Below are 55,968 nucleotides of genomic sequence, written 5' to 3'. Positions count from 1 at the left end.
TGCTGGTCAGCCTGTACGCTTTGGGCGTCGCCATCGGCGCGCCCGTGCTCACCGCGCTGACCGGCCGCATGCACCGCAAGCACCTGTTGCTGGCCCTGATGGCCTTGTTCACGGCCGGTAACCTGGTCGCGTGGCTGGCGCCCGGCTATCAGGCGCTGATGGTGGCGCGCGTGCTGACCGGCCTCGCGCACGGCGTGTTTTTCTCGATCGGCTCGACCATCGCGACCAGCCTGGTGCCGAAGGAAAAAGCGGCCAGCGCGATCGCGCTGATGTTCACCGGTCTCACTGTGGCGTTGGTGACGGGCGTGCCGCTCGGTACTTTCATCGGCCAGACCTTTGGCTGGCAGACTACCTTCCTGGCTGTGGCCTTGCTCGGCGTGCTCGCCTTTTTCGGTAGCCTGATCCTCGTGCCGGACGATGTCGCCGCCAGCAAGCCCGCGTCGTTGCTGGTGCAGTTGTCCGTGTTGAAGAAGCCGCGCCTGTTGCTGGTGTACGCCATGACCACGCTCGGCTACGGTGGCTCCTTTATCGCGTTCACCTACCTTGCACCCATCCTGCAGGAAGTCTCCGGCTTCTCGGCCGGCAGCGTCAGCCTGGTGATGCTGGTGTATGGCGTATCTGTCGCTTTCGGCAATATCTGGGGCGGCAAGCTGGCCGACCGCAAGGGGCCGATCCGGGCCTTGCAGATCGTGTTCGCCTTGCTGGCGTTGGTGTTGTTCGCGCTGACCTTCACCGCCGCACACGCATGGCTGGCGCTGGCGACCGTGCTGGTGTGGGGCGCCGTCGCCTTCGGCAACGTGCCCGGCCTGCAGGTGTACGTCGTGCAGCGCGCCGAGCGTGACGCGCCGCAGGCTGTCGATGTGGCCTCGGGCTTGAACATCGCCGCGTTCAATGTCGGCATCGCCGGTGGCGCATGGGCCGGTGGCCTGATCGTGGTGCATCTCGGTCTGCTGGCGACGCCGTGGATCGGCGCTCTCGTCGTGCTGGGCGCGCTCGGCCTGACCTGGCTGGCCGGCGCGCTGGACCGCGCAGAGGGCGCCGCCGCACCTGTCGTCACGCGCCGCGCCGCAGCCGGACACTGAACCGGCACATATCGTTTCCGATATCGAAGTTGAATAATAAGTAATTGGAAAGGAATCGTTGCAGCCACTAGTATCAAGCTCGGCATCTGAACCGCGTGCGGTGATACCAGTTCCACGGAACGACGATCCATTTCAAAAACAATTAGGAGACAACGATGAACCAACGCATCCTGACCATGCTGCCGCTGGCGCTAGCCATGACGCTGGCCGGCAACGCCGCCCGCGCCGACGCCGGCCACGACGAGGAAGGCTTCCACGGCTACCTGCGCGCCGGCGTGGGCAGCAGCCATGGCCCGCAAGATTGCTACAGCCTGGGCGGCAACACCATGAAGTACCGCCTCGGCAACGAGTGCGACGCCTATTTCGAAGGCGGCTACACCAAGGAATTCGCCAAGACGCCCGACGGCGTGAGCTTCGTCGGCACGCTGTGGGCCAACGAGTGGAACTCCGGCTCCGACTTCGGCGACTCCAAGCTGGGCCTGGCCAAGGCCTACGTCGAAGCCAAGGGCATCGATGTGCTGAACGGCGGCGTGGCCTGGATCGGTAAGCGCTACTACTACCGTCCGGACATCCACATGCTGGACCTGCAGTTCATCAACCTGAACGGCACCGGCGGCGGTATCGACGGCGTCAAGGCCGGCCCCGGCAAATTCAGCTATGCCGTGTTCAAGGACAACGACAGCGTCACCACCGATGTCACCACGGGCGTGATCACCGACAACAAATCGGCGCTGCGCCAGAACCTGATCTACGAAGGCCTGCCCGTCAATCCGGGCGGCACCATCGACATCGCCACTTCGATCATCACGGCGCAGGGCAAGGACAAGCACAATGGCTGGCAGCTGACGGTGCTGCACAAGCAGGACAAGGTGCTCGGCGGCGGCAACACCTTCGGCATCCAGTACGGCGTGGGCCCCGGCACGGGCATCGGCGTGGGCAACGACCGCATCGGCGCGTCCGGCAGCACCACGCTGGGCAGCGATGTGACCCGCACCCGCGTCTTCAACGACCTGGTGATGCAGCCGACGCCGGAATTCAGCATGGAGTTCGTGGTGCTGGGCCAGCGCGACAAGTCGAACGCGGGCTCCAGCACCTGGACCACGCTGGGCGCGCGCCCCGTGTACGCGCTGAGCGAGCACTTCAAGCTGCAGGCGGAACTGGGCACCCACCGCGTGACGCAGCCGAACGGCGGCGAGACGCTGCGCCTGAACACGATCACCATCGCGCCGACCATCACGGCCGGCAAAGGCTACTGGTCGCGTCCCGAGCTGCGCGCCTTCGTCACCTACGCCAAGTGGAACGACCCGGCCACCGCCGCGCTCAACGCCAGCAACAACGCCGGCCCGACCTTCGGTTCGTCCACCAACGGCACCTCGGTCGGCCTGCAGGTCGAAGCCTGGTTCTAAGACAGGGCAGGGCGCCTCGTCGGTCCGGCATGGATAACGCCGGGCCGGCGCGGCGCCCGCGCATCTTTTGCCATGTTCGCTCTGCGACTCCCCAGCATCACCCGCGCGCCGTTCGGCCAGTTGCCGGACGGGCGCGCGGCCAGCCTGTACACGCTCGATAACGGTTGCGGTCTCACGGTCCGCATCAGCGACTACGGCGGCATCATCACCGCGATCCACGCGCCGGACCGGGATGGCGTGTGCGCCAACGTCACGCTCGGGCATGCGACGCTCGCGCCGTATCTGGACGACCGCGCCTACCTCGGCGCGCTGATCGGCCGCCACGCCAACCGCATCGCGCAGGGCCGCTACCAGTGCGACGGCCAGCCGGTGCAGCTCGACGTCAACGACGGCGCGCACCACCTGCACGGCGGGCGCGCCGGCCTGCACAAGGCCTTGTGGCAGGCCGCGCCCAGCGCGAAGGCCGGCGCGGCGCGGCTGTCGCTCACGCATGTGAGTCCGCATGGCGACCAGGGTTACCCCGGCGATCTGGCGCTGACCGTGCTCTATGAACTCAATCGCGCCAATGAATTGCTGATCCATTTTCGCGCGGAGAGCGACCGGGCCACGCCCGTCAGCCTGACCAGCCACGCCTATTTCAATCTGGCGGGGCAGGGCGATATCCTCGATCAGCGCTTGACGATCGCCGCCGACCATTACACGCCGGTGGACGCCGGCCTGATTCCCACGGGCGCCATCGCCCCGGTCGAACACACGCCGTTCGATTTCCGCGCGCCGCGCGCGGTGGGCGAGCAAATAGGCGCGGCGCACCCGCAACTGGCGCTGGGCCGTGGCTACGACCACAATTTCGTCCTGCGCCCGCGCCCGCACGCCAGCGCCACGCTGGCCGCGCGGCTGCACGATCCCGGCTCGGGCCGGGCGCTGGACTTGTCGTGCACGGCGCCGGGCCTGCAGTTCTACAGCGGGAACTTCCTGACGGGCGGCGCGGGCCAGCACGGCCACCGCACCGGCCTGTGCCTGGAACCGCAGCAGTTCCCGGACAACCCCAACCAACCGGCCTTTCCCAGCGCCATGCTGCGGCCGGGCCAGGTCCATCGCAGCACCATCGCCTACCGCTTCTTCATTCTCGACTGATATCCGTTTCGATATCGAACTGGACGAATAAGTGATTGGATTGTGATGGCTGGCCGCAATACCATCACTCATCGCTGCGCGGACGGTCACGTGTGCCGCGCGCTCAACCAGGAGGAATGCATGTCCGCGACAAAGAAAACCAAGCTGCGCTCGGCCGAGTGGTTCGGCACCCAGGATAAGAATGGCTTCATGTACCGCAGCTGGATGAAAAACCAGGGGATACCCGACCATGAATTCCAGGGCAAGCCCATTATCGGCATCTGCAACACCTGGTCCGAGCTCACCCCCTGCAACGCCCACTTCCGCCAGCTGGCCGATTACGTCAAACGCGGCATCCTGGAGGCGGGCGGCTTCCCGGTCGAATTCCCCGTGTTCTCGAACGGCGAATCGAACCTGCGCCCGACCGCCATGCTGACCCGTAACCTGGCGTCCATGGACGTGGAGGAGTCGATCCGCGGCAATCCGATGGACGCCGTGGTGCTGCTGGTCGGCTGCGACAAGACCACGCCGGCCCTGCTGATGGGCGCGGCCAGCGTGGACCTGCCCACCATCGTCGTCAGCGGCGGCCCGATGTTGAACGGTAAGCTCAATGGCAAGGACATCGGCTCCGGCACCGCCGTGTGGCAGCTGCACGAGCAGGTCAAGGCCGGCACCATCACCATGCACGAGTTCATGCACGCCGAATCGGGCCATTCGCGCTCGGCCGGCACCTGCAACACCATGGGCACGGCGTCCACCATGGCCTGCATGGCCGAGGCGCTGGGCACCAGCCTGCCGCACAACGCCGCCATCCCGGCCGTCGATTCGCGGCGCTACGTGCTGGCCCACATGAGCGGCATCCGCATCGTCGAGATGGTGCATGAGGATCTGCGCCTGTCGAAGGTGCTGAAGCGCGAGAACTTCGAGAACGCGATCCGCGTCAACGCCGCCATCGGTGGCTCCACCAACGCCGTGATCCACCTGAAGGCCATCGCCGGCCGCATCGGCGTCGACCTGGCGCTGGAGGACTGGACCCGCATCGGGCGCGGCATGCCGACCATCGTCGACCTGATGCCATCGGGCCGCTTCCTGATGGAGGAATTCTATTACGCCGGCGGCCTGCCCGGCGCCATCCGCCGCATGGGCGACGGCAAGCTGCTGCCCCATCCCGACGCGCTCACCGTCAACGGCAAGACGCTGTGGGAGAACTGCCAGGACGCGCCCGTGTACGACGATGAGGTGATCCGGCCGCTGGACAAGCCGCTGCTGGACGATGGCGGCATCTGCATTCTGCGCGGCAATCTGGCGCCGCGCGGCGCCGTGCTCAAGCCATCGGCCGCCACGCCGGCGCTGATGCAGCACCGTGGCCGCGCCGTCGTGTTCGAGGACTTCGACCATTACAAGGCCCGCATCATCGATCCGGAATTGGAGGTGGACGCGAACTCCGTGCTGGTGATGAAGAACTGCGGCCCCAAAGGCTACCCCGGCATGGCGGAAGTGGGGAACATGGGCCTGCCGCCCAAGCTGCTGGCGCAAGGCGTGACGGACATGGTGCGCATTTCGGACGCGCGCATGAGCGGCACGGCCTACGGCACCGTGGTGCTGCACGTGGCGCCGGAGGCCATGGCCGGCGGCCCGCTGGGCGTGGTGCGCGACGGCGACTGGATCACGCTCGACTGCGCGGGCGGCATCCTGAACCTCGAAATCAGCGACAGCGCGCTGGCCGAGCGCCTGGCCGAACGGGCCGCGCGCCAGCCTGCGACGGCCAAGAGCGGCTACCAACAACTGTACATCGACCACGTGCTGCAGGCCGACGAGGGCTGCGACTTCGATTTCCTCGTCGGGAACCGGGGTTCGGACGTGCCCAAGCATTCACACTGAGACTAGCGGGAGACACCATGTTACTGGTTCAATTCAAGAATGAAGACGGGGCGCGCCGCGTGGGCGTGCTCGAACACGATACGATCCGCGTGATCGACGGCTACGACAGCACCTACGCGCTGGCCCAGGCCGCGATCCGCGCCAGGCGTGGCCTGGCCGCGCTGGCCGGCGAGGCGGTTGGCACGGCGACCGAGGATTACGCCACGGTGGCGAACACGGGCCGCTTGCTGGCGCCGCTAGACCATGCCGACCCGGCGCACTGCTATGTCACGGGCACCGGCCTGACCCACCTGGGCAGCGCCGACACGCGCGACGCCATGCACAAGAAAATCGGCGGCGCCGTCGAGAACCTGAGCGACAGCATGAAGATGTTCCGCATGGGCGTGGAAGGCGGCAAGCCGCAGCCCGGCGCGGCCGGCGTGCAGCCGGAATGGTTCTACAAGGGCGACGGCTCCATCGTGGCGGCCAGCGGCCAGCCGCTGCGCATGCCCGAATTCGCGCTCGATGGCGGCGAGGAGCCTGAAATCGCCGGCCTGTACGTGATCGGCGACGATGGCCAGCCGTACCGCGTCGGCTACGCGATCGGTAACGAGTTCTCCGATCACGTGACGGAACGCCAGAACTACCTGTACCTGGCCCATTCCAAGCTGCGCGCCTGCGGCCTGGGCCCGGCGCTGCTGGTGGGCGAGCTGCCGCCGCATGTGGAGGGCGAGTCGCGCATCCTGGATAAGGAAGGGCGGGTGCGCTGGCAGAAGGCCTTCGTCAGTGGCGAGCAAAATATGTCGCACACCATCGCCAACCTCGAACACCATCACTTCAAGTACCCGCTGTTCCGCCGCGCGGGCGACGTGCATATCCACTTCTTTGGCACGGCGACCCTGAGCGTGGCCGATAACATCTCTGTTCAGCCGGGCGAGACGTTCGAGATCGAGGCGCCCGTGTTCGGGCCGGCCCTGCGCAACACGCTGGCCACTTACGCGGCCGGCATCGCCAAGGTGGTGCCATTATGACGATCACCGGCGAAGCACTGATCGGCGGCATGGCCGTAAAAGGCAAGGGCCAGCCATTCATGGCCTGGCATGCGGCCGAAGCGCACAGCATGGAACCTGATTTCCACGCGGTGGACGCGGCCCAGATCGACCTCGCATGTCGGTTGGCCGACGCGGCGTTCGATACCTTCCGCGCCAGCAGCGACGCGCAGCGCGCCACGCTGCTGGAAACCATCGGCATGCAGATCGAGGAACTGGGCGACGCGCTGATCGAGCGCGCCTGCGCCGAGAGCGGCCTGCCGCGCGCACGCCTCGAAGGCGAGCGCACGCGCACCATCAACCAGCTCAATCTGTTCGCGGCCCTGCTGCGCGAAGGCGGATGGAATGACGCGGTGATCGACCGCGCGCTGCCGGAACGCACGCCGCCGCGTCCGGACCTGCGGCGCCGCATGATCGGCCTGGGGCCGGTCGCCGTGTTCGGCGCCAGCAATTTCCCGCTGGCGTTCTCGGTGGCGGGCGGCGACACGGCGTCGGCGCTGGCGGCCGGCTGCCCGGTGCTGGTGAAAGCCCATCCGGCCCATCCCGGCACGTCCGAACTGGTGGCGCGCGCCGTGGCCAAGGCGCTGGCGCTGTGCCAGATGCCGGCCGGCGCGTTCGCGCTGCTGACGGGCGCCGGCAACGAGGTGGGGCAGGAACTGGTGCGTCATCCGGCCGTCAAGGCGGTCGGCTTCACCGGTTCGCGCAGCGGCGGTCTGGCGCTGATGGCGCTGGCGGCCGCGCGTCCCCAGCCGATTCCCGTGTACGCGGAAATGAGCAGCATCAACCCCGTGTTCCTGCTGCCGGCCGCGCTGGCGGCCCGCTGCGGCCAGATCGCCACCGATTTCGCGGCCTCGCTCACGATGGGCGTGGGCCAGTTCTGCACCAATCCCGGCCTGCTGTTGGCGCTGGACGGCCCTGACCTGGAACGCTTCGAACTGGCGGCGGCGCTGGCCGTGGCCGAGGGGCGGCCCGCGCCCATGCTCACGCCCGGCATCGCCCAGGCCTACCAGCGCGGCATGCGCCAGTTGGCCGAGCATCCGCAGGTGGCCACGCTGGCCATGACCGGGCAGCACGATGGCAAGGGCGCGCCGGCCCTGTTCCGCACCAGCGCCGACGCCTTCCTGGCCCAGCACGCGCTGGCCGGGGAAGTGTTCGGCCCGGCCGCGTTGCTGGTCGTCTGCCGCGACATGGCGCAGATGCGCCAGGTGGCCGAGAGCCTTGAGGGGCAGCTGACGGCCACGTTGCAGATGGATGACGGCGACCTCGACGCGGCGCGGGCCCTGCTGCCGGTATTGGAGCGCAAGACCGGCCGCATCCTGGCCAACGGCTTCCCCACCGGCGTGGAAGTGGCGGCCGCGATGGTGCATGGCGGGCCGTTCCCGGCCACCTCGGACGGGCGCAGCACCTCGGTCGGCACAGCGGCGATCCAGCGCTTCCTGCGCCCCGTGGCCTACCAGAACCTGCCGCAGGCGTTGCTGCCTTCCGTGCTGCGGGACGATAATGACGCATAAAAGCAATCCGAAAGACTTGGAGACACACATGAATCAATTGGCCACCTACGGCAGCTTGCGCGGCAAGCGCGTGTTCATCACCGGCGGCGGCAGCGGCATCGGCGAAACGCTGGTCGCGGCGTTCGCGGAGCAGGGCGCGCTGGTCGCCTTCGTCGACATCGCGCACGAGGCGAGTGAGGCGCTGTGCCGGCGCGTGGCGCAGGCCGGCCATCCGGCGCCGCGCTTCCGCCACTGCGACATCGCCGACATCGGGGCGCTGCGGCAGGCCATGGCCGAACTGGCCGGCCCGGACGGGGTGGATGGCGACTTCGACATCCTGGTCAACAACGCCGCCAACGACCAGCGCCACCAGACGGCCGACGTGACCCCCGAATACTGGGACCAGCGCATCGCCATCAACCAGCGGCCCATGTTCTTCACCTGCCAGGCCGTGTTCGAGGGCATGAAGCGCAAGGGCGGCGGGTCCATCATCAACATCAGTTCCATCTCGTGGCACATCAAGGGCGCCGGCTATCCCGTGTACACGACGGCCAAGGCGGCCGTGGTGGGGCTCACGCGCGGACTGGCGCGCGAGTACGGCGCGCACGGCATCCGCGTGAACACGGTCACGCCGGGCTGGGTGATGACGGAACGCCAGCTGGCGCTGTGGGTCGACCAGGCGGCCGAGGAGGAAATCAGGAAGAGCCAGTGCCTGCCCGGCAAGCTGCTGCCCGGGCATATCGCTTCCATGACGCTGTTCCTGGCCGCCGATGATGGCGCCATGTGCACGTCCCAGGAATTCATCGTCGACGCCGGCTGGGTCTGAACCCCGCAGCGCCACCGTCCACCCCTTGCCAGCCGGCTGCGCGACCCGCAGCCGGCTTTTTCGCATTCCAGACCAGAGACTGATAATATTTCACTATGGATATCAACCCCAACTGGTTCTTGCAGGCCCGCCTGAAAACCCGGCAGCTGTTGCTGCTGATCGCGCTCGACGAACAGCGCAACATCCACCGCGCCTCGGAGGAGCTGCACATGACGCAGCCGGCCGCCTCCAAGCAGCTCAAGGAGCTGGAGGACATGCTGGGCGTGCAGCTGTTCGAGCGCCTGCCGCGCGGCATGGAGCCCACCATCTACGGCGAAACGATGATCCGCCACGCGCGCATGGCGCTCAACAGCCTGTCGCTGGCGCATGACGACATCGTCGCCGTCAAATCCGGCCTGCAGGGCCAGGTGGAGATCGGCACCATCATGACGCCCGGCCTGGTGCTGCTGCCGCGCGTGCTGACCATGGTGAAGGAGCAGGCGCCCAGGTTGCGCATCGGCGTGCAGATGGAGCAGAGTAACGTGCTGCTCGATCAACTGGAACGGGGGCGGCTCGATTTCATGATCGGCCGCATCCCGGAGCGCGTCAGCGCGGCCGGCCTGCAGTACGAGGAATTGACGGACGAACCGGCGTGCGTGGTGGTGCGGGTCGGCCATCCGCTGCTGGCCGTCGACGGCCTGCAACTGAAGGATATCGCGGACCGGCCGTGGATCCTGCCGCCGCAGGGCAGCATCCTGCGCTCGCGCTGCGACCTGATGTTCCGCCGCGCCGGCCTCACGCCACCCCTGAACGTGATCGACACGACGGCGGTGCTGCTGGTCACGGCCCTGTTGCAGCAGACCGATTCCCTGCATGTGATGCCGATCGCCGTGGCCCGGTATTACGAGTCGCAGAACGTGCTGAGCGTGCTGCCGATCGATCTGCCATGCCGGATGGATGCTTACGGGATCGTGTCGCTGGATGGCCATCTGCCGTCGCCCGGTGCCGAACTGCTGTTGCGCGCCTTGCGTTCAGTGGCGAAGGAGATTTTCTGAGCGGATGAAAAAAAGACCCGGCGAGCGCGCGCTTGCCGGGTCAAGAGGGGAGAAAAACCGTTCCTTACTTGTTCTTGTTGTAGACGTCCACGAACACGGCCGCCAGCAGCACCAGCCCCTTGATCACCTGTTGGTAATCGATGCCGATGCCCATGATCGACATGCCGTTGTTCATCACGCCCATGACGAAGGCGCCGATCACCGCGCCCATCACCTTGCCCACGCCGCCCGAGGCCGAGGCGCCGCCGATGAAGCAGGCCGCGATCACGTCCAGCTCGAAGCCGGTGCCCGCTTTGGGCGTGGCCGTGTTCAAACGGGCGGCGAAGATCAGGCCGGCCAGCGCGGCCAGCACGCCCATGTTGACGAAGGTGGCGAAGCTCACGCGCTCGGTCTTGATGCCCGACAGCCGGCTGGCCTTCTCGTTGCCGCCCACGGCGTACACGCGGCGGCCGATCACGGTGCGGTTGGCGATGAAGGTGTAGGCCATGATCAGCAGCGCCATCACGATCAGCACATTGGGCATGCCCTTGTAGGACGCCAGCAGGTAGCTGAAGTAGACGATGGCGGCGGCCAGCAGCAGGTTGCGGACCAGGAAGAAGGCCAGCGGCTCATCGGACATGCCGCTGCCCACCAGCCGCGCGCGGGCGCGCAGCTTGACGTAGCCCAGTATCACGGCGGCCACCACGCCCAGCAGCAGGGAAGTGAGGCGCAGATCGCCGCCGCCGAACAGTTCGGGGATGAAGCCGGAGCTCAGGTGCTGGAAGCCGTCCGGGAACGGGCCCACCGACTGGCCCTGCAGCAGCGCCAGCGTCAAGCCTTTGAACACCAGCATGCCGGCCAGCGTGACGATGAACGAGGGGATCCTGGCGTAGGCGACGAAATAGCCTTGCGCCGCGCCGATCAGGCCACCCATGACCAGGCACAGGGCGCCGGCCAGCACGTAATTGAGGTTGTAGTTCACGATCAGCACGGCCGCGAACGCCCCGACGAAGCCCACCACCGAACCGACCGACAGGTCGATATGGCCGGCCACGATCACCATCAGCATGCCGAGCGCCATGATGACGACGTAGCTGTTCTGCAGCAGCAGGTTGGTGATGTTGAGCGGCTCCATCAGCGTGCCGTCTGTCATGAACTGGAAGAAGGCCATGATCAGCACCAGCGAGAACAGCATGCCGTACTCGCGCAGGTTGTTCTTGATGAAGCCCAGCGCCGATGCGCCCCGTGGCGGCGCGTGCTGCTGCGCGGCCGTTGCCGCTGGTGCCGCCGGCTCCGCTGGCGCGGCAGGCTTGGCGAGGTTGGCCAGTTCGCCGGCCACGCCGGCTTCGATGTGATTACCCATGTTGCTTGTCTCCGTTTAATACGATGGCGCGCATGATTTTTTCCTGCGTCGCTTCGGCCGCGCTGAATTCGCCCACGCAGCTGCCTTCATTGATGACCATGATGCGGTCGCACATGCCCAGCAGCTCCGGCATCTCCGACGAGATCATGATGATGCTTTTGCCTTCCGCCACCAGCTGGTTGATGATGGTGTAGATCTCGAACTTGGCGCCCACGTCGATGCCGCGGCTCGGCTCATCGAGGATCAGCACGTCCGGCTTCGAGAACAGCCATTTGGCCAGCACCACCTTCTGCTGGTTGCCGCCCGAGAGGTTGAGCGTCTGCTGGAACACGTCGGCGCAGCGGATGCGCAGCTTGCTGCGGAAGTCGTCGGCGACCTTGTATTCGCGCGCCTCGTCGATCACGAGATGGCGCGCCACGCCGTTCAGGTTGGCCAGGCTGGTGTTGCGCTTGATATCGTCCTGCAGCACCAGGCCCAGCGCCTTGCGGTCCTCCGTCACGTAGGCGATGCCGTGGCCGATGGCCTTTTGCACCGTGCTCACGTCGATGGCCGCGCCGTCCTTGAACGCCTGGCCGCTGATCTTCTGGCCGTAGGAGCGGCCGAAGATGCTCATGGCCAGTTCCGTGCGGCCCGCGCCCATCAGGCCGGCGATGCCGAGCACCTCGCCCTTGCGCACCTTGAGATCGATGCCCTTGATGACCTGGCGTTCCGCGTTCTCAGGATGGTGGACGCGCCAGTCGCGCACCTCGAAGCAGGTGTCGCCGATGTTGGGCACGCGGCGCGGATAGCGCTCCGCCATGTCGCGGCCCACCATGTGGCGGATGATGCGGTCCTCGCTGATCTGCTCCGCGCGGCAGTCGAAGCTGTCGACCGTGTTGCCGTCCCGGAGCACGGTGATGCTGTCGGCCACCTTGGCGATTTCGTTGAGCTTGTGCGAAATGAGGATGGAGGCGATGCCTTGCGCCTTCAGTTCCAGCAGCAGCGCCAGCAGGGCGTCGCTGTCGCTTTCGTTCAGGCTGGCCGTGGGCTCGTCCAGGATCAGCAGCTTGACCTGCTTGGACAGCGCCTTGGCGATCTCGATCAGCTGCTGCTTGCCCACGCCGAGCCGGTTGACGGGGGTGTCGGGCGCTTCCTTCAGGCCCACCTTGCGCAGCAGTTCGCGCGTCTTCTCGTGGGCCGTGTGCCAGTCGATGACGCCGTGGCGGCCAGGCTCGTTGCCGAGGAAGATATTCTCGGTGATCGACAGCAGCGGCACCAGCGCCAGTTCCTGGTGGATGATGATGATGCCAGCGTGTTCGCTGTCGGCGATGTCGCGGAAGGCGCGCACCTGGCCCTGATAATGGATGTCGCCGCTGTAGCTGCCGTGCGGGTAGACGCCGCTCAGCACCTTCATCAGCGTGGATTTGCCGGCGCCGTTCTCGCCGACGATGGCGTGGATCTCGCCGTCGCGCACCTTCAGGTTCACGTGGTCGAGCGCTATCACGCCCGGAAAGGTCTTCCTTATCCCGCGCATTTCCAGGATGGTATTGGTCATATTCGTTCTCGGACTGTCTTGCATGAACGCCCCGGCGGCGCTGCACACCGCCGGGGTACGCCGCTTACTTGAACTGCGACTCGCTGTAGTAGCCGCTGCCGCTCACCAGCACCTGTTTCCAGTTGTGGATGTCCACGCTGACCGGCTTGAGCAGGTAGGCCGGCACCACCTTGACGCCGTTGTTGTAGGTCTTGGTGTCGTTGATCGGCGGGGTTTTGCCGTTCAGGACCGCGTCCACCATGTTGGCCGTGACCTTGGCCAGCTCGCGCGTGTCCTTGAAGATGGTCGAGCGCTGCTCGCCGCGCAGGATCGATTTGACCGACGCCACTTCCGCGTCCTGGCCCGTCACCACCGGGAACGGCTGCTTCGGCGTGCCGTAGCCCACGCCCTTGAGCGAGGACAGGATGCCGATGCTCAGGCCATCATACGGCGACAGCACGGCGTCCACGCGGGCCTTGCCGTAGTTGGCGCTCAGCAGATTGTCCATGCGGGCCTGGGCCACGGCGCCGTCCCAGCGCAGGGTCGCCACCTTGTCCATGCCGATCTGCTTGCTGCGCACCACCAGCTTGCCCTGGTCCATGTAGGGCTTGAGCACCGACATGGCGCCGTTGTAGAAGAAGAAGGCGTTGTTGTCGTCGGCCGAGCCGCCGAACAGTTCGATGTTGAACGGGCCCTTGGCGTGTGGCAGGTCCAGCGCCTTTTCGATGTACTGGGCCTGCAGCACGCCGACCTGGAAGTTGTCGAAGGTGGCGTAGTAGTCGACGTTCTTGGAATTGCGGATCAGGCGGTCGTAGGCGATCACCTTGACGCCCTTGTCGGCCGCCTTCTGCAGCGCGCCGGCCAGGGTGGTGCCGTCGATGGCGGCGATCACCAGCACCTTGGCGCCCTTGGTGATCATGTTCTCGATCTGGGCCAGCTGGTTGGGGATGTCGTCCTCGGCGTACTGCAGGTCGGGCTTGTAGCCTTTTTCCTTGAACACCTTGACCATGTTGTCGCCGTCGGCGATCCACCGGGCCGAGGACTTGGTCGGCATCGAGATACCGATCAGGCCTTTGTCTTGCGCGCTGGCGTGGGAGACGGCGCCCAGGGCGCCCACCATCATCAGGGCGGCAAGCATAGTCTTCATCTTCATTCGTAGTCTCCAGATTCTTATAGGTTTGATCATGTGGGCCAGGCGGGATCGCCGGCCTTACGGTTGTCGCGCTTGCGGCGGAATGACACAGGCGGCGATGTGTGGATCATAAATAGTCCACAGCGCATTACTAATGACTTTTTCCGCAAGAACGATATCGAAATGGATATGCGTATGGGCGACAGCTCCGTCCCCGGCGGCTTCCAAGGGAAAAGCACGGGGCCATGGCGTGGGCGGGAAATGGTAGCAGATATCGAAAAAGATATCGGATCTCGAAAATTAGTCATTGGTCAGCCATGGGCGGCGGTCCTAAGATGTGGCTTCTTCCCGCATAGATAAGCAAGCGCGCGCCATGAACATTATCACCATCGATTCCGGAACCACCAACAGCCGCTGCTACCTGTGGCGCCACGGTGCGCTGCTGGCGCAGGCGGCGGTGGAGGTGGGGGTGCGCGACAGCGCCATCAGCGGCAGCAAGGACGCCCTCAAGCACGCCGTGCGCGACATCATCAAGCTCACGCTGGCCCAGGCCGGGCTGGAGGCGTCCGACGTGGGCCTGGTGCTGGCCAGCGGCATGATCACCTCCGGCCTGGGGCTGGTGGAAGTGCCGCACCTGACGGCGCCCGTGGGCCTGGCCGAGCTGGCGCGCGGCATGGTGCGCATGGAGATGCCGGAAGTGTGCGCCCAGCCGATCTGGTTCATCCCCGGCGTGCGCAACCAGAACCACAAGGTCAGCCTGCTCAATCACGAGGCGATGGACATGATGCGCGGCGAGGAGACGGAGACCATCGGCCTGCTGCGCCGCCTGGAATTGAGCGGCCACGCCCTGCTGGTGCTGCCAGGCTCGCACACCAAACTGGTCAGCGTGGACCAGGCGCAGCGCATCACGGGCTGCGCCACCACGCTGTCGGGCGAACTGCTGCAGGCGATCACCCAGCACACCTTGATCAGCCAGTCGCTGGGCGCCCAGTTCGGACGCGAGCTGCGGCCGGAGCTGCTGCTGGCCGGCGCCGCCACGGCCCAGCGCACCGGCCTCGCGCGCGCCTGCTTCAGCGTGCGCACGCTGGCCCAGTTCACCGACCTGCAGCACGACGAGCGCGCCAGCTTCCTGCTCGGCGCCGTGCTGTCGGACGACGTGCTGGCCCTGAAGAACAGCAGCGCGATCCAGATGCGGCCCGACACCACCATCGTCATCTGCGGCAAACCGATGCTGCGCGACGCGCTGGCGCTGCTGATCGAAGACAACGGATTCTTTTACGGCCGGCGCATCGTCGCCACCGACGCGCAGCAGGCCGGCCTGTCCGGCACCGGCGCCATGACGGTGGCGGCGGCGCGCGGGCTGGTGCCGGCCGACGCGGCCCTCGCGCTTTGACCGGCGCCCTCATCCACCTCACCACCAAGACATAAAAATGACCGAGACGAAAAAACGCAAGCTGCGCTCCCAGCACTGGTTCGGCGGCGACGACAAGGATGCCTTCATCCACCGCAGCTGGATGAAGAACCAGGGCATACCGGACGATGCCTTCGACGGCCGGCCCGTGATCGGCATCTGCAACACCTGGTCCGAGCTCACGCCCTGCAACGCCCATTTCCGCGACCTGGCCGAGGCGGTCAAGCGCGGCGTGCTGGAGGCGGGCGGCTTGCCGGTCGAATTCCCCGCCATGTCGCTGGGCGAATCGAATCTGCGGCCCACGGCCATGTTGTTCCGCAACCTGGCCAGCATGGACGTGGAGGAGTCGATCCGCGCCAACCCGCTCGACGGCGTGGTGCTGCTGACCGGCTGCGACAAGACCACGCCGGCGCTGCTGATGGGCGCGGCCAGCGTCGACCTGCCCACCATCGTGCTGTCGGGCGGCCCCATGTTGAGCGGGAACTACCGGGGCAAGCCGATCGGCTCCGGCACCGATGTGTGGAAATTCTCCGAGGACGTGCGCAGCGGCCGCATGACGCAAACCCAGTTCAAGGAGGCCGAATCGTGCATGTCGCGCTCGGCCGGCCACTGCATGACGATGGGCACCGCCTCCACCATGGCGGCCATGGTCGAGGCGCTGGGCGTGGCCTTGCCGGGCAACGCCGCCATCCCCGCCGTCGATTCGCGCCGCAAGCTGCAGGCCCAGATGACGGGCCGCCGCATCGTCGGCATGGTGCACGAGGACCTGCGCCTGTCGCACGTGCTGACCCGCGCCGCGTTCGAGAACGCCATCATGGTCAACGGCGCCATCGGCGGCTCCACCAACGCCGTGGTCCACCTGCTGGCCATCGCGGGGCGCATCGGCGTCGAACTGACGCTGGCCGACTGGGACCGGCTGGGGCGCGACATGCCATGCCTGCTCAACCTGATGCCGTCCGGCCAGTACCTGATGGAGGACTTCTACTACGCCGGCGGCCTGCCCGTGGTGATGCGCGAACTGCTGGGCAAGCTGCACAGCGCGGCCTTCACCGTGACCGGCGCCAGCGTGGCCGACAACGTGGCCGACGCGGAGAACTTCAACCCCGAGGTGATCCACCCGCTGGCCGCGCCGTTCAAGGACGACGGCGGCATCGCCGTCCTCAAGGGCAACCTGGCGCCGCGCGGCGCCATCATCAAGCCGTCGGCCGCCACGCCCGCGCTGATGCGGCACCGGGGCAGGGCGGTGGTGTTCGACAGCATCGAGCACTACAAGCGCCGCATCGACGACCCCGAACTTGAAATCGACGCCGACAGCGTGATGGTGCTGCAGAACTGCGGCCCGAAAGGCTATCCGGGCATGGCCGAAGTGGGCAACATGGGTCTGCCGAAGAAGCTGCTGGCGCAAGGCGTGACGGACATGGTGCGCATCTCGGACGCGCGCATGAGCGGCACCGCCTTCGGCACCGTGGTGCTGCACGTGGCGCCGGAAGCGGCCATGGGCGGGCCGCTGGCGCTGGTGCGCGACGGCGACATGATCGAACTGGACGTGCCCAACCGACGCCTGCACCTGGAGGTGGACGACGCCGAGCTGGCGCGGCGCAAGGAGGCATGGCGCGCGCCGGAAGCGGCCATGCGCGGCGGCTACCAGTCGATGTACACCGAACACGTGCTGCAGGCCGACCAAGGCGTGGACCTCGACTTCCTGGTCGGCTGCCGTGGTTCGGCCGTGCCGCGCGAGTCGCATTGATGGCCGCGCCATTGGCACTGCTGGTGGATGCCGGCGACGAGCTGGGCGAGGGCGTGCTGTGGTGCGAGCGTAGCGCCCGCGTCTTCTGGACCGACATCCACGGCGCACGCCTGCACAGCTACCACCCGGCCACGGGTGAACAACGGCAGTGGGCCTTGCCCGAACGCCTGTGCTGCTTCGCCCTGACCGACGACCCCAACTTGCTGCTGGCCGGCCTGGCCTCGCGGCTCGCGTGGCTGGACCTGCGCGACGCCAGCGTGAGCACCATCGTGGAAGTGGAACCGGATTTGCCGCACACCCGCGTCAACGACGGGCGGTGCGACCGCCAGGGCCGTTTCGTGTTTGGCACGCTGGACGAGCGCGCCGACAAGCAAGCCATCGGCGGCTACTACCGTCTCAATACCGAATTGACGCTGGAACGGCTGCCGCTGCCCGCGTGCGCCATCGCCAACAGCATCTGCTTCGGCCTCGATGGCGACACCATGTACTTCAGCGACACGCTGCGCCAGACCATCATGCGCTGGGACGGCTATGGCAGCGGCGGGCCGGCCCGCACCACCGTGTTCGCCGACCTGCGCGGCAGCGACGCCTGGCCCGACGGCGCCATCATCGACGCCCAAGGCCATCTATGGAACGCCCAGTGGGGCGGCTCGCGCGTGGCGCGCTACGCGCCCGACGGCGCGTTGGTGGCGACCTGGCCGCTGCCCGTCACCCAGCCCAGCTGCCCCTGCCTGGGCGGCGCCGGATACGATCAACTATTCGTCACCACCGCGTGGGAACACCTGGCGCCCGAAGCGCGGGCCGCGCAGCCGATGGCTGGCGGCCTGTTTGGCGCCACGATCGCCGCCGCGCGCGGCGTGCCGGAAGCGCGCTTCGGCGCCTTGCCCTGAACCGCATTGAACGGAAGACCGACATGTACAAACACGAACTGATGCAAACCCTGCTGCGCCGCCCGATGGTGGCCATCGTGCGCGCCGCGTCTGCCGGCGAAGCGCTGGAACTGGCCGAGGCCTGCATCGCCGGCGGCATGACGGCCTTGGAAGTGGCCTTCACCACGCCGGACACGCTGGACGTGCTGCGCACGCTGCGCCAGCGCCACGGCGAGCGCGTGCTGCTGGGCGCCGGCACGGTGCTCGACCCGGAGACGGCGCGGCTGGCGATCCTGGCCGGCGCGCGCATGATCATCTCGCCGGCCGTCAGCGCGGAGACGATACGCTTGTGCCAGCGTTACCAGGTGCTGTCCATGCCCGGCGCGGTGACGCCGACGGAGATCGTGGCGGCGATGGAGGCGGGCGCCGATCTGGTCAAGATCTTCCCGGCCGAGACGCTGGGCCCCGCCTACCTGAAAGCGCTGCGCGCGCCGTTGCCGCAGGCGCCGCTGATGCCCACCGGCGGGGTGACGGTGGAGAACCTGCCCGAATGGTTCGCCCATGGCGCGCAGGCCGTCGGCATCGGCGGCAGCCTGACGGCGCCCGCCGCGCACGGCGACTACCGCGCCGTCACCGAGCAGGCCGCCCGCTTCGTCGAACGGCTGGCCCGCTAAACCGGGGTCAGGTCATGCTAAAAGAAAAATTTCTTGCTGGCATGACCTGACCCCGGTTCTGTGCGGGCGTTGTCTCGCCGCCTGTTCTCGTGGATAATTGCGGCCATGAACGATACTACCTCTCTCCCCCCATTACCCGACCGCCTGTCGGTCGATCCACGCAGCCCGTTCCACAATGTGGATGTGCTGCAGAACGACATCGGCATCAAGATCAACGACAAGGAACGCCGCGACGTCGAGGAATACTGCGTCAGCGAAGGCTGGATCAAGGTCGCCGCCGGCAAGTCGCTGGACCGCAAGGGCCGCCCCATGCTGGTCAAGCTGTCGGGCCGCATCGAAGTCTTCTACAAATAACACCTCAGCCAGCGACGGCGGGGCGGATCCGGCCAGGCCGGCTCCAGCCGGCCGTGGCGGCTGCCGCCAGTAGCAACACGGCGCAGATGGCCATCACCATCCGCACGCCGGTGGTGACGGCCGCACCGTCGCCATGCGCCACGATGGCGCCAAACATGGCCACCCCGGCCGCGCCGCCCACCTGGCGCGCCGTGTTCAGGATGGCCGACGCCGTTCCCGCCTGTTCCTTTTCCACGCTCGACAAGATCGCCGTCGTCATCGCCGGCACGGCCAGCCCCATGCCGGCCGGGATCAGCACCAGTCCCGGCAACATGGCCGCGAAACTGGCGTCCGCCCCTATGCCCAACGCCCCCAGCAGCGCGTAACCACCGCCGCAGAGCAGGCCGCCCGCCACCATGGGCGGTCGCAATCCCGTACGTGCCGCCAGCCGCCCGCTGGCGATGTTCGAGAAGATGAAGGTGCCCGTGAGCGGCAGGAACGCCAGGCCGGTCTGCATCACGGTGTAGCCGCGCACCCGCTGCAGGTAGAAGCTGAGCACGAAGATCATGCCGTAGTAGGTGAAGTTGACCAGCACCCCGAACAGCACGGCGCCCGAGAACGGCCGGCTGCCGAACAGCCGCAGCGGCAGCATGGGCGCGGCGGCGCGACGCTCGACGGCGATGAACGCGGCGCCGGCCACGCCGGCCAGCAGCAGGCCGCCCACCACTGCGGCGCTGCGTAATCCCAGCGATTGCGCTTCGATCATGGCTGCCACCAGGCTGGCCAGCGCCACAATGGCCAGCAACTGCCCCGGCAAGTCCAGGTGGCGCGACGGCGTCTTGCCGGACGCGCGCGGCACCACGGCCCAGGTCAGCGCGCAGCCCGCCACGCACACCGGCACGTTGACCCAGAAGATGCCGCGCCAGCCGCCCAGGGTCAGCAACAGGCCGCCCAGCACGGGACCGGCGGCGATGGAGACGCCACCGGCGGCCGTCCACCAGCCGATGGCTTTGGCCAGCCGCGCCGGGTCGTGGCGGTAGGCGGCGTTGAGGATGGCCAGCGAACTTGGCACCAGCAGCGCCGCGCCCACGCCCTGCAGGGCGCGCGCGACGTTCAGCAGCAAGGCGCTGGGCGCCAGCGCGCAGGCGGCCGAGGCCAGCATGAACAGGACGAAACCGGCCAGGAACACCGGGCGCGCGCCGAACTTGTCGCCCATCACGCCGGCCGACAGCAGGAACACGGCGAAGCCCAGCGTGTAGGCGTCCACCACCCATTGCAGCGCGCCCACGCCGGCATTCAGGTCGAGGCCCATGCGCGGCAGCGCCACGTTGACGATGGTGACGTCGAGCTGGACGATGATGAAGGCGAAGCTGCAGGCCAGCAGCAGGGCTGGCGACGTGGGGCGTTCGGTGTTCAAGGCGGTTCCTCGTTGATGGCGCTGCGGGCGATGGTTGAACGATGATTGCACTATACGGTCGTTTGACTATTTAAAAAAATGAATAATAATGATTGAATCTATCGTTTTTTGAGAACTAAGGAGTGACATGGAATTGTCCGCCTTGCGCATCTTTAAAGCCGTGGCCGAGGAGGGCAGTGTGACGCTGGCCGCCGCGCGGCTGAACCGGGTGCAGTCGAACGTGTCGGCCCGCTTGACGCAGCTGGAGGAATCGCTGGGCGTGGCCCTGTTCCTCCGCGCCGGCCGGGGACTGCGGATCACGCCCGAAGGGGACCGCTTGCTGGCCTACGCCGACCGGCTGCTGCAACTGGCCGATGAAGCGCAGGCGGCCATGCGCCCCGACCAGCAGCCAGCGGGCCAGTTGCGCATCGGCGCCATGGAGACGACGGCGGCGGCCCGGCTACCCAAAGTGCTGGCCGCCTTCAACCGCCATCATCCGCAGGTGGATCTGGTGCTGGAGACGGCGCCGACCGACCACTTGCTGGACGGCGTGCTGCGGCACCGGCTCGACGTGGCGTTGGTGGCCGCGCCCGTGCCGCACGCGGAACTCGAACAGCAGCCCGTGTTCGCCGAGGAGCTGGTGCTGATCACGGGGCCGTCCCACCCGGACGTGCGCGTGCCGCGGGACGTGGCGCGCCGCAACCTGCTGGTGTTCCGTTCCGGTTGCACTTACCGGCGCCGGCTGGAAGCCTGGTTCGCCGAGGCGGACGTGGCGCCGGGCCGCATCTCCGAGTTCGGCACCTTCGAAGCCATCATCGGCTGCGTGGCGGCCGGCATGGGCGTGGCGCTGATGCCGGTGGAGATCATCAATCAGCGCAAGCTGGGCCGCACCATCCGGGTGCATGCGCTGCCGCCGGAGGTGGCCCGGGTCGACACCATGCTGGTGTGGCGCAAGGATGTGCTGCACCACCCGGCGCGCGCGGCGTTCGCGGCGGCGCTGGCGCCGGCGGATTGATTCCGAGCGCGTTTTCAGGAAATTTTATCGAAAGGGCCATCGGGCACTTGAAAAACCCGGCGGCCCTCTGCTATAGTTCCGCCTCCACGCGGGAGTAGCTCAGTTGGTAGAGCGCAACCTTGCCAAGGTTGAGGTCGAGAGTTCGAGACTCTTCTCCCGCTCCAATCGCTTTGAGGCGGATGGCGCGCGCGGTGGACGCGGTAACAACTCCTAAGCGGGAGTAGCTCAGTTGGTAGAGCGCAACCTTGCCAAGGTTGAGGTCGAGAGTTCGAGACTCTTCTCCCGCTCCAGAATTCAAAAAAGGGAAGCCGTCCGGCTTCCCTTTTTTGCTTATCCGGCCATCAATCTTGCCGCGTTGCTCATAAACTGGGCAGTTTGTATTTTTCCCTTTTGAATCAAGCGCTTGGTGCGGGCTGGATGGGCTTGTTAACAAGCTTATCCACAGAAGCTGTTAACAAAGCCAGCGAAAGCCAGCGAAAGCCAGCACATCGTATTCAATCGGTGTTGGGGTGTTCGGCAATGAACTGCTTGAGGGCGCTGTCTATACGGGTCTGCCAGCCGTCGCCCGCTGCCTTGAAATAGGTGATGACCTCTTGCGACAACCGGATATTGATTCGCTCTTTCGGAAACTCGACGCGAGGACGCCCGCGAGGCTTGAGCATTTCCTTGGCGACCTCATCACCGAATAACCGAGGCAGAACCTGGTTGGCTGGACGCGCTTTGGTGAAGCTCTCTGCCGTCCACTCGGGATTCTCATCGTCCGGTAGTTCAGGATTTGGTCGCTTCCTCATATAGTTTCACCTCGCGTTTGTTCGCCTTCCGCAGGCTGATGATATGTACCTTGCCAGCCGCGCTCTCGTTCGTTGCGCTCACTCTTGATGGCATCAAAGCTGATGTCCATACTTTTTATTGTACGTACATAAAATCATCCGTCAAGCGTTATGCGGGCGTGACGCACACCGCCGTCACCTTGTATTCGGGCGTGTGCGCCAGCCGGTCGCGGTGCGGCGACGTGAGCTGGTTCACGTGCAGGTCGGGCCGGTGGAAGGTGGTGAACAGCTCGCCCGGCTTGACGCGGGGGCTGATCCGCAGCGGCAGTTCCGCTTCGCCGTAGCGGCTGCGCACGCGCACGCGCATGCCGTCCGTCAGACCCAGTCGGGCCGCGTCGGCGGGCGCCATGTCGAGCAGGTCGCTGGCATCCAACTGCGCGTTGGCGCCACGGTAGGTCATGGTGCCGGCATTGAAATGGTACAGGCCGCGCCCCGTCATCAGCGTGAACGGGTAGTCGGGGTCGCACTGCTCGGGCGTGGCCACGTAGGCGATCTGCGCCAGCCGCGCGCGCGTGGCGCCGGCGAAGCTGTCGCCATGCAGGACGGGCGTGCCGGGGTGGGCGTCGTCGTCGCGCTGCGGGCACGGCCAATGCAGGCTTTCCGCTTCCAGGCGCCGGTAACTGAGGCCCGAGCCGGCCGGCCACACGGCCCGCACCTCGTCCCAGATCGCCTGCGGCCCGTCGAAGCTGAAGCCTTGCGCGTGGCCCATGCGCTGCGCCAGTTGCTGGATGATCCACCAGTCCGGACGCGCATCGCCGGGCGGCGGCACGGCCTGCCGCACGCGCTGCACGCGGCGGTCCGAATTCATGAAGGTGCCGTCGCGCTCGAACACGCTGGCGGCGGGGAAGAACACGGTGCCGAAGGCGCGCGCCGTCTCGTTGAGGAACAGGTCCTGCACGATCACGCACTCGAGCTGGCCCAAGGCCTGCGCGCTGGCGTGCTGGTTGGCCATCGACATGTAGACGTCGTAGCCGAAGGCCCACAGCGCCTTGACCTTGCCGGCCGCCGCGCCGTCGAGCATCTGCATCAGGTCCAGGCCTTCCGTGGCGGGCAGGGTGCCGCCCCACACGGATTCGAACATGGCGCGCGCCTGCGCGATCGGTTGCGAGCCGGTCAGCGTGGCCGGTTCGCAGCCCATCTGCGCCGAGCCTTGCACGTTGTTCTGGCCGCGCAGCGGGTTGATGCCGCAGCCCGCGCGCCCCAGGTTGCCCGTCAATAGCGCCAGATTGATCAGCGCCATCACGCCTTCCGTGCCCTGCGTGTGTTCCGTCATGCCCAGGCCGTGGAAGCACATGGCGGGCCCGGTGCCCGCGTACAGCCGGGCGGCGGCGCGGATGTCGGCGGCGCTCACGCCGCACTGCGCGCTGACCGCCTCGGGCGCGTACGCGCGCGCGAAGGCGGTGAATTCATCCAGGCCATCGACGCGGCTGGCCACGAAGTCCGCATCCACCAGGCCTTCTTCGATGATGGCGGCGGCCATGGCGTTGAACAGCAGGACGTTGGCGCCGGGCCGCACGGCCAGGTGGAGCTGCGCGTATTCGGCCAGCTCCGTGCGGCGCGGGTCGACCACGATCAGCGCCGCGCCCTTCAACACTGCTTGCTTGATGCGCGCGCCGACGATGGGATGGTTCTCGGTCGGATTGCAGCCGCACAGCAGGAAGCAGCGGGCCTGCTCGATATCGTCGAAGCCGTTGGTGGCCGCGCCCGTGCCCAGCATGGTCTTGAGCGCCTTGGCCGACGGCGTGTGGCACACGCGCGCGCAGCAGTCGACGTTGTTGGTGCCGACGACCATGCGCGCGAACTTCTGCGCCAGGTAGTTTTCCTCGTTGGTGGCGCGGGCCGAGCCGAGCACGCCGATGGCGTCCGCGCCGTGCTGGTCGCGGATGCGGCGCAGGGCGGCGGCCGTGTGGTCGAGCGCCTCGTCCCAGCCGACGGCGCGCCAGCCGTCGCCGTCGCGCAGCATGGGCGTGGTGACGCGGTCGGGCGCGTGGTTGTATTCGAAGGCGTAACGGCCCTTGACGCACAGGTGGCCGTGGTTGACCGGGTGTCGGGCCGGCCGCACGGCCACCACCTTGCCGTCACGGCTGCCCACGTCCATCTGGCAGCCGACGCCGCAATAGACGCAGGTGCTGCGCGTCCATTGCGTGGCGTCCGGCGCGCCGCCCTTGTCGAAGATGGCGCCGGTGGGGCAGGTGTCGGCGCAGGCGCCGCAGGAGACGCAGCCGCTGTCGAGCAGCGAGCCGCCCAGCGCGCTGCCCACGTGGGTGCGTTCGCCGCGCTGCCACACCTGCCACACGAACTGGCCTTGCAGCTCGTCGCAGATGCGCACGCAGCGGTCGCACGAGATGCAGCGGTCCATCGCCACGCCCAGGCGCGGATGGCTGTCGTCGGCGTACCGTTCCTGCCAGGGCGCGCCGCCGGCCGCCACGCCGTAGCGGGCCAGCAGGCGGTGGAAGGGCCGGTCCGGTTCCGTTGCCACGGCGGCGGCGGGATAGCGCGCGGCCAGCAGCGACAGGTTGGTGTGGCGCAGCGCCTCGATGGACGGCGTGGCCGTACGCACGGCCATGCCGTCGCTGACGATGGTGGTGCAGCTGGAGACGGGGCGCGCTTCGCCTTCGATCTCGACCACGCACATGCGGCAGCCGCCCGACGGCTGGACGCGCTCGTCGTGGCACAGGTGGGGGATGTCGCGCCGGGCCGCCAGCAGCACGTGCAGCAGCGTGTCGCCCGCTTGCGCCGTGTGCGGCACGCCGTCGATGGTCAGATGAAGCATGATGCCAGCTCCTCGGGATAGTGGCGGACAAGCGATTGCGCGAATTCGGCCAGCCCCCGGCCGTGGCCGCACAGGCTGGTGGCGGCCAGCGCCTCGACCAGCGCGCGCCAGCGCTGGCCGTCGCCACGCTGGCCGGCCACGGCCTGCGCGGCTATGCGCGCCAGCTCCGGGCTGCCCAGGTGGCACGGCGTGCATTTGCCGCACGACTCGAGCGCGCCGAAGCGGAACACGTGGGCCACCAGTTCGGCGATGGAGGTGGCGTCGGTCACGGCCAGCACGCCGCCGTGGCCGACGGCGCCGCCGGCGGCCTGCATGGCGCCGTAGTCGAGCAGCGTGTCGAACTGCGACGGCGGCAGCAGGCCGGCCAGCGGCCCGCCCACCATCAGGCCCGTCAGCCGGCCGCGCCGCACGCCCTGGCCCAGCATCTCGACGACGGTGCGCAGGCTGATGCCGAACTCCACCTCGTACAGGCCGGGCCGGCGGAACAGGGAACTGAGCGACAGCAGCTTGGTGCCGGTGCTGCCGGCCGTGCCCAGCGCCGCGTAGCGCGCCGCGCCGTGCTGCATGATCCACGGCACCGCGCACAGGGTTTCCACGTTGTTGACCAGGGTGGGCAGGCCTTGCAGGCCGCGGTCCGTGAGCTGGGGCGGGCGCAGCCGCGCCTCCGGACGCCGGCCTTCGATCGCGTTCAGCATGGCCGTCTCCTCGCCGCACAGGTAGCTGCCGTGGCCGACCACCAGTTCCAGGTCGAAGCAAAGGTCCGAGCCGGCGGCGTCCTGGCCCAGCCAGCCGGCCGCGTAGGCTTGGGCCAGCGCGTCGCGCAGCACGGCGGCGGCGCCGTCGTATTCCTTGCGCAGGTAGATGATGCCGTGGGTCGCGCCCACCGTCAGGCCGGCGATCAGCATCGCTTCGATCAGGCGGAACGGATCGGCTTCCATCAGCATGCGGTCGCTGAAGGCGCCGGGGTCGCCCTCGTCGGCGTTGGCGACCACGTATTTGCTGGCCGTGTCGTGCTGCGCCACCTTGCGCCATTTGGCGCCCGTGGGATAGCCAGCGCCGCCCCGGCCGCGCAGGCCGGACTCGTCGAGCGCCCGCAGCACGCCCTGCGGCCCCAGCGCCAGGGCCTGACGCAAGCCGGCGCCGCCGCCGCTGGCCAGATAGTGTTCGAAGTGGCGCACGCCGCCGGCCAGCACATTGCCCAGCAGAACGGTCTCTTCCGCATGCACTTCGCAGTAGGGCGGGGTGGTGTCGCCGTGGCTGGCCGGCGCCTGGTAGCACTGGCCCAGGCAGAACACGGGGGCCGGATCGTGCTCGATCCCGGCCCAGCGGGCCTGGTCGGCGCCGCGCGCGAGAAAACAGGCCAGCCCCTGGCACGCCTTGCCTTGCAGGCCGACATGCTCCAGGTGGTAGAAACTGTGCGCCGCGCGATCGCGATGGATGGGTATCATGAAGGGCCCCGTCGTTTGGACTGCGTTTGGACTGCGTTGGATTGCCTTGCCAGCGTACGCGGTTGGTCGCGCATTTTGGCTGATCCAGATCAAATTCATTCCAGTAAATAATTGACAACGGTTGGCAAGTCATCCGACGGCGACGTCGTCGCCAATCGGTGCCGGCGCTGTCCTATAATGGCGAACCGTTCCGGCCGCGCCGGCCAACAACACTGCCATCAAGCAAGCCACCACTATGCAAGCACCTTTCGTCTGGACCGATCTGTTCAAGCTGGGTCTGGCGCCCATGGACGCGACCCACGAGGAATTCGTGCAACTGGTGGGCGAGATGGAGCAGGCCGACGATGCCCGGTTCATCGCCGTGTTCGAGCGCTTCGTCGCCCACGCGGAGGCGCACTTCGCCCAGGAAAAGCAGTGGATGGAGCAGAGCGACTTTCCCCCGCGCGATTGCCACGTGCAGGAACACGAGCGCGTGCTGCACGCCTTGTACGAAGTGCGGCCCGTGCTGCAAGCTGGCCGCATCGAGGTGGGCCGCACGCTGACGCAAGCCTTGCGTGAATGGTTCCCCGGTCACGCCGATTTCATGGATGCGTCGCTGGCGCAGTGGATGGTCAAGCGCCAGGCCGGCGGCAAGCCGGTGGTGCTCAAGCGCGGCGTGGCCCAGAGCGCGCCGGCCGACAACGCGGAACCGGCCTGACCGGCCTGATCGGCCTGCTCCAGCCAGACCCAGCCAGACCCAGCCAGACCCAGCCAGAACCGGCGGCGGGCGCGGCGCAATTGCGCGCCGGCCTGATCTGCGTCACTTGTGTGCTGGCGTGCGCGCCGCAACAGGTTCAGAATAGCTATTCAGCCCGCCGGCATGCCGGTGGGCCGGCGTCTTCATCACCACCCTGTCACCGCGCGGCGACGCGCCCACTACAAGGAGAACTGAGATGCAAAGATTAGCATTGGTGACCGGCGGCACGCGCGGCCTGGGGCAAGCCATTTCGCTCGCGCTCAAGGCGGCCGGGCACCGCGTGGCGGCCGTCTATCATGACAACGCGGAGGCGGCGCAAGCGTTTTCGCAATCGTCCGGGATTCCCGTGTTCCACTGGGACGTGTCAGTGTACGCGGCCTGCGGGCTGGGCGTGGCCGAGGTCGAACACGAGCTGGGACCGATCGACATCCTGGTCAACAACGCCGGCATCACCGACGACGCCGTCATGCACAAGATGACGCCCGAGCAGTGGTGGAACGTCATCAACACCAACCTCGGTTCCATGTTCAACATGACCCGGCACGTGCTGGAGGGCATGCGCGAGCGCCAGTACGGGCGCATCGTCAACATCAGTTCCATCAACGGCGAGAAGGGCCAGATCGGCCAGGCCAACTACGCGGCGGCCAAGGCCGGCATCCTCGGCTTCACCAAGGCGCTGGCGCTCGAATGCGCGCGCAAGCACATCACGGTCAACGCCATCGCGCCCGGCTATTGCGACACGTCGATGGTGGCCAAGGTGGCGCCGGACGTGCTGCACACCATCGTGGACGCCATCCCGGTGGGGCGGCTGGGCACGCCAGATGATATCGGACGGGCCGTCGCCTTCCTGGCCGATGAAGGCTCGGGCTTCATCACGGGCGCCACGCTCGATGTGAATGGCGGACAGTACCTGAGTTAGCGCCGACAACGTCGTTCCCGCGCAGGCGGGAATGCAGGCACTGCCTGCATTCCCTCCATAGAGCGCCGAAACAATGGCGGCGTATGGGTCTCCGCCAGCGCGGCGACGACGGCGCGCTGGCTAGACGCCGGCCGGGAAAGTCTCCGGCGCCTCGCCCGGTTCCTTCTGGCGGCCGCCTTCCGGGCCGTCCAGCGGCGTGAGCGCGTGGCTGGTGTCGATGTGCAGCACGGCGTCGAACTGGTCGGCCAGGCGGGCCGTCAGGTAGTGGCTGTGCAGTTCCGTGGCCGGTTGGTAGATCACGCCGATGGCGCGCTGCAGGTGCTGCTTGGGCAGCAGATGGCCGGCGCCGCCTTCGCCGTGCAGCGGCAGCAGCATGCGTTCCACGCCGGTCTTGTGCAGCAAGGCCTCATAACTGTCCGCCAGGGCGGGCCGCACCTGCATGGTTTCCCACGATCCGTTCCAGCTCGAAGCGGCCGTCACCGTGCCCTGGTAGGTGCTCATGCCGACCGCATACACCTGCTTGTCATACAGCTGGCGCACCAGCTGGCCCACATTCCACTGGCAGACCTCGGCCGCGTCCGTCGCGCGCGCGTCGCCCAGGTGCGAGTTGTGCGCCCACACCACGATGCGGGCCGCTTCGCCGTTGCGGTGCGACAGGTAGTGTTCGAGCGCCTCCAGCGTCATCGTCATGTGGCGGTCGCGCACATTCCACGAGGCCACGCGGTCCTGGAACATGATGCGGTAATACTGCTCGGCGTTGGCCACCAGGCTGGCGTTCTGCTGGGCGTAGAAGAAGGCGTCGCTGCCTTCGGCGTCGGCGTGGTGCAGGTATTGCGCGCCTTGCTTGTGCATATCGCGCAGTTGCGCCAGCACGGCCAGTTCGCAGGACGGGCTCAGGCCGAGGCCGGCCGCGTAGCCGTAATCCTGGCTGTCGTGGCGGTAGCGCTCGAAGCACGCGTAGCGCTGGCGCGCGCGCGCGGCGGCCGCCGCATCGGTCTGGTCCAGATAGTGCAGTACGGCTTCGATCGAGGCGAACATGCTGTACAGGTCCAGTCCGTAGAAGCCGACCGGATGCGCGCCCGGCAGCAGCGCGCTGTTGTAGTCGCGCAGCCAGTCGATCAGGTCCGCCGTTTCCGCGTTGCGCCACATCCAGGTGGGGAAGCGTTTGAAGCCGCCGAGCGCGCTTTCGGCGTCCGTGTCGTCGCTGTTGCCGCGCACGTAGCGGTGCACGCGGTAGGCGTCTGGCCAGTCGGCCTCGACGGCGACGGCCGAGAAATTGCATTCGCTGATCAGCCGTTGCGTGATGCGCGCCCGTTCGTGGTAGAACTCCTGCGTGCCGTGCGTGCATTCGCCCAGCAGCACGATGCGCGCATCGCCTATCTGTTCGAGCAAGCCGTCGTAGTCGCCTTCCTCGCCGCTGATGATGTGGGCGCATGAAGCGATAGCCTGAATGTTGCTCATGATCTTCTCCCGCTGGCAATGCACAGCTTGCACAATACGACCTCGGACGGCCCGGCGCAGCAGGGGATGGTGACGCAAATCAGGTGCTGGCGAAAAACCGCCTTCGCCACATTCTACTCCCGCCCGTGCGGCATGATGATCCGCTTCCGCGCGGACTGCGCGGCCGGGACGGGCGGACGGCGGGGCGTGGACAATCGCGAAAAATTCGCGCGCTAGCTGATCTCAATCAACTGTCGTGCTGCGCGCGCGGCGTGTCGCGTCCACAATGAAACGGCGGGTTCAGTTCAGGGTGCGGCGGGCCTGTATCCAGTGGTGGATGTCTTCCCGCACCAGCACGTCGCGGTTGGCGTCGAGCACGTATTTGAAGCCCTGGAACAGGAAGTCGTGGTTGGGATCGCAACCGAGCGCGCGGGCGCCGTGGATCTCCACCGGCGCGGCGCCGGACAGCGGGCATTCGCGCAGCAGTTGTTGCAGAGAGGGTGGTGCGTTGGTCGATGTCGTATGCATGGCTGGCTGCTCGCTAAGGTGAGTGATCGACGGCCTGACGGCTTCACAATATCACCGCCCAACCCGCATGGAAATAGTGGCACGATAGAACCGGCAGCAAAATATTTTCATGGACTTTTTGATGCCGATCATGGTCCAAAAATGCATGTGGCTGGCCTGTTTTGCGCGGCCGGAGAACAGTCTTTTAGATTCATCGGCTTAGTGCGGAAAGCGCAGACAACACCTGACATGGCGCGCGCTGATCTTGCGTGTCGAAACGCAACAGGTGATGTCGGCCGCGACGATCCGCCGCGACAGAAATGCAACGCTTGTGTTATCGGCGCACCAATGTGAACCACTTTCGGCGGGAGGACGCGATGAACGAGGCTTACCTGACAGAACCGATCTCTGAACTGGTATGGCGCGCGCGCTATGGCGGCGGGCCGGACGGCGACGCCAACGTGCAGGCCACCTGGTCCCGGGTGGCGCTGGCCCTGTCGGCGCCCGAGGCGCGCGAGCGCGACGCGTGGCGCGGCCGCTTCGAGCACGTGTTGACGCGCTTCCGCTTCCTGCCCGGCGGCCGCATCCTCGCCGGCGCCGGCCGCGCCCATGATGGCGCCACGCTGTTCAATTGCTTCGCCTCCGGCACCGTGCCCGATGCGCTGGACGGCATCTTCTCCACGCTGGGCGAGACGGTGCTGACCCTGCGGGCCGGCGGCGGTGTCGGCTGCGATTTCTCGACCGTGCGTCCGGCCGGCGCGCGCGCCGGGCGCAGCGGCAACACGGCGGCCGGCCCGCTGGCGTTCATGCGCGTGTGGGACGCGGCGGCCGGCGCCCTGTCGCAGCCGGGCGGGCGCGGCCCGGCCATGCTGGCGGCGCTGCGCTGCGACCATCCCGACATCGAAGCCTTCATCGACGCCAAGCGCGACGGCTCGCTCAGTCATTTCAACCTGTCCGTGCTCGTCACCGATGACTTCATGCGCGCCGTGGAGGACGACGGCCCGTGGCCGCTGGTGTTCCCCGTGGGCGGCCACGCGCCCGTGGCCGATCTGCCCGTGTGCGAGCGGGTCTGGCCGGGCGCGACCGGGGCCCAGCCGTGCGCCGTGTGGGCCACCATGCCGGCCCGCGCGCTGTGGCAGCGCCTGCTGCAGGCCGCGTTCGACAGCGGCGAGCCGGGCGTCATCTTCATCGACCATGTGCAGCGCGCCAACAACCTGCGCGGCCACGAGGAACTTGCCATCTGCAACCCGTGCGGCGAGGTGCCGCTGCCGCCGCACGGCGCGTGCAATCTCGGTTCGCTCAACCTGACCCAGTTCGTGCATGAGCCGTTCGGCCCGCACCCGAAGCTGGACCTGGCCGCGCTGGCCGACGCGGCCACCGTGGCCACGCGCATGCTCGACAATGTGTACGACGTGTCGCCGTGGCCGCTCAAGGCGCAGTCGGCGGTGGCGCACGCCACGCGCCGGCTGGGGCTGGGCATCACGGGCCTGGGCGACGCGCTGGCCATGCTGGGCGTGCGCTATGGCGACGACCATGCGCTGGAACTGGCCGACGTCATCATGCGCACCGTCAGCCACGCGGCCTACCGGGCCTCGATCGCGCTGGCCGACGAGCGCGGCGCGTTCCCGGCCTACGACGCGGCCAGCTACCTGGGCAGCGATTTCATCCAGACCCTGCCGCCCGAGCTGATCGACAGCATCTGGAAGCGCGGCATCCGCAACAGCCATTTGACGGCGCTGGCGCCGGCCGGCGCGATCAGCGTGCTGGCCAATAATGTGTCGAGCGGCGTCGAGCCCATCTTCGCCTTGCGCCAGCAGCGCACGCTGCGGCGCGACGATGGCAGCCGGCACACCGTGGCCGCCGCCGATTACGCGTGGACGCTGTTCCGGCGCCTGCACGGGGCCCATGCGGCGCTGCCGCCGGCGCTGGTGGAGGCCGCCGACATCGATCCGCTGCGCCAGTTGCAGATGGTGTCGCGGTTGCAGGCCCACGTGGACCAGGGCATCTCGAAGACGCTCAACCTGGCGCCCGGCACCCCGTTCGCGCAGTTCGAAACGCTGTATGCGGAGGCATGGCGGCTGGGCTTGAAGGGCTGCACCGTGTACCGGCCCGAGGCGACCATCGGCGATGCGCCGCTGCGGGTGGACGGGACGGGGTGTGGCGGCTGAAGGGCGGGCGAGGCGGGCGGTCTGTGCCCGGAATCGGACGATCGCGCGCCGGCGGGCGCGTCCGGGACAAACAGCTATTTCGATTCCGGGCATTTCAAGCGATAATCGAGTCATGCCTGCATTTACCGCCTTTTTCCGCCTGCCTGTCTCCCCGTCGCACCGTCCGACCCCGCCATTATTGCACCGCCCTGCATTGATGCTGGCGCTGGCGACGGCCTGCGCGGGCGCGAGCGCGGGCACCGGCGCGGCCAGCGTCTACCTGGAGGAGCTCACGTCGCCCGAACTGCGCGAGCGCATCGCGGCCGGCGTCAATACCGTGCTGGTGCCGGTCGGCGGCACCGAGCAGAGCGGCCCCTACATCGTGCTGGGCAAGCACAATGGCCGCGCGCACCTGCTGGCCGGCCGGATCGCGGAACGGCTGGGCAACGCCGTCGTCGCGCCCACGGTCAGCTACGTCCCGGAAGGCAGCATCCGCCCGCCGGCCGCGCACATGCGCTTCGCCGGCACCATCTCCATTCCCGACAGCGCGTTCGACGCCATGCTCGACGCCACCGCCCGCAGCCTGTGCCAGCACGGCTTGCGCCAGGTGGTGCTGCTCGGCGACCACGGCGGCTACCAGAAAAACCTGGAGCGCGTGGCGCAGCATGTGAACAAGGCCGGCGACGGCAGCTGCCGCGTCTACGCGCCGCCCGAGTATTACCAGGCCGCGTCGGACGGATTCGCGGCCCTGCTGCGCAAGCGCGGTTACCCGGCGGCCGAAATCGGCGCCCATGCGGGTCTGGCCGACGTGTCGCTCAGCCTCGCGCTCGACCCGGCCCAGGTGCGCAGCGCCGCGCTGGCGCACGGTCCTACGCCCGGCGACGGTGTGGCCGGCGATCCGCGCCGCGCCAGCGCCGAGCTGGGCCAGTTGGGCGTCCAACAGATTATCGAGGCCACGGTGGGGGCGATCAAACGCCTGCCGCCCGGCCATTGACACCGCTTATCAGATCAACGCTTCCATTATCGAGGAAACCCAGGATGCATTCACCTGTCAAACACACCGCACGCATTCCCGCCCGCCTGGGCCTGGCCGCGCTGGCCATCGCCGCCATCGGTGGTGCCGCCGGCGTGTATGCCGCCACCCAGTCCAACACGTCGGCGCCGGCCGGCGCCGCAGCGCCCACCACCGTGGCCGGCATGCCGCCCGTGGTCGACGCCGGCAACCTGTACAGCGAAACCGGCTCCAGCCATGTGAGCGCCGCCGTCAAGGGCGACCTGGAGCGCATCTATGTACCCAATCTGCGCTCGAACGACGTCAGCGTGATCGACCCGGCCAGCATGAAAGTGGTGGACCGCTTCAAGGTCGGCCGCGCGCCGCAGCACATCGTGCCGTCGTGGGACTTGCGCACGCTGTGGGTGGCCAACAACGCCGAGCGTTACGACGACGGCAGCCTGACCCCGATCGACCCGCGCACCGGCAAGCCCGGTAAGGCCGTCAAGGTGGACGATCCGTACAACCTGTACTTCTCGCCCGACGGTAAATCGGCCATCGTGGTGGCCGAAGCCAAGCACCGGCTGGACTTCCGCGATCCGCGCACGCTGGCTTTGCAGTATGCGATCGAGACGCCCAAGTGCGGCGGCATCAACCACGCCGATTTCTCGATGGATGGCAGTTACGCGCTGTTCACCTGCGAATTCGACGGCAGCCTGGTCAAGATCGATCTGGTCAACCGCAGCGTGGTCGGCTACCTGAAGCTGAACATGCCCGCCACCCGCTACAAGGACGTGCCGACCCTGGCCGGCCCCGGCGCCACGGAAATCTGCAGTTCGAAGAAGGGCATGCCGCAGGACATACGCATTTCGCCCGACGGCAAGCGCTTCTACGTGGCCGACATGGAGGCCGACGGCGTGCACGTGGTCGATGGCGCCACGTTCAAGGAGACGGGTTTCATCGCCACCGGCGTGGCCGCGCACGGGCTGTATCCCAGCCGCGACGGCAAGAGCCTGTACGTGGCCAACCGCGGTTCGCACCGCATCCACGGCCCGCGCAACGGCAAGGGTAGCGTGACGGTGATCGACTTCGCCACCAACAAGATCACGGCGCAGTGGCCGATCCCCGGCGGCGGCAGCCCGGACATGGGCAACGTGAGCGTGGACGGCAAGTCGCTGTGGCTGTCGGGTCGTTATGACGACGTGGTCTACCGCATCAACACGGAGACGGGCGCCGTGGCCAAGGTCAAGGTGGGGCAGGAGCCGCACGGTCTGACCGTGTGGCCGCTGCCGGGGCGTTATTCTTTAGGCCATACGGGCAATCTGCGATAGTCGGAAGTTGGGAGGGTAGGGCATGCAAGCAAGCGAGCAACCAATTGATCCTGCCGGTCTGCCGGCGCCTCTGCGGTGCTGTGTGGATGGCTTCACCGCGCTGGCCGACGCCGGCGCCACCGAGCAGGAATTCGTGCAGCAGGGCGGCGCGCTGCTGGCCGCGCTGGTGGCGCGCGACGACTGGCTGCCGCCGGAGCAGGCCAGGCCCGATCCCCAGTATTACCGGCAGTACCTGCTGTACCGCGATCCGGCCGCGCGTTTTTCCATCGTCAGCTTCGTGTGGGGGCCGGGGCAGCACACGCCCGTGCACAACCACACGGTGTGGGGTTTGATCGGCATGCTGCGCGGGGCCGAGACGGCGCAGGACTTCGCGTTCGCGGCCGACGGCAGCCTGGCCCCGTGCGGCCCGCCGCAGCGGCTGGCGCCGGGCGCCGTGGCGGCCGTGTCGCCCACGCTGGGCGATATCCACCAGGTGCGCAACGCGCATGACGACCGGGTGTCGATCAGCATCCACGTGTACGGCGCCGACATCGGCGCGGTGGACCGTTCCGTGTTCGCGTTGGATGGCACGGTCAAGCCGTTCCGTTCCGGCTATTCCGTGCCGGCCTGAGGACGCGCGCATGCGTGCCCGCCGCCTGCCAGCCTTGCCGCGTCGCCTGCTGGCGCGGCTGGCCGCCATGGTGTGCGCCGCCGTGGCCGCGCCGGCGCTGGCCGCCACCATCATGTTCCCCCGCCCGCTGCTGGGCGGCGATGCGCGCGACGACTACCCGATCGCGCTGCTGCGGCTGGCGCTGGAAAAATCGGGCACCCCCTACGCGCTGAAACTGTCGCCCATCGTCATGACCCAGGACCGCGTGCTGCTCGAGATCGCCAAGGGCGATGGCGGGGTCGATATCATCGCCACCATGACCAGCCAGGCGCGCGAGAAGAAAATGCTGGCCGTGCGCATCCCCATCGACCGGGGGCTTTATGGCTGGCGGCTGGCGCTGGTGCGCGACGACCGCCAGGAGGTGTTGGCCGACGTGCGCGATCTGGCCGGATTGCGGCGGCTGCGCAGTGGCCAGGGACATGACTGGCCGGACACGGGCATCCTGCGCGGCAATGGCTTGCCGGTGTCGGCCAATTCCAGCTACGAGGCGCTGTTCAGCATGCTGTCGGCCGGCCGCATCGACTATTTCCCCCGCGCCGTGATCGAGATCGGGCCGGAGGCCGCGGCCCATCCGGGACTGGCCATCGACCGCCACATCGTCATGCACTATCCGACGGCGCTCTACTACTTCGTCAACCGCAACAACAAGCAACTGGCCGACGCCGTCAAACGCGGCCTGGAGGCGGCCATCACGGACGGCTCGTTCGAGCGCCTGTTCAACCAGCGTTTCGGCGCCGCCCTGCGCGATGCGCGGCTCGACCAGCGGCGCGTGATCGAGCTGGCCAATCCCTTGCTGCCGGACGGCCTGCCGCAGGAACACCGTGATTTGTGGTTGCTGCCCGGCGCGGCGCAGCACGCGCGACAGGGCGGGCGCCCGCGCCGTTGAGCGCGCGGCGGGTTGGGACCAGTCGGGTCTACGGTCAGACCAGCAGCGCCGCGCTCATGGCGGCCGCGTCGACTTCCGATTCCTCCAGCATGGCCTTGAGCTTGTCCTCGTCGATGAACAAGTCGATGGCCGATTCGGAGTGGGGCGGGATCTCGCGCTGCGGGCCGGCCAGCGGCGACGGCACCGGCGACAGGTGGTTGGCCAGCAGCAGCGTGTCGAGCAGGTTGTCGGGCGGGATGGACAGGAAGCCGTCGCGCAAGCCTTCGATGGCGTCGGCCACCGGCTCGGGGATGCTCAGCTTGTGCATCACTTCGCGCGTGATGATCTCCTCGCTGGCCGGCTGCCAGTTCTCGGGGTCGTCCTCGAGCAGGCCGGGGAACTCGTCGGCCCGCGACAGCAGGTAGAAGCCGCCCACCTCGTGCACGATGGCCGCGAACATCGCCGTGTCGGGATTCACGCCCGTGACCTGGCGCGCGATGATGCGCGCCAGCGCGGCCACGTGGATCGTGTGGTCCCACAGCTGTTCGGCCTTGGCGCGCACGTCGGGATCGGTGATCTTGCTGCCGAACTGGCGCACCACCATGGCGGCGGCCAGCGCGTACAGGTTGTGGTAGCCGATGCGGATGATGGCGCCGCGCACGTTGGTGATGGCCGGCGCGCCGCTGCGGTTGAACATGGCGGAATTGGCGATGGCCACCGTGCGGGCCGCCAGGACGGGCTCGGCCAGCACCAGGTTGATGGCCTTGTCGATCGGACATTCGGGATCGTCCAGCGCCAGTTGCACGCGGAGCGCCGCGTTGACGCTGGTGGGGAACACCAGTTCGCCACGAATGGCCAGGGCAGCGATGTGCCCGAAAGCTTCCAGTTTATTCATGTCGAAATTATACGCACGCTGGCGGGCAATCTCAACGCAAGGATGCGCCGAGGCCGTCCTCTAAAACGGACGACCCCGGCGCGGGGAGCCGCGCAGGCCGTCAGGCGTTCACCAGTTCCGGCTGGCGCGGCGCGTCCTGGCGGCTGTAGCGGCCCACGGACAGGTCGTCGGCCCGGATCGCGGGACGGCGCGAGGAGATGATGTCGGCCAGCAGCTGGGCCGAGCCGCACGACATGGTCCAGCCCAGCGTGCCGTGGCCGGTGTTGACGAACAGGTTGCGCATGCCGGTGCGGCCGACCACGGGCGTGCCGTCCGGCGTCATCGGGCGCAGGCCGGTCCAGAAGGTGGCGGCGGCCGTGTCGCCGGCGCCGGGGAACAGGTCGTTGACGACCATTTCCAGCGTCTCGCGGCGGCGCGGGTTCAGCTTCAGGTTGTAGCCGGCGATCTCGGCCATGCCGCCCACGCGGATGCGGTCGTCGAAGCGGGTCACGGCGATCTTGTAGGTCTCGTCCAGGATGGTCGAGGTGGGCGCGGCGCCGCCGTCGACGATGGGCACGGTGATCGAATAGCCTTTGAGCGGATAGACGGGAATGTCGACCAGGTTCCTCAGCAGCGTGGTCGAGTACGCGCCCAGCGCCACCACGTAGCTGTCGGCCCGCACCGTCTCGGCGCCGCACTGCACGCCCGAGATGGCGCCGCCGGCCACGGTCAGGCCCGTGATGTCGACGTTGTAGCGGAACTTGACGCCCAGCTGCTCGGCCATGGCCGTCAGCCGCGTGGTGAACAATTGGCAGTCGCCCGTCTCGTCGTTGGGCAGGCGCAGGCCGCCCACCAGCTTGTGGCGCGAGGCGGCCAGACCCGGCTCGGCGTGCACCAGCTGGTCGCGGTCGAGCAACTGGAACGGCACGCCCGTTTCCTCCAGCACGCGGATATCCTTGGCCGCGTCGTCGAGCTGCTTCTGGGTGCGGAACAGCTGGGTCGTGCCTTGCTGGCGGCCTTCATACTCGATGCCGGTGGCCGCGCGCAGCGCCTTGAAACAATCGCGGCTGTATTCAGCCAGCCGCACCATGCGCTCCTTGTTCACGGCGTAGCGCTCGGGCGTGCAGTTGCGCAGCATCTGCCACATCCATTGCAGCTGGAATGTGGTGCCGTCGGGCGTGATGGACAGCGGCGCGTGGCGCTGCACCATCCATTTCATCGCCTTCAGCGGGATGCCGGGAGCGGCCCAAGGGGACGCGTAGCCGGGCGAGATCTGCCCGGCGTTAGCGAAACTGGTTTCCAGCGCGGGGCCGGGCTGGCGGTCGAGCACCGTGACATCGTGGCCGGCTTGGGCCAGATAGTAGGCGCTGGTCACGCCGATCACACCGCTGCCGAGAATAACGACTTTCATAAAGCTGTCCCCTGTTTTTTGGATTGCGCCAGATATATTGCTATGGTATTGTCGTTTGACTAGTAATTGTTACTATATAACGATAGATATTTAGTGGATTTTCATGCGTACACAGAAGGAATCGGTCCGCAGCCTGGACAAGCTTGACCGCAAGATATTGCGCATCCTGCAGGACGACGGCCGCATCTCGATGAAGGATCTGAGCGAGCAGGTGGGCCTGTCGATCACGCCGGCCATCGAGCGCGTCAAGCGCATGGAGCGCGACGGTGTGATCACCGGCTACCATGCGCGCATCTCGCCGCCGGCGCTGGGCGCCAAGCTGCTGGTGTTCGTCGAGATCACGCTGAACCAGAAATCGGCCTCCGTGTTCGAGCAGTTCCGGCGCGAAGTGCTGCGCATCCCGGAGGTGCAGGAATGCCATCTGGTGTCGGGCGATTTCGACTACCTGATCAAGGCCCGCATCCACGAAATGGCCGAGTACCGCAAGCTGCTTGGCGAAATGCTGCTGCAACTGCCCGGCGCGGCCCAGTCGAAAAGCTATGTCGTGATGGAGGAGATCAAGGAGACGCTGGTGCTGTCGACGGAAGTGCCCCAATAAGTACTCCAGTAGCTGCTCCAATAACTGTCCGGCGTGCTGATACGTCGGGCGGCGCTTCAGGTAGAATCGCGGCATGGCACCCGTTACCGAATGGAGCAGCCGTGAACAGCACGCATGATGGCGCCCCCGGCGCCGAATCCCATCACGCGCACATCGTCGCCGTGCGCACGCTGGACGAGCATCTGTCGTCCGACCAGAGCTTCAGCTCAGCCTACGCGCGCACGCTGGGCGCACTGGCCGTCGCCGACGGCGCCGTCACGCTGGCGCAATTCGCCGCCGTCACCGAGATCGCCGGCGAGGGCAAAGCCTCCGCCGTCTTCACCGCCCTGGTGCTGAACGCCATCGAGTCGGGCGTCAGCCTGGACTGGGCCTACGCCGCGCTGGGGCGCGCCGCGGCCGGCACGCCGCAGCCGGCGCGCGACGCCGCCTTCTCCATGGCCATCCCCTTGCTGGCGCTGCTCGGCGCCGCCGCCCGTCCGCAGGCGCAGCGGCTGGCCAAGGTGCTGGGCGTCAAACCCACGTTCGAGGAGCTGGACGGCTTGCCGCCCGAGGAGGAGCGCGGCCTGCTGGCCAGCCTGGGCGAGCAGGCGCGCAAGCTGCTCAAGGGGCGCACGCTGGCCGACGCCGTGGCCGACTTCGGCCGCAGCACGGGGCAGCCGGCCCTGATCGGGCATGCGCGCGACTTCCAGGCCGGCGTGATCGGACTGGACGCGCTGCGCGAGCACGTGGGCGCCGCGACGCGCGCCATCAGCCAGGACATCGCCTCCTACATGGACCACGCCGAGTCGATGGCGGCCGGCGAGGCCGGCGCCGACGTCGTGGCCACGGCCGCGCAGGAGTTGCGGCAGCAGGTGGTGCAGCGGCTGACCCTGATCGACGCGCGCATCGCCCATGAACGGGCGCTGCTGCTGGAGGAGATCGACGACGCCGTGCACGACGCCGGCAACGCCATCGAACTGGCCATCGCCGAACGGCTGCACACCGACCAGTGGAAGGACGACGACGTGTGGGACAGCATCGGCCGCAACCAGTTCGGGCAGGAGATGGAGCGGCGGCTGGACCGCGTGGTGCGGCGCAAGGAGCAGGCCTTGCACTTGCTGCAGGAGGATCTGCGGCTGTTCCAGTCGGCCATGCGGCTCAGCCAGTCGACCGTGTTCCAGCGGCAGCACCACTCGGCGCTGGCCCGCTTGATGCCGCGTCTGCGGCTCGGCACGCGCATCGCCAACAGTGTCGACACGGCGGCCAACGTCACCCTGGTCAGCGGCGCGGTGGCGGCGGCCGGCACGGGCACGGCCGCCTATCTGTTCGGCGCGGCCGTGGTGATGCCGGTGCTGGTGCCGGTGGCGCCGTTCGTGGGCGGCGCCGTGCTGCTGGCGGGCGCCGTCAAATGGTTCAGCGACGGCGGCAAGCGCAAGCGCATGGAGATCCGCGACAAGCGCGCCGCGTTCGAGGCGGAATTGCGCAAGCAGTTGCGCGAGGCCGAGCTGTCGTTCAACGCCCAGCTGGACCTGGTGGCGGACGGCTTCCACGAATCGGCGCTGCAGCTGCTCACGCCCACGCTGCTGGAGGCGGAGGCGGCCAGCCGCGTGTCCGGCATGCGGCTGCGCATCGCCGACCGCGCCATCGCCCAGGCCCAGACGGCCATCCACCAGCTCGACGCCGAACTGGCCAAATAGTTTATTTCAAATTGCGGGCGATGATGGCGTCGGCGGCGCTGGCCGCTTGCGCCAGCGGCTGCGCCAGCGCGCGCGTCGCGTACACGGGGGCGGGGGCGGTGGCCGTGCCCAGCATGGCGCCGCTGGTGTCGCTGATGTCGATCACCACCGTCGTCGACAGGCCGACCCGCAGCGGGTGCTGGACCAGCTCTTTCGGATCGAGCGCGATCCGCACCGGCAGCCGCTGCACCACCTTGATCCAGTTGCCGCTGGCGTTCTGCGCCGGCAGCAGGGAGAACGCGCTGCCCGTGCCGGCCGACAGGCCCAGCACCTTGCCGTGGTACGTCACTTTGCCGCCGTACATATCGGCCGTGACCGTGGCCGGCTGGCCGATGCGGATGCCGCGCAGTTCCGACTCCTTGTAGTTGGCGTCCACCCACAGCTGGTCCAGCGGGACGATCGACAGCAGCGGCGTGCCGGCCGCCACATGCGCGCCCACCTGCACGCTGCGCTTGGCCACGTAGCCCGTCACCGGCGCGAGGATGGCGTTGCGGCGGGCGGCCAGCCATGCTTGCGCGTAGTCGGCCTTGGCCGCCTGCACGGCCGGATGCTGGGCCAGCGCCACGCCGGCCACGCCGGCCTGCGCGGCGTCGGCCTGGCGCTCGGCCACGGCCAGCGCGGCGCGCGCGTTGGCCACGGCCTGGCTCGCGTGTTCCACTTCCTCGCCCGACACCGTGTGGTCGGCCGCCAGCGGCTTGCGGCGGGCCAGGTCGGCCTCCGCTTCGCGCAGCAGCAGGCGGCGCTGGGCGATGGTGGCGTCGTACTGGGCCACGTCGGCGTAGCGCTGGCGTTGCTGGCGCACGGTGGCGCCCAGCCGGGCCTCGGCCTGGCTCAGCGCGACGTCGGCGTCGGCCGCGTCCAGCTGGACGATGGGGCTGCCCGCCTGCACCAGCTGGGTGTCGTCGGCGCGGATCTCCTGCACGTTGCCGGCCACCTGCGACGACAGCGTGACGAGGTTGCCGCCCACGTAGGCGTTGTCGGTTCCCTGTTCCTTCGAGGCGACCAGCGCGTAGTAGGCGGCGTAGGCCGCGCCGGCCAGCAGGAAGACGGCGGTGATGGCCAGCAGCACGCGCTGGCGCTGGCGGTCGTTGTTGGTGTTGTCGGTGCTCATGGGCTGTCCTGATGTTCTGGTGGATGCGGTTCAGTGGGTGGTGGCGACGGCGTCGTTGCGGTAGCCGCCGCCCAGCGCCTGGGTCAGGGCCACTTCGGCCTGCGCCTGGGCGTGCGCGAGGACGAGCGCGCTGTCCTGCTGGCGCAGCAGGGCCAGTTGCGCCGTCAGTTCGCTGCGGCGGTCGGCCAGGCCGTGCGCGGCGCGGGCCTGGGCGTTGCGCAGCTGGGCGCTGGCGGCGGCCGTCGCCTCGGTCTGGCGGGCCAGCTGCTGTTCCACGCCCTGCAGCGCCAGGCTGTCCTGCGCCACGTCGCGCACGGCCTGCACCACGGCCTGGTTGTAGGCGGCGATCCTTTCGTCACGCTCGCTGCGGGCGCTGGCCAGTTGGGCACTCAGGCGCGCGCTGTCGAACAGGGGCAGGTTCAGCGTGGGCGCCAGATACAGCGTGCGGCTGGCCGCTTGCAGCAGATGCTGGTACGAGATCGAGTCCAGGCCGATCGCGGCGCTGAGGTTGATGTCGGGGTAGAAGGCGGCTTGCGCGGCTTCCGTCTGGCTCAACGCGGCCTGCACCTGCCAGCGCGCCGCTTGCAGGTCGGGCCGGCGCGCCAGCAGCTCCATGCCCAGGTGCGCGGGCAGGGCGTGCGGGGTGGCCGTCAGCGCGTGCGGCTGGAGGTCGGCCAGCGCGCTGGCGTCGGCGCCCAGCAACGCGCGCAAGGCTTCGCGGGCGGCGCCGGCGTCGGCCTGCCAGCGCGCTTGCTGCTGCCGCAGCTGGGCAAGGTCGGCGGTGGCCGCGTGCGCGCCGTCGCTGGTGGCCAGGCCACGCGCCATGCGTTTGGCCTGATCCTGCACCAGCGCCGTCTGGACCGCGATCTGGCTGTTGACGTTGTCCAGCCGCGCCCACGCGCCCTGCAGGCGGAAGTAGGCTTGCGCGACGGCGGCGGCCAGCGCCTGTTCGGCCTGCGCGTAGCTGGCCCGTTCCGCGTTCAGTTCACCGACGGCGGCGGCGATCTGGGCGCGGTTGCGGCCCCACCAGTCGAAGTGGTAGCGCGCTTCCAGCCGCACGTTCTCCTCGGTGAAGTAGCTGCCGCCGATGGGGGCGGGGAACAGGCCGGTGCCCGAGTAGCGCTGGCGGTTGACGTCCGCATGGCCGTCGAGCTCCACGCCCAGCGCGGCGCTGCTGCTGTCGAGCGCGGCGTGCGCGCTGCCGATGTGGGCGGCCGCCACGGCCAGACCGGGGGCGGAGGCCAGCGCCTGCGTCATCAGCGCGTCGAGCTGGCTGTCGTGGTAGCCGGTCCACCAGCGGGCGGCGGGCCAGCCTTCCTGGGCCAGCCGGATGTCGGCGGCCAGGCTGGCGCCGGCCACGTCGCGCTGGGGCAGCGCGGCGCTGTCGTGCGGGATGTGGGCGCAGCCGGCCAGGGTCAGCGCCAGCAGTACCGGGAGCGCGGACAGCGGCGCCGGCGCGGTGGGGAAGCGGTGGTGTGTAGTCATCGGTCTTGTTGTCATTCCATGGCGGCGTGGTCGGGCGCGGGCGCGGGGGCGGCGGCGGGCGGTTTGGGCGGTGGCCGGACCAGCAGCAGCAAGGGGATCACCAGCAGCGTGAGCACCATCATCAGCCAGAAGTCGTCCACGTAGGCGATCATCGAGGCCTGGCGCGTGATCTCGCCATTGAGCGCGGTGGCCGCCTCCGGCGTGGCCAGGTTGAAGACGGGGCTGTCGAGCAGGGCGGGATTGCCGTACGTGATCTTCTCGGCCAATGTGGCGTGCATGGTCTGGGTGTTGCGCACCAACAGGTTCTGCACCAGCGCGATGCCGATGCTGCTGCCGATGTTGCGCACCAGGCTGTAGATGGCCGTGCCCTCGGCCCGCATTTCCGGCGACAGCGTGGCGAAGGTGGCGGTGCTGAGCGGGACGAACACGAGGCCCAGCCCCAGGCCCTGGATCACGCCCGGCCACACGATGTCGCCGCGCGACAGCACCAGCGTGTAGCCGCTCATCCACCACAGCGAGAACGCGGTGATGGCGAAGCCGGTGCCGAGCAGCAGCCGCAGGTCGAACTTGCCCACCAGCCGGCCCACCACCAGCATGGCGAACATGGTGCCCAGGCCGCTGGGCGCCGTCACCAGACCGGCCATGGCGGCCGGGTAGGCCATCAGTCCTTGCAGCATGGTGGGCGTGAGCGCGCGCGTGGCGTACAGCACCAGGCCGACGATGAAGATGAACAGCAGGCCGCTGGCGTAGTTGGCGTTCTTGAGCAGGCGGTAGTTGAAGAACGATTTGCCGGCCGGGCGCAGCGCCGTGTGGGCGGCGAAATAGGCGAAGCTGAGCGTCATCACGATCGCCTCCACCCAGGTCTCGGTGGCGGCGAACCAGTCGTTCTGTTCGCCCCGGTCCAGCAGCATCTGCAGCGCGCCGATGGCCAGGCTGAGGGTGGCGAAGCCGAAGCCGTCGAACGCCATGCGGCGCGCGGCCGGGCTGGGGCGGATGTATTTCCAGATGCCGTAGAACGCCAGCGCGCCCACCGGCACGTTGATGAAGAACACCCAGCGCCAGTTGTAGCTGTCGGTCAGCCAGCCGCCCAGCGTGGGGCCGAGGATGGGGCCGATCATCACGCCCATGCCCCACACGGCCATGGCCGAGCCGTGCTTCTCGCGCGGGTTGATGTCGAGCAGGACCGCCTGCGACAGCGGCACCAGCGCGGCGCCGAACACGCCCTGCAGCAGGCGCGCCGCGACGATCTGGCCGAGCGAGGCGGACAGCCCGCACAGCACGGAGGCGGCCGTGAACCCGGCCACCGCCGTCAGGAAGATGTTTTTCTGGCCGTAGCGGTCGCACAGCCAGCCGGTCAGCGGGGTGGCGATGGCGGCGGCCACGATGAACGAGGTCAGCACCCAGGTGATCTGGTCCTGCGAGGCCGACAGGCTGCCCTGCATGTGCGGCAGCGCGACGTTGGCGATGGTGCCGTCGAGCGCCTGGATGATGGTGGCCAGCATGATCGACAGCGTGATCATGGGCCGGTTCAGGCCATCGTCCGCAGGGGCGGGCGCGGTGGGGGCGCTGCTCACGGCTGCGCCTCGATGCCCGCTTGCAGCGTCTCCAGCACTTCCGTCGCCAGCCGCAGCGCTGCGGGGTCGATATTGCGCAGCAGGTCAGCGCGCAGCACGTCCGATTCGGCCTTGAGGGCGCGGTAGATGTCCTGGCCGGCCTCCGTCAGGCTCACCAGCTTGACGCGGCGGTCGGTGGGCGAGGGCACGCGCAGCGCGTAGCCGGCCTTCACCAGCCGGTCGATGGTGGACACCATGGTGGGGTCTTCCACCCCGACCAGCGCGGCCAGCCGGGTTTGCGACAGCGGCGTGGCGGCCTTGGCCACGATGGCGATGGCCATCCAGCTGGCCTGGCTGATGCCGAGGTGCTTGAGGCGGCGGTCCACCGCCAGGCGCCAGCCGCGCGCGGACGTGTGCAGGGCGGCGGAGAAGCGGTCTTCGATAGAGGACAAAAGGTTTGCTCACAAATGGTTAGATGTCGAACGATTAGCATAGCAGTGTTTTTTCTGACCGACAAGTTCACAACGGTGCTTGGGGCGGGCGGTAATCGGTGTTAGGCTGCCGCGTATGAAGCAACTTATTAGCAGTTGGTTAATGCATGCAAGGCATAACGCAACGGAGGGCCGCATGATCGAACGTCAAGCCGCTTGCCTGCTGGTCCTGGCCGCGCTGGCGGCGCCGGTCCGCGCCGATGACTTTCAGCCGGTGACGCCGTACCGGCCCTCCGTGTCCAGCCCGGCCCAGCTGCCGTATCCGGGCCAGCTGGAGCTGGAGCTGGGCGGCCTGGCCATCAAGGCCGATGGCGAACATCGCAACAGCCTGCCGTACACGTTCAAGCTGGCGTTCAGCGACAACTGGGGCGTGGAGCTGGGCGGCGAAGCGTGGGTGTCGGCGCCGGACGATGGCGGCGGGCGCACCCATGGCGTGGGCGACACCGTTTTCGTCCTCAAGCGCGCGTTCCTGGTCGACAGCGCCACCGCGTTCGGCCTGGAACTGGGCGCCAAAGCCCCCACGGCCCGGGACAGCATCGGCAGCGGCCGCGCCGATTACACCGTCAACGGCATCTACAGCCACGATTTCGACCGGGTGCACATGGATGCCAACGTCAACCTGACCCGGCTCGGTGTGTGGGAGGCGGGCAGCGGCCGCACGCAGACCGGGCTGTCGGCCTCGTTCTCGGTGCCGGTGTCCGACCGCTGGGGCCTGACGGGCGAGTTGTCGGGCACCCGCCGCGGCGGGGCCGACCGCACGGCGCAGCTGCTGGTGGCCGCCGCCTACAGTCCCAGCAAATACATGACACTGGACGCCGGCATGGCCAAGGGCCTGAACCGGGCCTCGGCCGACTGGTCGCTGTTCGGGGGCGTGGTGTTGCCGCTGGCGCGCTGGTGGTGATATGTTCGTTCGCGTACGGTGCGGCCCCTGTCCGGCGGTTAAAATAAGATTCCCGCCGGCATCTCGCGGCGTTTTATTATTTTTATAACAACGGGAAAGACCTTAATGAAACCTCTGATTCTTGCCGCCGGTTTGCTGGCCCTGAGCTCCACCGCGATGGCGACCGATGTGGGTGTGTCGATCAGCGTGGGCGAGCCTGGTTTTTACGGCCGCATCGACCTTGGCAATTATCCGCAGCCGCAAGTGCTGTACCGCGAACCAGTGATCGTGCAGCGTCCGCCGCGTTACGTGGAGGCGCCGCCCATCTACCTGCGCGTGCCGCCCGGCCATGCCAAGCACTGGGACAAGCACTGCCGCGAATACAACGCCTGCGGCCAGCGCGTGCTGTTCGTGGACGACAACTGGTATCAGCGTGAATACGCGCCGCGCTACCGCGCCGAGCATGGCGACCGTGGCCGCGAATATCGCGATGACCGCCGCGACGACCGCCGCGACGACGATCGCGGCCCCGGCCGTGGCAAAGGCCACGGAAACGGCAATGGCCACGGCCACGGTCACGGCCACGACGACTGATCGCGGGCCGGCACGGCGTCGCGCTGGCGGGGTTCCCTGACAGGAGGCGCAATGCAAAGCAATATCGTCATCGTCGGCGGCGGCGCCGGCGGGCTGGAACTGGCTTGCCGGCTGGGCCGCAAGCTGGGGCCGGCCCGCGTGACGCTGGTCGACAGCCAGCTCTACCACGTCTGGAAACCATCGCTGCACGAGGTGGCGGCCGGCACCCTCGATATCCACCAGGAGGGCCTGTCGTACCAGATGCTGGCCCACGACTGCGGCTTCACCTATGTCTACGGTGCGCTGGCGGGGCTGGACGCGGACGCGCGCCGCCTGACCGTGGACGCCATCCGCGACGCCGGCGGCGAACTGGTGCTGCCTGAGCGGCACATCGACTACCTGACCCTGGTGCTGGCCGTGGGCAGCGTGTCCCATTATTTCGGCGTGCCCGGCGCGGCCGAACATGCCATTTCCCTCAACGGGGTGCAGGACGCGGAACGCTTCCGCCTCACCATGCTCAAGCTGTTGACCCGGACGGAAGCCCGCACGGAAGGCCAGCGCGGCGTTGACATCGTCATCGTCGGCGGCGGCGCCACCGGCGTGGAGCTGGCGGCCGAACTGCGCGAGGCGAGCGGCGTCTACGCGGCCTATGGCTTGGGCCGGCTCAACCCGCGCCGCGACGTGCGCATCACCGTGCTGGAGGGCGCGCCGCGCATCCTGGCGCCGCTGCCGCAACGGGTGGCCGACGCCGCGCTCGCGCTGCTCGGACAGCGCGCCATCACCGTGGCCACGGCCACCCACGTGACCGAGGTGGGCGCCGATTTCGTGCAGGCCGGCGACGTGCGCTACCGGGCCGACCTGTGCGTGTGGGCGGCCGGCATCGCGGCGCCGCCCTTGCTGGCGCGGCTCGGTCTGGCCACCGCCAAGGGCGGGCAGATCGTGGTCGACGCCACGCTGGCCGTGCCCGGCCATCCCGATATCTATGCGCTCGGCGACTGCGCCGCCTGTCCGGGCGCCGACGGCAAACCGCTGCCCGCGCGCGCGCAGGTGGCGCACCAGCAGGCGTCCTACCTGGCGCGCGTGCTGCTAAGCCGGGAGCGCGACAGCGCGGCGGCCGGGCCGCACACGCCACCGGCCGCGCCCTATGTCTACCACGACCATGGCGCGCTGGTGTCGTTCGGCCAACGCACCTCGGTCGGGACGCTGATGGGCGCCCTGCGCGGCGCGCACTGGTTCGTGGAGGGCACGCTGGCGCGCCTCATGTACGCGAGCCTGCACCTGATGCATCACCGCGCATTGTTGGGGACGGTGCGCACGGGCGTGCTGGCGCTGGCGCGCTTCCTCGTGCGGCGCAGCCGGCCGCTGGTCAAGCTGCACTGAAGGGTTTGGGCAGCACCAGCGTCAGTTGCACGCCGCGCGCGCCGTTGGCGGCCACCGTCAACCGGCCGCCCAGGTGGGCCGCCCGTTCGCGCGCCATGCGCAGGCCGTATTTGCCATGGGTGGGCAGGGCCTCGCCGGCCGGCAGGCCGACGCCGTTGTCGCGCACCGTCAACACCAGCTGATCCTCGTTGTCGTCCACGATCACGTCGACGGTCGTGGCGCCGGCGTGGGCGGCCACGTTGTCGAGCGCCTCCTCCAGCGCGCCCAGCAGCACCACGCTGTGGCTGCGCGGGCATTCCAGTTCGTCGTCGGGCAGGCTGCACTGGACGGCCAGCTGGTGGTTGGCGCTGAACTGCGCCACCTGCTCGGCCAGCGCCACGCGCACGCCAAGGAACTCCAGCTTGTCGTTCCACAGCCGGTGCTGCATCTCCCGGTTGGTCTCCACGATCTGGTGCAGCAACTGCTTCATGTGCGCGGCCCGTTCCTGCAGGGCCGGCTCCTGCGGCATCTTCTGCATCAACAGGCCCAGGTGCATGGTGAGGGCCGTCAGCGACGATCCGAGGCTGTCGTGCAGCTGGCGCGACAGCGAGCGCCGTTCATCATCCCAGCAGGAATGCACGTGGCCGAGCAGTTCGCTCAGTTCCGCGCTGCGTTGCGCCTCTGGCGCGGCCGGATCGGTGGTGGTGGAAGCCTGGACGGGCATGGCGTACTCGGTGGTTGGTGGAACATCGGTTTGTGGCGATCATACCTGAGGTTGGAAATAGTTGGCGCACTGCGAACACGACAGTAAGGAGGCCCGCCGTCGCGCCGGTTCAATCGACCGCCTGGCCCATGCAAAGCCCTATCACCTGCAGCAGGTGCTCGACGTCCACCGGCTTGACCAGGTGGCGGTCGAAGCCGGCTTCGAACACGCGCTGGCGGTCCTCGGCCTGGCCGTAGCCGGTCAGGGCCACCAGTTTGATGTCGCGCGTGGCCGGGTCGGCCCGCAGCCGGCGCGCCACCTCGTAGCCGTCCATGGCCGGCAGGCCGATGTCGATCAGGGCCAGGTCGGGCCGGCAGCGGCTGGCCAGCTGCAAGCCCTGGCCGCCCTCGGCCGCCTGCTGCACGGCATAGCCGTAGCAGCTGAGCATCATGGCCATCATCTCGCGGCCATCGTCGTTGTCCTCGATCAGCAGCACGGTCGGCTTGTCGGCCACCGGCTGGCCGACCGGCGCCGGCGCGGCGGGCGTGCCGTGCGCCACGCGCGGCAGGCGCAGGGTGAAGGTGCTGCCGGCGCCGTCGCCACCGCTGTCGGCGCGCACGTGGCCGCCGTGCAGCTCGGCCAGACGGCGCACCAGCGACAGGCCGATGCCCAGTCCGCCCTGGGCCCGGTCCAGCGTGCTGGCGCCCTGCACGAACACGTCGAACACCTGCGGCAGCAGGTCGGGCGCGATGCCGACGCCGGAATCGTGCACGGTCAGCACGGCCTCGTCCTCGTCGGCGCCGGTGCAGACTTCGATGCGGCCGCCGGGCGGGGTGTACTTGAGGGCGTTGTCGAGCAGGTTGCTGACGATCTGTTCGAGCCGGGTGGTGTCGCCGTCGACCCAGACCGGCGCCAGTTGCTGGTGCAGCGTGTAGCCGGCGCCGCGGCCGGTGGCGCGGCACGTCTCCAGGCACGACGCCACCAGCGCCGCCAGGTCCAGCGGCGCGCGGTTGAGCAGGATCTTGCCCGACATGGCGCGCGACAGGTCGAGCAAGTCGTCGACGATGCGGCCCAGGTGCTGGCTCTGGCGCTGGATGATCTGGCGCGCCCGGGCCGCGCCCTCGGGCGACACCCCGGGCAGGCCGATCAGCGTGGCGGCGCTGCTGATGGCGCTCAGCGGATTGCGCAGTTCGTGGCCGAGCATGGCCAGGAATTCGTCCTTGGCGTGGTTCTGCCGTTCGGCCGACTTGCGCTCCTCGATCTCGCGGGTGAGCCGGCGGTTGGTGCCGGTGAGGGCCGTGGTGCGCTGGCTGAGCTGGCGGGCCTGCAGCCTGAGCTCCTCGTTCTTGGTGGCCAGCGCCACGAACACGCTGATCTTGGCGCGCAACACTTGCGGGATGACAGGCGTGAACAGGAAATCGACGGCCCCGCGCTGGTAGGCCTTGAGCCGGTCCAGCTCGTCGGCCAGGAAGGCGGTGATGAAGATGATGGGGATGTCGGCGGAGCGGGCGCGCTGGTGGATGGCCTCGGCCGTCTCGAAGCCGTCCATGCCGGGCATGTTGACGTCGAGCAGGATCACGGCGAAATCGTGCTTGAGCACCTGGCGCAGCGCGTCCTGGCCCGAGCCGGCCGGCAGCACGTCGTAGCCTTCGTCGTCGGCCCATTGCGCCAGCAGGCTGGTGAGTGCGAACAGGCTGGCGGCGTCGTCGTTCACGACCAGGATCTTCGGTTTCTGTAGTGTGGGCACGGGGTCAGGCCTGTCGGTCGGTGCGCTGCGCGGGGCGGCGGGCAGGGCAGCCGCACCGGGGAGGGCTGTCTTGAGGCCGTCAGAAAAGTGCTCAACGATCATAGCAATAGCGTTTAGGAATGTCAAAACCGTAGCACTATCGTACGCGAGGGAGGGCCGAAGGCACTGTTCGCTGCCGCACAGACGCGCGCTGGCCGCGCCGCCACAGTGGAAGCTGTAGCCGGCGCAGCACCGCGCCGCCGCAACCGTGAAGGAGTCGCATCATGAACCTGAAGTCCCTGATCAACGAGGATTACGCGGAGTTGGGCATGCGGGCGCTGGCCGAGGCGCCCGTCACGGCGCTGCGCAGCATGAGCGCCCAGGGCGCCGACGCGCTGGCGCAGGCGTTCGGCGTGCACACCGTGCGCGACCTGGCGCGCCTCGATTGCGTCAAATGGTCGACCGTCATCACGGCGCTGGCCGACGAGGAGCCGCCCACGCCGGTGGAGCAGGCCCGCGAGACGCTGATCGACGAGGCGGTGGAGATGACCTTCCCCGCCAGCGACCCGCTGTCCGTCGACGCCGGCGTGACCCGCATCGAGGTGGCGCCGGAGGTGGTGGGCGGGCATGAGGACCACCAGCACGCGGCGCAGGTGGAGGAAAGCACGGCCCATGGCTTGCGGCATGAGGGCGGCAAGGGCGGCAGCCCGCCGCGCACGCCGGCCCGCGGTCATTAGCGGTGCGGGCGGCCCGGGCCGCCGTTGCAAGGGAGGAGTGGCTCAGGCGGGCGTGGAAAGCATGCTGTGTTGCGCGGGCGCGGCGGGCAGCGGCGCGGCCAGCGCGGCGGCGCAACAGCGGTTCTTGCCGGAGCGCTTGGCCTGGTACAGGGCGCTGTCGGCCACGCCGATCAGCGTTTCCACCGTGTCCGCGTCGTCCGGGAACAGGCTGATGCCGATGCTGGTGGACAGCTTGAGCGTGAGGCCGTTGATCACATACGGCTCCGACACGGCTTCGATCAGCTTGGCGGCCGGCTCCTGGGCGTCGTGCAGGGTGGCGACATCGCCGAGCACGATCACGAACTCGTCGCCGCCCACGCGGGCCACCGTGTCCTCCTTGCGCGAACAGCCGGTGAGGCGGCGCGCCACCATCTTCAGCACCTCGTCGCCGTAGGCGTGGCCGTAGGTGTCGTTGATGCCCTTGAAGCCATCGAGGTCCAGATACATGACGGCCGCCTTGCTATGCTGGCGCATCGCATGCTGCAGCACGGTGGCGATGCGGTCCTCCAGCAGGCGGCGGTTGGGCAGGCCCGTGAGCGGGTCGTGCAGCGCCAGTTCCTGCTGTTGTTTGCTGTATTGGGCCAGTTCCTTGTACAGCAGGCGCACCTCGAGCATGTTGTGGATGCGCTTGTGCACTTCGAGCAGGTCGAACGGCTTGCTGATGAAGTCGCGCGCGCCCGCCTCCAGGGCCGCGATCTTGAAGCTGGGCTGGGCCGTCAGGGCCAGCACGGGCAGGTAGCCGCCCCGTTCCATTTCCTTCAAGCCCTTCATGACCTGGAAACCGTTCATGCCCGGCATCTGCAGGTCGAGCAGGATCAGGTCGTAGCAATGCTGGCGGTGCAGCGGGCATACCTGCTCCGGGAGCATGGTGGACGTCACGTCCAGGTAGCCGGCGTCGCGCAGGATTTCCAGCATGAGGTCGATGTTGTCGGCGCAGTCATCCACCACCAGAATCTTGGCGTTCAGGATTTCATCTCGGCTCGGCATAGTGTTCTCTGTCATTGCACACGCACCGGCACACCGCCAGTGGCGTAATAAATAGATAATAGCGCGCCCGGTGGGGACATGGCGCACGCGAGAGCAATTATTTCCACATGGAAATTATTGTACCGCGTTTTAATCCTTTTTAAAGTGTAGCAAACGCACAGAAAGTTGCTGTAGGACAGTGCCGCATGCGCGGGTAGGAATCGACTGTTGCTGAGTGGTAAGCTGATCAGGCAAGGGGGGCGGCGTGGGCCAACGGCAGGCGCACCGTGAAGCAGGCGCCCTGGCCCTCGCCCGCGCTGGCCGCGCCGACGGTGCCGCCGTGCTGTTCCACCAGGTGCTTGACGATCGCCAGCCCCAGGCCGAGCCCGCCGTGCCGGCGCGTGGTCGAGGAATCGCCCTGGCGGAAGCGTTCGAACACGTGGGCCAGGAATTCGGCCCGGATGCCCAGGCCGTTGTCGCTGACGGCGATTTCCAGCTGGCCGTCGGCCTGGCCCACGCGCACGGTCACGGTGCCGTCGCGCTCGGTGAACTTGAGGGCGTTGCTGAGCAGGTTCCAGATGATCTGCTGCAAGCGGCTGGGATCGGCCGCCACCAGGCCTGCCTGCGGCTGGAATCGGCGTTCGATGCGGATCTGGCGCGCGTCGGCGGCCGGCTGCACCGCGTCGATGGCGGTCTCGACGATCGTCTGCGGGGCCAGCACCTGCACCTCCAGCCGCACCTTGCCGGAGGTGATGCGGCTCATGTCGAGCAGGTCCTCGATCAGCTGGGCCTGGCTGCGGGCGTTGCGCTCGATGGTCTGCAGGCCGCGCTGCACGTCGGCCAGGTCGCGGTTGCCCCGGCGCAGCACCTGGGCCCAGCCGAGGATGGCCGTGAGCGGGGTGCGCAGTTCGTGCGACAGGGTGGCCAGGAATTCATCCTTGAGGCGGCTGGTGCGCTCGGCCTCGGCGCGCGCGCAGCGTTCGCTGTCGAGCAGGGCCTTGCGTTCCTCGGCCGCGTGCTGGGCCGCCGCGTACAGGCGCGCGTTGTCGATCGCGACGGCGGCCTGGGCCGCGATGCCGCCGATGATGCGCTCCGTGCGCTCGCTGAACATGTCCGGCTCCGGGTGGCCGAAATACAGGCTGCCCACCACGGCGCCCGAGCGCGACACGACCGGCACGGCCAGGTAGCTGCGGATCACCGGCAGGGCGGTGGCCTCCTCGCGCACGGCCTCGGCGTGGCGCGGGTCGCGCAGGAGGTCGTTGCTGCGCACCGTGCCCTCGCCGCGCAGGCCGACGCCGAACAGGGCGCCGGCGCGCGGCCGGCCGAAGCTGGGGAACAGTTCGGCCGCGCTGCCCGACAGCGCGTGCAGCATCCGGGGCGCGCCCTCGGCGTCGCCGCTGTGGTAATAGAAGGCGCCGAAGCGGGCGCCGCTGATGCGGGTGGCCGCGTCCGTCACCTCCTGCAGCAGCGGCGCCAGGTCGCGGGTGGAGGCCAGCGCGTTGCCCGTGCTGTTGAGCAACTCGAGCACGGCCGTCTCGTCGCGCAGCGCCTCCTGGGCGCGCTTGACCTGGTCCACGTCGGTGCTGGTGCCGAACCAGCGCAGCGCGTGGCCGCCGCCGTCGCGCACCGGGTTGGCGCGCGTGAGGAACCAGCGGTATTGGCCATCGGCGCCACGGATCGGCACTTCCATCTCGAACGGCTGGCCGCTGGCCAGCGAGGCGTGCCAGCGCGCCATCAACTGCGGCAGGCAGTCGGGCGCATAGACGGCGGGCCAGCCGGATCCGCTCATCTGGTCGGGCGCCGTGCCCGTGTAGGCGTACCAGCGCTCGTTGCACCAGATCATGTTGCCGTCGCGCCCCGCGATCCAGGCCAGTTGCGGCATGGCGTTGGCCAGCGCCCGCATCTCGTCCTCGCCCAGGCGCAAGCGTTCGCGCAGCGCCTGCTCGTTGCGCAGCAAGGCGGTGTTGCGCTCCTCGGCCAGGCGCAGCGAGGCGCGCAGCGCGGCGATTTCGGTCTCGTGGTCGTCGGCAGCGGCGGACTGGACAGTTTTTGCCGGGGCGTAGCGAAGGCCGCCTGTCGGCTCGGTCGAAAAAGTCATGGATGGGTCTTGGCCCTTGTGAATCGCTGCAACGGCTGCTTGGCCAACGGGGCAAGACGCGCGGTGTGCATGTGTCGATGACAATATTGTAGCGGGCGCGGGGCGGTGTGGCCCACACGATAGCCGCGTCGTGCTGTCGGACTAGGCCGCAGCATCGTGTAGGCGGCGGCCGATCGTGGCCAGGGCGTGCTGCAATTGTTCCAGTTCGTAGGGCTTTTGCAGGGTGGTGACGGGCCAGGGCAGGTGGCGCGTGAGCGCGTCGCCGTAGCCGGACACGAACAGCAGTTGCAGCCCCGGATGGCGGGCCAGCGCCTGCCGGGCCAGATCCACGCCGGACATGCCGGGCAGGCTCACGTCGCTGAACAGGACATCGGCCGGGCCCTGTTCCAGCGCCGGTAAGGCGGCCTCGCCGCTGGCGACGTCCCGCACCTCGTGGCCCAGCGCGCGCAGCGTCTCGCAGGCCAGGTAGCGCGCGTCGGCGTTGTCCTCCACCACCAGGATGCGCAGCGGCGGCGCCGACGGCGCGGCCGCGGCGGCCGGCGTGAGCGTGCACAGGATGCCGGCCACGGCGCCGCCGGCGTCGCGCACCGGCGTGTAATACAGGTCGCAGGGCAGTTGCGCGGGCGCGCCGTTGCGCCAGACCGCCAGCGGCTGGCCCCGGTAGCTGGCGCTGTGGCCGGACCACGCATGGTCGATGGCGGCGCCGCTCCAGCTCCAGGCGGACGGCAGCACGGGCGGCACGTTGCCGCCGGGCGCCTGCAGGCTGGCGGTGCCGTTCAGACCGGCGTAGGCGTCGTTGCAGACCATGATGTGCTCGCGGCTCCACAGCAGCAGCATGGGCGTGGGGCAGTTGAGCACGATGTCGATCACCAGGCGCAATTCCGCCGGCCAGCGCGCGGGCTCGCCCAGACGGGTGCGGGACCAGTCCGGGGCAGGGGGCGCGACACGGTCGGGCAGCTTCATGCGGGCGGCGGGTGGGTGGCGGGGATGGTCCATCGTACACCAATTGGCGGCCCGGACCTATGGACAAAAAAAAGCCCGCTGCGGGAGCGGGCTGAATCTAAATCCTTGGAGGAGATAGAGGAGACAGGTGAATGATGCCCGAACGCAGTTATAGTTGCCAATTTAGAGTTGTGATGCATGGCATCACCAACGTGAATAAGGCGGGCCGGCCGGGAAAAATCGCCGGCGCCGGCATTTGTTGGCAAATGGTGCTGGACAAGGACGATGAAGCTCCCTATAATCTTGCTTCTTTCGGACGGCAAGCCTTCTGAAAGAGGCAATAAACGCGGTTTTCAGGTTATTGCAGAGTAGTTGATTCGGTGGTTGTATCGCCAGGCCAACTAAGCGATTGAAAATATCGCACTTTGCAAAATTTAATTAATGCGTTACAATGTTGCTTAAGCGGCTGTAGCTCAGCTGGATAGAGTACTTGGCTACGAACCAAGGGGTCGTGGGTTCGATTCCTGCCAGCCGCACCAGAATATCGGGATCAGATCGTCGGGTCTGATTGAAGTTTAAGTAGTACCGGGGTTCGCCCCACAGGGAGCGCGTCGCCATCGTATGACGTTGCATGAAGTAGCGTGTGGTATTTCCTCAAGGAATGCCGCCCGGCACGGAAAACCTGTTATAATGTTGTTTTCGCGGCTGTAGCTCAGCTGGATAGAGTACTTGGCTACGAACCAAGGGGTCGTGGGTTCGATTCCTGCCAGCCGCACCAG

49 protein-coding genes and 4 tRNA genes (1 of these 53 cut by a window edge) are annotated in these 55,968 nt (G+C 68.1%); 33 read left to right on the top strand and 20 right to left on the bottom strand.

Translation table 11 applies throughout. The annotated features are described in order from the left end of the window. The 8 genes from AC1RQG_RS24855 to AC1RQG_RS24820 all read left to right on the top strand — a co-directional run. A protein-coding gene (locus tag AC1RQG_RS24855; protein ID WP_493135595.1) for an MFS transporter crosses the window boundary here: on the top strand, window positions 1-1,082 show its 3' portion. Its footprint begins 124 nt before the window's first position; only the last 1,082 of its 1,206 coding nucleotides appear in the window; its start codon lies off the left edge, out of view; it ends in the stop codon at window positions 1,080-1,082. Between the two features lie 155 nt (window positions 1,083-1,237). Beyond that, window positions 1,238-2,488: a maltoporin gene (locus AC1RQG_RS24850; protein ID WP_493135592.1), complete on the top strand. Its 1,251-nt coding sequence runs from the start codon at window positions 1,238-1,240 to the stop codon at window positions 2,486-2,488. 72 nt (window positions 2,489-2,560) lie between these two features. Beyond that, on the top strand, window positions 2,561-3,622 hold the full coding sequence (locus AC1RQG_RS24845) for an aldose epimerase family protein (RefSeq protein WP_493135589.1): 1,062 nt from the start codon (window positions 2,561-2,563) through the stop codon (window positions 3,620-3,622). Between the two features lie 120 nt (window positions 3,623-3,742). Beyond that, on the top strand, window positions 3,743-5,482 hold the full coding sequence (locus AC1RQG_RS24840; protein WP_493135587.1) for an IlvD/Edd family dehydratase: 1,740 nt from the start codon (window positions 3,743-3,745) through the stop codon (window positions 5,480-5,482). 17 nt (window positions 5,483-5,499) lie between these two features. Then, complete coding sequence (araD1, locus tag AC1RQG_RS24835; RefSeq protein ID WP_493135585.1) at window positions 5,500-6,492, top strand: AraD1 family protein; 993 nt, start codon at window positions 5,500-5,502, stop codon at window positions 6,490-6,492. Beyond that, the gene (locus tag AC1RQG_RS24830) at window positions 6,489-8,021 is read left to right on the top strand and encodes an aldehyde dehydrogenase (NADP(+)) (RefSeq protein ID WP_493135583.1); all 1,533 of its coding nucleotides are present in this window, start codon (window positions 6,489-6,491) and stop codon (window positions 8,019-8,021) included. Before araD1 ends, AC1RQG_RS24830 begins: the two co-directional genes overlap by 4 nt. Window positions 8,022-8,049: 28 nt before the next feature. After that, the gene (locus AC1RQG_RS24825; RefSeq protein WP_493135581.1) at window positions 8,050-8,826 is read left to right on the top strand and encodes an SDR family NAD(P)-dependent oxidoreductase; all 777 of its coding nucleotides are present in this window, start codon (window positions 8,050-8,052) and stop codon (window positions 8,824-8,826) included. A 95-nt stretch (window positions 8,827-8,921) separates the two neighbouring features. Beyond that, window positions 8,922-9,860: a LysR family transcriptional regulator gene (locus AC1RQG_RS24820; protein WP_493135579.1), complete on the top strand. Its 939-nt coding sequence runs from the start codon at window positions 8,922-8,924 to the stop codon at window positions 9,858-9,860. Window positions 9,861-9,924: 64 nt separating this feature from the next. On the opposite strand, the gene mmsB is transcribed toward AC1RQG_RS24820, so the two are convergent. The 3 genes from mmsB to chvE form a co-directional block, all read right to left on the bottom strand. Then, window positions 9,925-11,202 (bottom strand): multiple monosaccharide ABC transporter permease, encoded by a 1,278-nt coding sequence (gene mmsB / locus AC1RQG_RS24815; RefSeq protein WP_493135576.1) that lies wholly within the window; start codon window positions 11,200-11,202, stop codon window positions 9,925-9,927. Continuing rightward, entirely contained in the window at window positions 11,195-12,736 is a 1,542-nt protein-coding gene (gene mmsA / locus AC1RQG_RS24810) for a multiple monosaccharide ABC transporter ATP-binding protein (RefSeq protein WP_493135573.1), read from the bottom strand. Before mmsA ends, mmsB begins: the two co-directional genes overlap by 8 nt. Before the next feature lie 64 nt (window positions 12,737-12,800). Next, window positions 12,801-13,868, bottom strand: a complete 1,068-nt coding sequence (chvE, locus tag AC1RQG_RS24805; protein WP_493135571.1) for a multiple monosaccharide ABC transporter substrate-binding protein — start codon at window positions 13,866-13,868, stop codon at window positions 12,801-12,803. A 352-nt stretch (window positions 13,869-14,220) separates the two neighbouring features. Here chvE and AC1RQG_RS24800 point away from each other — a divergent pair, with 352 nt between their 5' ends. The 5 genes from AC1RQG_RS24800 to AC1RQG_RS24780 all read left to right on the top strand — a co-directional run bounded on the left by AC1RQG_RS24800 (window position 14,221) and on the right by AC1RQG_RS24780 (window position 18,902). Beyond that, window positions 14,221-15,240, top strand: coding sequence for a 2-dehydro-3-deoxygalactonokinase (locus tag AC1RQG_RS24800; RefSeq protein ID WP_493135568.1), 1,020 nt, complete (start codon window positions 14,221-14,223; stop codon window positions 15,238-15,240). A 37-nt stretch (window positions 15,241-15,277) separates the two neighbouring features. After that, the gene (gene araD / locus AC1RQG_RS24795) at window positions 15,278-17,005 is read left to right on the top strand and encodes an L-arabinonate dehydratase (RefSeq protein WP_493135566.1); all 1,728 of its coding nucleotides are present in this window, start codon (window positions 15,278-15,280) and stop codon (window positions 17,003-17,005) included. After that, window positions 17,005-17,895 (top strand): SMP-30/gluconolactonase/LRE family protein, encoded by an 891-nt coding sequence (locus AC1RQG_RS24790; protein ID WP_493135564.1) that lies wholly within the window; start codon window positions 17,005-17,007, stop codon window positions 17,893-17,895. The genes araD and AC1RQG_RS24790 overlap by 1 nt, the downstream gene beginning before the upstream one ends. Window positions 17,896-17,918: 23 nt before the next feature. Next, window positions 17,919-18,548, top strand: a complete 630-nt coding sequence (locus AC1RQG_RS24785) for a bifunctional 2-keto-4-hydroxyglutarate aldolase/2-keto-3-deoxy-6-phosphogluconate aldolase (RefSeq protein WP_493135562.1) — start codon at window positions 17,919-17,921, stop codon at window positions 18,546-18,548. Between the two features lie 105 nt (window positions 18,549-18,653). Beyond that, window positions 18,654-18,902, top strand: a complete 249-nt coding sequence (locus tag AC1RQG_RS24780; RefSeq protein WP_493135560.1) for a DUF3297 family protein — start codon at window positions 18,654-18,656, stop codon at window positions 18,900-18,902. Between the two features lie 4 nt (window positions 18,903-18,906). Here AC1RQG_RS24780 and AC1RQG_RS24775 read toward each other — a convergent pair whose 3' ends face one another. Beyond that, entirely contained in the window at window positions 18,907-20,298 is a 1,392-nt protein-coding gene (locus tag AC1RQG_RS24775; RefSeq protein ID WP_493135558.1) for an MFS transporter, read from the bottom strand. Window positions 20,299-20,425: 127 nt separating this feature from the next. On the opposite strand from AC1RQG_RS24775, the gene AC1RQG_RS24770 reads away from it, so the two are divergent. The 3 genes from AC1RQG_RS24770 to AC1RQG_RS24760 all read left to right on the top strand — a co-directional run bounded on the left by AC1RQG_RS24770 (window position 20,426) and on the right by AC1RQG_RS24760 (window position 21,582). Beyond that, on the top strand, window positions 20,426-21,292 hold the full coding sequence (locus tag AC1RQG_RS24770) for a LysR family transcriptional regulator (protein ID WP_493135556.1): 867 nt from the start codon (window positions 20,426-20,428) through the stop codon (window positions 21,290-21,292). 88 nt (window positions 21,293-21,380) lie between these two features. Then, window positions 21,381-21,456 (top strand) — tRNA-Gly (locus AC1RQG_RS24765). Between the two features lie 50 nt (window positions 21,457-21,506). Beyond that, window positions 21,507-21,582: transfer RNA gene (locus tag AC1RQG_RS24760), tRNA-Gly, on the top strand. Between the two features lie 204 nt (window positions 21,583-21,786). Here AC1RQG_RS24760 and AC1RQG_RS24755 read toward each other — a convergent pair. The 3 genes from AC1RQG_RS24755 to AC1RQG_RS24745 form a co-directional block, all read right to left on the bottom strand. After that, window positions 21,787-22,083 carry a BrnA antitoxin family protein gene (locus AC1RQG_RS24755; protein WP_493135554.1) on the bottom strand — a complete coding sequence of 99 codons (297 nt, stop codon included), beginning with the start codon at window positions 22,081-22,083 and terminating at the stop codon, window positions 21,787-21,789. Window positions 22,084-22,231: 148 nt separating this feature from the next. Next, the gene (fdhF, locus tag AC1RQG_RS24750) at window positions 22,232-24,895 is read right to left on the bottom strand and encodes a formate dehydrogenase subunit alpha (RefSeq protein ID WP_493135552.1); all 2,664 of its coding nucleotides are present in this window, start codon (window positions 24,893-24,895) and stop codon (window positions 22,232-22,234) included. After that, on the bottom strand, window positions 24,883-26,343 hold the full coding sequence (locus tag AC1RQG_RS24745) for a complex I 51 kDa subunit family protein (protein ID WP_493135550.1): 1,461 nt from the start codon (window positions 26,341-26,343) through the stop codon (window positions 24,883-24,885). Before AC1RQG_RS24745 ends, fdhF begins: the two co-directional genes overlap by 13 nt. Before the next feature lie 235 nt (window positions 26,344-26,578). Between AC1RQG_RS24745 and AC1RQG_RS24740 the strand changes: the two genes are divergently transcribed. Further along, window positions 26,579-27,040, top strand: a complete 462-nt coding sequence (locus tag AC1RQG_RS24740; RefSeq protein WP_493135548.1) for a hemerythrin domain-containing protein — start codon at window positions 26,579-26,581, stop codon at window positions 27,038-27,040. Between the two features lie 235 nt (window positions 27,041-27,275). Continuing rightward, entirely contained in the window at window positions 27,276-27,998 is a 723-nt protein-coding gene (gene phbB, locus AC1RQG_RS24735; RefSeq protein WP_493135546.1) for an acetoacetyl-CoA reductase, read from the top strand. 120 nt (window positions 27,999-28,118) lie between these two features. On the opposite strand, the gene AC1RQG_RS24730 is transcribed toward phbB, so the two are convergent. After that, window positions 28,119-29,459: an erythromycin esterase family protein gene (locus AC1RQG_RS24730; RefSeq protein WP_493135544.1), complete on the bottom strand. Its 1,341-nt coding sequence runs from the start codon at window positions 29,457-29,459 to the stop codon at window positions 28,119-28,121. Window positions 29,460-29,738: 279 nt separating this feature from the next. Then, window positions 29,739-29,966 carry a hypothetical protein gene (locus AC1RQG_RS24725; protein ID WP_493135542.1) on the bottom strand — a complete coding sequence of 76 codons (228 nt, stop codon included), beginning with the start codon at window positions 29,964-29,966 and terminating at the stop codon, window positions 29,739-29,741. Between AC1RQG_RS24725 and AC1RQG_RS24720 the strand changes: the two genes are divergently transcribed. From AC1RQG_RS24720 to AC1RQG_RS24695, 6 genes are all read left to right on the top strand, one after another. Next, window positions 29,961-30,299: a hypothetical protein gene (locus AC1RQG_RS24720; RefSeq protein WP_493135540.1), complete on the top strand. Its 339-nt coding sequence runs from the start codon at window positions 29,961-29,963 to the stop codon at window positions 30,297-30,299. The genes AC1RQG_RS24725 and AC1RQG_RS24720 overlap by 6 nt on opposite strands. A 23-nt stretch (window positions 30,300-30,322) precedes the next feature. After that, complete coding sequence (locus AC1RQG_RS24715; RefSeq protein ID WP_493135538.1) at window positions 30,323-32,113, top strand: adenosylcobalamin-dependent ribonucleoside-diphosphate reductase; 1,791 nt, start codon at window positions 30,323-30,325, stop codon at window positions 32,111-32,113. A 112-nt stretch (window positions 32,114-32,225) separates the two neighbouring features. Next, window positions 32,226-33,086 (top strand): creatininase family protein, encoded by an 861-nt coding sequence (locus AC1RQG_RS24710; protein WP_493135537.1) that lies wholly within the window; start codon window positions 32,226-32,228, stop codon window positions 33,084-33,086. Between the two features lie 44 nt (window positions 33,087-33,130). Next, window positions 33,131-34,414: a YncE family protein gene (locus AC1RQG_RS24705; RefSeq protein ID WP_493135535.1), complete on the top strand. Its 1,284-nt coding sequence runs from the start codon at window positions 33,131-33,133 to the stop codon at window positions 34,412-34,414. A 22-nt stretch (window positions 34,415-34,436) separates the two neighbouring features. Next, window positions 34,437-35,024 carry a cysteine dioxygenase family protein gene (locus tag AC1RQG_RS24700; RefSeq protein WP_493135533.1) on the top strand — a complete coding sequence of 196 codons (588 nt, stop codon included), beginning with the start codon at window positions 34,437-34,439 and terminating at the stop codon, window positions 35,022-35,024. A 10-nt stretch (window positions 35,025-35,034) separates the two neighbouring features. Further along, a complete protein-coding gene (locus tag AC1RQG_RS24695) occupies window positions 35,035-35,949 on the top strand; it encodes a substrate-binding periplasmic protein (protein ID WP_493135531.1) in 915 nt (304 codons plus the stop codon). Window positions 35,950-35,983: 34 nt separating this feature from the next. Here AC1RQG_RS24695 and AC1RQG_RS24690 read toward each other — a convergent pair whose 3' ends face one another. Then, window positions 35,984-36,823 (bottom strand): HDOD domain-containing protein, encoded by an 840-nt coding sequence (locus tag AC1RQG_RS24690; RefSeq protein ID WP_493135529.1) that lies wholly within the window; start codon window positions 36,821-36,823, stop codon window positions 35,984-35,986. Window positions 36,824-36,923: 100 nt separating this feature from the next. Continuing rightward, a complete protein-coding gene (locus tag AC1RQG_RS24685; RefSeq protein ID WP_493135527.1) occupies window positions 36,924-38,213 on the bottom strand; it encodes a D-amino acid dehydrogenase in 1,290 nt (429 codons plus the stop codon). A 103-nt stretch (window positions 38,214-38,316) separates the two neighbouring features. Between AC1RQG_RS24685 and AC1RQG_RS24680 the strand changes: the two genes are divergently transcribed. Both AC1RQG_RS24680 and AC1RQG_RS24675 read left to right on the top strand, forming a co-directional pair. Further along, a complete protein-coding gene (locus AC1RQG_RS24680; protein WP_182157284.1) occupies window positions 38,317-38,811 on the top strand; it encodes an Lrp/AsnC ligand binding domain-containing protein in 495 nt (164 codons plus the stop codon). 101 nt (window positions 38,812-38,912) lie between these two features. Next, entirely contained in the window at window positions 38,913-40,487 is a 1,575-nt protein-coding gene (locus tag AC1RQG_RS24675; RefSeq protein WP_493135526.1) for a hypothetical protein, read from the top strand. A gap of 1 nt (window position 40,488) precedes the next feature. On the opposite strand, the gene AC1RQG_RS24670 is transcribed toward AC1RQG_RS24675, so the two are convergent. From AC1RQG_RS24670 to AC1RQG_RS24655, 4 genes are read right to left on the bottom strand one after another with little or no spacing between them, the layout of a single operon-like run. Continuing rightward, the gene (locus AC1RQG_RS24670; RefSeq protein ID WP_493135525.1) at window positions 40,489-41,637 is read right to left on the bottom strand and encodes an HlyD family secretion protein; all 1,149 of its coding nucleotides are present in this window, start codon (window positions 41,635-41,637) and stop codon (window positions 40,489-40,491) included. 30 nt (window positions 41,638-41,667) lie between these two features. Continuing rightward, the gene (locus AC1RQG_RS24665) at window positions 41,668-43,122 is read right to left on the bottom strand and encodes an efflux transporter outer membrane subunit (protein ID WP_493135523.1); all 1,455 of its coding nucleotides are present in this window, start codon (window positions 43,120-43,122) and stop codon (window positions 41,668-41,670) included. An 11-nt stretch (window positions 43,123-43,133) separates the two neighbouring features. After that, the gene (locus tag AC1RQG_RS24660) at window positions 43,134-44,642 is read right to left on the bottom strand and encodes an MDR family MFS transporter (protein ID WP_493135601.1); all 1,509 of its coding nucleotides are present in this window, start codon (window positions 44,640-44,642) and stop codon (window positions 43,134-43,136) included. A gap of 50 nt (window positions 44,643-44,692) precedes the next feature. Continuing rightward, window positions 44,693-45,127 (bottom strand): MarR family winged helix-turn-helix transcriptional regulator, encoded by a 435-nt coding sequence (locus tag AC1RQG_RS24655; protein WP_493135522.1) that lies wholly within the window; start codon window positions 45,125-45,127, stop codon window positions 44,693-44,695. A 175-nt stretch (window positions 45,128-45,302) separates the two neighbouring features. Between AC1RQG_RS24655 and AC1RQG_RS24650 the strand changes: the two genes are divergently transcribed. From AC1RQG_RS24650 to AC1RQG_RS24640, 3 genes are all read left to right on the top strand, one after another. Continuing rightward, window positions 45,303-46,067 carry a transporter gene (locus tag AC1RQG_RS24650; protein WP_493135521.1) on the top strand — a complete coding sequence of 255 codons (765 nt, stop codon included), beginning with the start codon at window positions 45,303-45,305 and terminating at the stop codon, window positions 46,065-46,067. 105 nt (window positions 46,068-46,172) lie between these two features. Next, window positions 46,173-46,640: a hypothetical protein gene (locus AC1RQG_RS24645; RefSeq protein ID WP_493135519.1), complete on the top strand. Its 468-nt coding sequence runs from the start codon at window positions 46,173-46,175 to the stop codon at window positions 46,638-46,640. A 51-nt stretch (window positions 46,641-46,691) separates the two neighbouring features. Continuing rightward, window positions 46,692-47,999 carry an NAD(P)/FAD-dependent oxidoreductase gene (locus AC1RQG_RS24640; protein ID WP_493135518.1) on the top strand — a complete coding sequence of 436 codons (1,308 nt, stop codon included), beginning with the start codon at window positions 46,692-46,694 and terminating at the stop codon, window positions 47,997-47,999. Here the strand turns inward: AC1RQG_RS24640 and AC1RQG_RS24635 are convergent. Together AC1RQG_RS24635 and AC1RQG_RS24630 are read right to left on the bottom strand one after the other, a co-directional pair. Then, window positions 47,986-48,702, bottom strand: a complete 717-nt coding sequence (locus tag AC1RQG_RS24635; RefSeq protein WP_493135516.1) for a sensor histidine kinase — start codon at window positions 48,700-48,702, stop codon at window positions 47,986-47,988. The genes AC1RQG_RS24640 and AC1RQG_RS24635 overlap by 14 nt on opposite strands. 109 nt (window positions 48,703-48,811) lie before the next feature. After that, the gene (locus AC1RQG_RS24630; RefSeq protein ID WP_493135515.1) at window positions 48,812-50,428 is read right to left on the bottom strand and encodes a response regulator; all 1,617 of its coding nucleotides are present in this window, start codon (window positions 50,426-50,428) and stop codon (window positions 48,812-48,814) included. A gap of 263 nt (window positions 50,429-50,691) precedes the next feature. Here AC1RQG_RS24630 and AC1RQG_RS24625 point away from each other — a divergent pair, with 263 nt between their 5' ends. Then, window positions 50,692-51,144: a hypothetical protein gene (locus tag AC1RQG_RS24625; RefSeq protein WP_493135514.1), complete on the top strand. Its 453-nt coding sequence runs from the start codon at window positions 50,692-50,694 to the stop codon at window positions 51,142-51,144. Window positions 51,145-51,186: 42 nt separating this feature from the next. Here AC1RQG_RS24625 and AC1RQG_RS24620 read toward each other — a convergent pair whose 3' ends face one another. From AC1RQG_RS24620 to AC1RQG_RS24610, 3 genes are all read right to left on the bottom strand, one after another. Next, a complete protein-coding gene (locus AC1RQG_RS24620) occupies window positions 51,187-52,170 on the bottom strand; it encodes a diguanylate cyclase domain-containing protein (RefSeq protein ID WP_493135512.1) in 984 nt (327 codons plus the stop codon). 226 nt (window positions 52,171-52,396) lie between these two features. Next, window positions 52,397-54,247, bottom strand: a complete 1,851-nt coding sequence (locus AC1RQG_RS24615; RefSeq protein WP_493135510.1) for a PAS domain-containing sensor histidine kinase — start codon at window positions 54,245-54,247, stop codon at window positions 52,397-52,399. Between the two features lie 141 nt (window positions 54,248-54,388). Continuing rightward, on the bottom strand, window positions 54,389-55,243 hold the full coding sequence (locus AC1RQG_RS24610) for a response regulator (protein WP_493135508.1): 855 nt from the start codon (window positions 55,241-55,243) through the stop codon (window positions 54,389-54,391). A 98-nt stretch (window positions 55,244-55,341) separates the two neighbouring features. Here AC1RQG_RS24610 and AC1RQG_RS24605 point away from each other — a divergent pair, with 98 nt between their 5' ends. From AC1RQG_RS24605 to AC1RQG_RS24595, 3 genes are all read left to right on the top strand, one after another. Beyond that, window positions 55,342-55,521, top strand: coding sequence for a hypothetical protein (locus tag AC1RQG_RS24605; RefSeq protein WP_493135506.1), 180 nt, complete (start codon window positions 55,342-55,344; stop codon window positions 55,519-55,521). A gap of 130 nt (window positions 55,522-55,651) precedes the next feature. Then, window positions 55,652-55,728: transfer RNA gene (locus AC1RQG_RS24600), tRNA-Arg, on the top strand. Between the two features lie 162 nt (window positions 55,729-55,890). Further along, window positions 55,891-55,967 (top strand) — tRNA-Arg (locus AC1RQG_RS24595). Window position 55,968 lies beyond the last annotated feature (1 nt).

The organism is Rugamonas sp. GW822-FHT03B10 (assembly GCF_058801745.1).
This window is presented reverse-complemented; position numbering and strand designations above follow the sequence as displayed.

Excerpts from the sequence above, each read along its gene's own strand:
- AC1RQG_RS24785 (WP_493135562.1), top strand. The coding sequence starts at position 17,919 with ATGTACAAACACGAACTGATGCAAACCCTGCTGCGCCGCCCGATGGTG.
- AC1RQG_RS24705 (WP_493135535.1), top strand. The coding sequence starts at position 33,131 with ATGCATTCACCTGTCAAACACACCGCACGCATTCCCGCCCGCCTGGGC.
- AC1RQG_RS24650 (WP_493135521.1), top strand. The coding sequence starts at position 45,303 with ATGATCGAACGTCAAGCCGCTTGCCTGCTGGTCCTGGCCGCGCTGGCG.
- AC1RQG_RS24800 (WP_493135568.1), top strand. The coding sequence starts at position 14,221 with ATGAACATTATCACCATCGATTCCGGAACCACCAACAGCCGCTGCTAC.
- AC1RQG_RS24670 (WP_493135525.1), bottom strand. The coding sequence starts at position 41,637 with ATGAGCACCGACAACACCAACAACGACCGCCAGCGCCAGCGCGTGCTG.
- AC1RQG_RS24820 (WP_493135579.1), top strand. The coding sequence starts at position 8,922 with ATGGATATCAACCCCAACTGGTTCTTGCAGGCCCGCCTGAAAACCCGG.
- AC1RQG_RS24715 (WP_493135538.1), top strand. The coding sequence starts at position 30,323 with ATGAACGAGGCTTACCTGACAGAACCGATCTCTGAACTGGTATGGCGC.
- AC1RQG_RS24640 (WP_493135518.1), top strand. The coding sequence starts at position 46,692 with ATGCAAAGCAATATCGTCATCGTCGGCGGCGGCGCCGGCGGGCTGGAA.
- AC1RQG_RS24755 (WP_493135554.1), bottom strand. The coding sequence starts at position 22,083 with ATGAGGAAGCGACCAAATCCTGAACTACCGGACGATGAGAATCCCGAG.
- AC1RQG_RS24770 (WP_493135556.1), top strand. The coding sequence starts at position 20,426 with ATGGAATTGTCCGCCTTGCGCATCTTTAAAGCCGTGGCCGAGGAGGGC.
- AC1RQG_RS24610 (WP_493135508.1), bottom strand. The coding sequence starts at position 55,243 with ATGGACCATCCCCGCCACCCACCCGCCGCCCGCATGAAGCTGCCCGAC.
- AC1RQG_RS24720 (WP_493135540.1), top strand. The coding sequence starts at position 29,961 with ATGCATGGCTGGCTGCTCGCTAAGGTGAGTGATCGACGGCCTGACGGC.
- AC1RQG_RS24700 (WP_493135533.1), top strand. The coding sequence starts at position 34,437 with ATGCAAGCAAGCGAGCAACCAATTGATCCTGCCGGTCTGCCGGCGCCT.
- AC1RQG_RS24680 (WP_182157284.1), top strand. The coding sequence starts at position 38,317 with ATGCGTACACAGAAGGAATCGGTCCGCAGCCTGGACAAGCTTGACCGC.
- AC1RQG_RS24605 (WP_493135506.1), top strand. The coding sequence starts at position 55,342 with ATGATGCCCGAACGCAGTTATAGTTGCCAATTTAGAGTTGTGATGCAT.
- AC1RQG_RS24660 (WP_493135601.1), bottom strand. The coding sequence starts at position 44,642 with ATGATCACGCTGTCGATCATGCTGGCCACCATCATCCAGGCGCTCGAC.
- AC1RQG_RS24685 (WP_493135527.1), bottom strand. The coding sequence starts at position 38,213 with ATGAAAGTCGTTATTCTCGGCAGCGGTGTGATCGGCGTGACCAGCGCC.
- AC1RQG_RS24830 (WP_493135583.1), top strand. The coding sequence starts at position 6,489 with ATGACGATCACCGGCGAAGCACTGATCGGCGGCATGGCCGTAAAAGGC.
- AC1RQG_RS24620 (WP_493135512.1), bottom strand. The coding sequence starts at position 52,170 with ATGCCGAGCCGAGATGAAATCCTGAACGCCAAGATTCTGGTGGTGGAT.
- mmsA (WP_493135573.1), bottom strand. The coding sequence starts at position 12,736 with ATGACCAATACCATCCTGGAAATGCGCGGGATAAGGAAGACCTTTCCG.
- AC1RQG_RS24725 (WP_493135542.1), bottom strand. The coding sequence starts at position 29,966 with ATGCATACGACATCGACCAACGCACCACCCTCTCTGCAACAACTGCTG.
- phbB (WP_493135546.1), top strand. The coding sequence starts at position 27,276 with ATGCAAAGATTAGCATTGGTGACCGGCGGCACGCGCGGCCTGGGGCAA.
- araD (WP_493135566.1), top strand. The coding sequence starts at position 15,278 with ATGACCGAGACGAAAAAACGCAAGCTGCGCTCCCAGCACTGGTTCGGC.
- AC1RQG_RS24745 (WP_493135550.1), bottom strand. The coding sequence starts at position 26,343 with ATGATACCCATCCATCGCGATCGCGCGGCGCACAGTTTCTACCACCTG.
- AC1RQG_RS24790 (WP_493135564.1), top strand. The coding sequence starts at position 17,005 with ATGGCCGCGCCATTGGCACTGCTGGTGGATGCCGGCGACGAGCTGGGC.
- AC1RQG_RS24780 (WP_493135560.1), top strand. The coding sequence starts at position 18,654 with ATGAACGATACTACCTCTCTCCCCCCATTACCCGACCGCCTGTCGGTC.
- fdhF (WP_493135552.1), bottom strand. The coding sequence starts at position 24,895 with ATGCTTCATCTGACCATCGACGGCGTGCCGCACACGGCGCAAGCGGGC.
- AC1RQG_RS24635 (WP_493135516.1), bottom strand. The coding sequence starts at position 48,702 with ATGCCCGTCCAGGCTTCCACCACCACCGATCCGGCCGCGCCAGAGGCG.
- AC1RQG_RS24665 (WP_493135523.1), bottom strand. The coding sequence starts at position 43,122 with ATGACTACACACCACCGCTTCCCCACCGCGCCGGCGCCGCTGTCCGCG.
- mmsB (WP_493135576.1), bottom strand. The coding sequence starts at position 11,202 with ATGGGTAATCACATCGAAGCCGGCGTGGCCGGCGAACTGGCCAACCTC.
- AC1RQG_RS24615 (WP_493135510.1), bottom strand. The coding sequence starts at position 54,247 with ATGACTTTTTCGACCGAGCCGACAGGCGGCCTTCGCTACGCCCCGGCA.
- AC1RQG_RS24850 (WP_493135592.1), top strand. The coding sequence starts at position 1,238 with ATGAACCAACGCATCCTGACCATGCTGCCGCTGGCGCTAGCCATGACG.
- AC1RQG_RS24730 (WP_493135544.1), bottom strand. The coding sequence starts at position 29,459 with ATGAGCAACATTCAGGCTATCGCTTCATGCGCCCACATCATCAGCGGC.
- AC1RQG_RS24625 (WP_493135514.1), top strand. The coding sequence starts at position 50,692 with ATGAACCTGAAGTCCCTGATCAACGAGGATTACGCGGAGTTGGGCATG.
- AC1RQG_RS24825 (WP_493135581.1), top strand. The coding sequence starts at position 8,050 with ATGAATCAATTGGCCACCTACGGCAGCTTGCGCGGCAAGCGCGTGTTC.
- AC1RQG_RS24645 (WP_493135519.1), top strand. The coding sequence starts at position 46,173 with ATGAAACCTCTGATTCTTGCCGCCGGTTTGCTGGCCCTGAGCTCCACC.
- AC1RQG_RS24710 (WP_493135537.1), top strand. The coding sequence starts at position 32,226 with ATGCCTGCATTTACCGCCTTTTTCCGCCTGCCTGTCTCCCCGTCGCAC.
- AC1RQG_RS24845 (WP_493135589.1), top strand. The coding sequence starts at position 2,561 with ATGTTCGCTCTGCGACTCCCCAGCATCACCCGCGCGCCGTTCGGCCAG.
- AC1RQG_RS24840 (WP_493135587.1), top strand. The coding sequence starts at position 3,743 with ATGTCCGCGACAAAGAAAACCAAGCTGCGCTCGGCCGAGTGGTTCGGC.
- araD1 (WP_493135585.1), top strand. The coding sequence starts at position 5,500 with ATGTTACTGGTTCAATTCAAGAATGAAGACGGGGCGCGCCGCGTGGGC.
- AC1RQG_RS24690 (WP_493135529.1), bottom strand. The coding sequence starts at position 36,823 with ATGAATAAACTGGAAGCTTTCGGGCACATCGCTGCCCTGGCCATTCGT.
- chvE (WP_493135571.1), bottom strand. The coding sequence starts at position 13,868 with ATGAAGATGAAGACTATGCTTGCCGCCCTGATGATGGTGGGCGCCCTG.
- AC1RQG_RS24695 (WP_493135531.1), top strand. The coding sequence starts at position 35,035 with ATGCGTGCCCGCCGCCTGCCAGCCTTGCCGCGTCGCCTGCTGGCGCGG.
- AC1RQG_RS24740 (WP_493135548.1), top strand. The coding sequence starts at position 26,579 with ATGCAAGCACCTTTCGTCTGGACCGATCTGTTCAAGCTGGGTCTGGCG.